We start from the raw sequence: 55,466 nt of genomic DNA on the forward strand, positions 1-55,466 counted from the left end.
ACCCTCCCCGCACCGATCGGACGTGTCGTCACATCCAACCGGTGCAAGGTCGGTCGACACCAACCCGGTGATCGTTTCCGGTCACAGCACTAGCGGCCGCGCGGCGCGGGCCGCGCACCCCCGATCACCTTGAGGCCGGGACGGCAACCGCCGCCCCGGCCTTCGTCGTGCGCCGTCCCGTCGTGCGCCGCTCCGTCGTGACCGGCAACTCCCGTCCCGCGCCGGGCAACCGTGGCGCGCCTCCTCGCGTCCCCTCCCCCAGAACACGATTGGTCATCTTCTGACTACCCATCGCTGATCAATTGTCAATTTTTGATTGCTTGGCATGGAAAATTGATCATTTCTCTTTACATGCCCATGGCAGACATATCAGGGTCTGTGCGGGGCCGGACGGCCCCCGCGGTGCGCAACACCACCGCGTGTACGGGCGGTTGGCACATTCCACCGCCCACAGCGCAAAGGGAACGAATCTGTGCGTAGACCCCACATACGCAGCCGCCACCTGGCGATAGCCCTGGCCGTCACCACGGCCGCCACCCTCACCGCGGGCGCCGCCGTCGCCGCCCCCGCCACCCCCTCGACCACCGGCACCCCCTCGCTGGTGGACGCGGCCCGCGCCGCCGCCTACGCCCACTCCGCCACGACCGGCGTCAACAAGCAGGACACCCTCAAGGCCACCGACACCCTGGTCGACCCCGACGGCCGCCGCCACGTGCGGTTCGTCCGCGTCCACCGGGGCATGCCGGTACTCGGCGGCGACCTGGTCATCCACCTCGGCGCCGACTCCGGCTACCAGGGCGTGACCCGGGCCGCCGGCCACCAGGTCGAACTCCCCTCCGCCAAGCCGCAGTTGTCGAGCCGTCAGGCCGCCGCCAAGGCCGCCTCGGTGGCCCAGGGCACCGCCGGCGCGCCCCAACTCGTCGTCGACGCCCGCGGCGGCCGCACCGCGCTCGCCTACCAGGTGCAGGTCGACGACAGCCGCACCGCGGACGGCGGCGGCGCCCGCACCGTCGTCCTCGACGCCGACAGCGGCAAGGTCCTCAGCAACGTCCCGGTCAACGAGCCGTTCCTGTCGCCCTCCGTCCTGCACGAGCTCCGCAAGCGCGGCGAGCGCCCGAACCCCGGGGCCGCGGCGCGGGTCACCCCGTCCGCCCCCGACAAGCCCGCGGCCGGCCGCTACCCGGCCCCGGCCACCGGCAGCGGCGCCGCCCTCTTCGTCGGCACGGTCCCGCTCTCCACCACCCAGACCGCCAAGAACGCCTTCGTGCTGAAGGACACCACCCGCGGCAACACCGAGACCCGCGACGCCGGCGGCAGGGCGCTCGACAAGTTCAGCGCGGGCAAGCCCGTCACCAACGGCACCAACCGGTGGGGCAACGGCACCACCACCGACCGGACCACCGCCGCGGTCGACGCCCAGTACGGCATCACCAGCACCCTGGACTTCTACAAGAAGACCTTCGGCCGCAACGGCATCAAGAACGACGGCGCCGGCGCGCACGCCCTGGTCCACTACGGCGAGAAGGTCGGCAACGCCTTCTGGTCCCCGGACTACGGCTGCATGCTCTACGGCGACGGCGACGGCCAGTTGTTCAGCAAGCCGCTGGTCGTCCTGGACGTCACCGGCCACGAGCTGACCCACGGCGTGGTCAACGCCACCGCGAACCTCCAGCCCACCCGCGTCGACGCCGAGGGCCACCAGTTCGGCGAGCCGGGCGCGCTCAACGAGTCGCTCGCCGACATCTTCGGCACCGCGGTGGAGTTCGCCACGAACAACCCCAAGAACCCGCCGAACTACCTGATGGGCGAAAAGCTGGGCCTGGCCCAGAAGTTCCTGCGCCGCCTGGACAGGCCGTCCCTGGACAAGCTCGAAGGCACCGTCGACTACTGGTCGAAGGAGACCTACGACACCGAGGTGCACGCCGGCTCCGGCGTCTCCTCGCACGCCTTCTACCTGCTGGCCGAGGGCAGCGGCAAGAAGACCATCGGCAAGGTCGCCTACGACTCCCCCACCTACGACGGCGCCAAGGTCACCGGCATCGGCCGGGACAAGGCCACGGCGATCTTCTACCGGGCGCTCACCCGCTACATGGTCTCCACGACCGACTTCCACGGCGCCCGGACCGCCACCCTCCAGGCCGCCAAGGACCTCTACGGCGCGGGCAGCACCGCGTACAAGACGGTCGACCGCGCCTGGGCCGCCGTCAACGTCACCGCCGCCAACACCCCCAAGCGGTGACCCGGCGCTGAGCCGACCGGACCGGCGGCCCCCCGCGCGCGGGGCCGCCGCGGTCCGACCCGGCCGGGGCGCGGGTACGTTGACGCCATGACCCTGCGCACCGGCCGGGGCCGCCGGCCCGGCAGCCCCGCCGCGGCGGCCGTCTTCGCGATCGGCATGGCGGGAACGACCCTGCCCACCCCGCTCTACGGGCTCTACCGCCAACAACTCGGCTTCTCCGAGCTGATGGTGACCGTGGTCTTCGCCACCTACGCCCTCGGCGTGATCGCCGTCCTGTTTGGCGCCGGCAACCTCTCCGACACCACCGGCCGGCGCCCGGTGCTCTTCGCCGCGCTGGGCCTGTCCGCGGCGAGCGCCCTGTGCTTCCTCTTCGAGGGCGGGCTGCCGCTGCTGCTGCTCGGCCGGGTGCTGTCCGGCTTCGCCGCCGGACTGTTCAGCGGCGCCGCCACCGCCGCCGTCCTCGAACTGGCCCGCCCCGGCCGGGAGTCCGCGGCCGGCTTCGCCGCCACCGCCGCCAACATGGGCGGCCTGGGCTGCGGCCCGCTGCTGTCCGGGCTGCTCGCCCAGTACGCGCCCCGGCCGCTGGCCCTGCCCTTCCTCGTCCACCTGCTCCTGCTGGCCGTCGCCGCCGTGGTGACCTGGCTGCTGCCGGAGACCGTCGCGCACCCGCGGCGGCCGCGTTCGCTGCGCCCCCAGGGGCTGGTGGTGCCGCCCGGGGTCCGCGGGGTCTTCGCGCCGGCCGCGGTCGCCGCGTTCGCCGGCTTCGCCCTGCTGGGGCTGTTCACCGCCATCGCCCCCAGCTTCGTCGCGGGGACCCTCGGCGAGCACAACCTCGCGGTCTCCGGGGCGGTCGTCTGCACGGTCTTCCTCGGCTCCACCCTCGGCCAGTCACTGACCGGCCGGATCGGCGCCCGCACCGCCCTCCCGGTCGGCTGCCTGGTCCTGGTGCTGGGACTGGTCCTGGTCGGCACCTCGCTCGCGGTGACCTCGCTGCCCGTACTGGTCGTCGGCGCGCTGTGCGGCGGCACCGGGCAGGGCCTGGCGTTCCGTGCCGGGCTCACCGCGGTGAGCGCCGCCGCCCCGCCGGAACACCGCGGCGGCACGCTCTCCGCCTTCTTCCTCGTCGCCTACCTCGGCATCTCGCTGCCGGTGGTGGGCGTCGGCGCGCTCACCCTGCAACTGGGGCTGCGCGGCGCCGGGTTGACGTTCGCAGGCTGCGTCATCGCGGTGGCGGTCACGGTCGGCGGCTACGTCCTGCGGCGCCCGCTGCCCGCCGAGCCCCAACCCGCACCGCCCGCCCGCGCCGCGACTGGTCCGCGGGAATCCGGGCAGGGCTCCAACGACGGCCATCCGCCGTCGAGTTGACCCGTCCGGAAGAAGGAGGAGCGCCCGCCCGCCGGCCGCCCCGGCGGTGCCGATCCGGTGTCCGCGCAGCACACCGGTACAGGGCCCGCGCGCACCCCGAGCCCCGTGCCGGCGCCCCGGCACACCGCCTCAAGGAGCCCCCATGCCCGACCCCCAACGCACCGGCCAGCACCATGACTTCACCACCCCCGCCGACTGCGACCTGCTCGTCCGGGACGCCCGCCTGCTGGTCGTCGACGGCGACACCGAACTCCCCGGCGGCTGGATCGCCCTGCGAAACGGCCGCGTCGCCGCGTACGGCCACGCCGGCACCGAGCCGGAGCGGGCCGCCCGCACCCTGCGCGCCACCGGCCGCCTGGTCACCCCCGGCCTGATCAACACCCATCACCACCTCTACCAGAACCTCACCCGCGCCTACGCCCCCGCCGTCAACGGCACCCTCTTCACCTGGCTCACCACCCTCTACCCCCGGTGGGCGGCGCTCGACGAGGAGGCCGTCCACCTCTCCACCTACGTCGGCATCGCCGAGCTGCTCATGGGCGGCTGCACCACCTCGATGGACCACCACTACGTCCACCCGCGGCCCCGCCTGATCGACGCCCAGATCCGCACCGCCGCCGACCTCGGCTTCCGCTTCCACGCCACCCGGGGCTCGATGACCCGCTCGACGGAGGACGGCGGCCTGCCGCCCCGCTCGGTCACCCAGACCGCCGACGAGGTGCTGGAGGACAGCGAACGCCTCGTGCGCACCCACCACGACCCGCGTCCGGGCGCGCTGACCCGGGTCGCCCTCGCGCCCTGCTCGCCGTTCTCGGTGACCCGCGAACTGATGGCCGCCACCGCCGAGTTGGCCGAGCGCCTGGACGTCCGGCTGCACACCCACCTCGCCGAGGACCCGGACGAGGACGCGTACTGCCGGCAGATCTACGGTTGCCGGCCGGTCGAGTACTTCGAGTCCGTGGGCTGGATGACCGACCGCACCTGGGTCGCGCACTGCATCCACCCCGACCGGGCCGAGCGCGCCCGGCTCGCCGCGGCGGGCGTCGGGGTGGCGCACTGCCCCAGCTCCAACATGCTGATCGCGGGCGGCACCGCGGCCGTCCAGGAGATGCGCGCCCTCGGCATGCCGGTCGGGCTCGGCTGCGACGGCTCCGCCTCCACCGACCACGCCTCGCTGTGGCTGGAGGCCCGTGGTGCGCTGCTGCTCGGGCGGTACCGCGGCGGCCCGGCGGCGATGACCGCCCGGGACGCGCTGGACATCGCCACCCGCGGCTCGGCCCGCTGCCTGGGCCGGGCCGACGAGCTGGGCCACCTGCGCCCGGGCGCCTGCGGCGACCTCGTCGTCTGGGACACCCCGCAGGTGGCACTGGCCGGAGCGCTCACCGACCCGGTCGAGGCGTGGCTACGCTGCGCCCCGTCCCGCGCCTGGACCACCGTCGTCGGCGGCCGGGTCCTGGTCGACTGCTGCGAACCCCAACTCCCCTCCCTGGACGAGAAGTTGCGGGACCACACCCGGGTCGCCCGACGAATCCAGGGCCTGGACTGACCGCCCGTCACACCGCCGCCGACACCTCCTCACCCCGGCGCCGACCATGCCGGAAGACCAGATGGAGCCCGAGGGCAACCACCAGCGCCCCGGAGGGAGGGGCGCCTCACTCACCCCGGGCTGCGCGCAGTCGAGCGGCCTCGCGAGGCGAGTTGGCGTTGGGCTTGCCGGCGCGCGAGCCGCCCAGTTTCTCGGCGAGGTGTTGGCCGACCGTCGTGGGCGGGTAGAGCGGCGCGGCGCCGGCGGGGACGCAGCCGGGTAGGCAGCTGATCTCGGCGTCCCAGTTGCCGTCGTGGAAGAACGCGGCGGAGCGGCGGCGCACCACCCGCCCCCGCGCGTCGGTCGGCGGCAGCACCCGGTGCAGCGTGGACAGCCACCGGTCGTTGGTCCAACGGGCCAGCAGGTCCCCGAGGTTGACCAGCAGACACCCCGGCTCGGGGAGCACGTCGTGCCAGCGGCCCTTGGTGTCCAGGATCTGGAGCCCGGGGACCCGGTCGGCCCACAGCACGGTGACGATGCCGTAGTCGGTGTGGGCGCCCATCCCCATCTGGTCGCGGTCGACGACGAGTTCGTGCTCGGGAAGCTGGTAGTTGTTCATCCGGAGCACGTCGAGGGAGTGATCGGTGAACGGTGCGAAGTAGTCCGTCGCCAGCCCCAGGGCGTGCGCGAAGATCCCGGTCAGCCGTCTGGCGAGCCCGCCGGCCTGTGCGCACCACTCCTCCACCTCCGCCCGGAATCCCGGCAGTTGGGGCCAGATGTTGGCCGGATAGTGCGCCGCGGGCAGGACGAGCCCGGGGAACGCGGCGGCCTCCGCCCCGACGTTGAACGCCTCGAAGAGGTCCTCGGCTGCCGCGGGGACGCCCAGGCTCAGGCTGAGCTTCTCGGTGCGCGGCGGGGTGTAGCCGCGGTTGACCTCCGGCGACGGGGCGCGCAGCGCCTTCTTCCGGTCCACCGGGAGGCCGAAGAACGCGTCCAGCGCCGACGCGAACTCCCGCGCCGCGCCCTCGGGGATGCCGTGCCCTCTGATCTGCATGAATCCGACGGTGCGCGCCGCCCGGTCGACCTCGGCGGCGATGCCGGCCCGGTCGGCGGCGGACCCGTCGCCCCAGGCGGAGATGTCGATGACGGGTACGTCGAGTACGCCGTTGACGGCCGTGGCCCTGCCCATCGCATGCCTTCCTTCCGTCGCACTGCTTCCCACTGCGGGCGTCCGAGGCGGTCCCGCGCGGCGCCCACCCACCCCTATCCGCTTCAACGGTTTGATGAACGCCCCGTTCATGCCCCTGAAAGGAACAAGCCGAAACCAGCCACCCGTTGGCCGACACCCGAGGCTCAACTCCCCGTACGCGACGACAACGCGCCGACTACCGAACGCCGGCCGTGGCGGTCCTCGCGGACCGGCCCTCGTCCCACGCCTGAGCGCGCGGCCGGCGATCCGGCGCCCCATACGACGGATGCCGGCCGGGCCACCCGCAGGTGGTTCCCGACCGGCATCCGCTGTTGCTGTGTCCGATTACGTCGCGCAGGAGCTATGCCGCTCACTTCTTGCCGTGGTGCTCCCTGCCGTGCTCGAAGCCGCCCTTGTTGGCGCCGTCGTGGAAGACCGGGTTTCCTTCGATGACGGCCGCGTCAAACGAGCGGCCGGCGAACCAGCCCTTGCCGTAGTGGTCGTGGTGGTGCTTCCCACCGGCGAGTGCGGCACTCGCCCCACCCAGGACGATGGTGGTGGCCAGGGCGCTGGCTGCGATCGCGGCGCGGATGCGCATGTCTGCTCCTCAGGAGTATCGAGGGGTGATATCGACCTTTTCAGGAATCACCCTCGCGAAAGCTATTAAAACCTTCCTTACCGCCAATCGTGTGAGCCACCCCGGAGACCACCGCACCCCGCCCCCACCACCGCCGAACCTCCGCTCCGTCAACTCTCTTTGAATGTCGGTGAGTTGATCGTCGTGCTAGGGATCTCCGCGGCGCGACCCTGAGGCAATGACGAGCCCGGTCGCAACCCGAGCGTCACCAGAATGACCGCAACGGCCAGGAATCCGGCGAGCACCGCGAAGCCGGTCAGGCTGCTCCCGGTGGCGTCGGTGAGCCAGCCCACCAGGTACGGGCCGGCGAAGCCGCCGAGGTTGCCCAGCGCATTGATCAGGCCCATCGCCACCGCCACCACCTCGAAGCGGAGGAGCTGGCCGGGGATCGCCCAGAAGGGGCCGTAGGGCGCGTAGACCGCGGCGGCGGTGAGGCAGAGCAGCACCATGCGCGGCAGTGCGCCGTGCACCGCCTGCCCCAGGAGGAGGGCGGCGATACCCACGACCAGGGGGAGGGCGACCGCCTGCCGTCGGCGGCCGGTGCGGTCGGACCAGGCCGCGTTGGCGATCATCACGGCCAGGGCGACGGCGAACGGGATCGCGGTCAGCAGCCCGACCTCGGTGGCCGAGCCGTTGTGGGTGAGCTCCTTGATGACGGCCGGCAGCCACAGGCTGAAGCCGTAGAAGCCGGTGATCCAGAAGAAGTAGACGCCGATCAGGACCAGGACGGAGCGCTGGCGGACCGCGCCGAGGTAAGAACCGCCGCCCGCAGGGGGCTTGGCGGCCTCGTCGGCGGCGAGCGCGCGCTCCAGGTGGTCGGCCTCCGCACGGGAGATCCAACGGGCCCGCGCGGGACGGTCGGCGACCGCGAACCACCAGACCACCGCCCACAGCAGCGGCGGCACTCCCTGGAGGACGAGCACCCAGCGCCAACTCGCGTGGTCCAGCATCCAGCCGGACAGCGGCGCCATCAGCACCGACGAGAGCGGCAGGCAGGCCATCCACAGGGCGTTGGCGCGGGCCCGCTCGCGAAGCGGGAACCACGAGGCGAGCAGGATCAGCACGGCCGGCCAGACGCCGCCCTCGAAGAAGCCCAGCACGAACCGCGCGACGTAGAACTGGGCCCGGGTCTGCACCAGTCCGGACAGCATCGCGGAGACGCCCCAGGCGACCATGAGGATCAGGACGGTCTTCCGGGCGCTCCACCGCTGGGCGAGCACCGCGGCCGGGATCTGGAGGAAGACGTAGCCGACGAAGAAGATGCCGCCGGCCAGGCCCTTGTCGGCGTTGGAGAGGTCCAGGTCGCCGTGCATGTAGGGGAGGACGACGGAGACGTTGTTCCGGTCCAGGTACGCCAGCATGTACATGATGGCGGCGACCGGGATGACATAGACCCAGCGCTTGGCCGGGGGCGCGGCGCCGCCCGTGACGTCGCCGGCCCGGGGAGCGTCGGTCATCGGGCGGCTGCCGTCCCGTAGGCGGCGCGCATCCGGTCCGTATGGCGGCTGAGGTCGGCGGCGGCGCGGAAGGCGGCCGCCATGGTCGCGTGCGAGGCCCGTCCGCTGCCGGCGAGGTCGAAGGCGGTGCCGTGGTCCACGGACGTCCGCAGGATCGGCAGGCCGACGGTGACGGACACCGTGCCGGCGAAGTCCACGGTCTTGGCGGGGATGTGGCCCTGGTCGTGGAAGTGCGACAGCACCCCGTCGAAGCGACCTTCGAGGCCCTGGTGGAAGACCGAGTCGGCAGGGACCGGCCCGGTCACGTCCAGGCCCTCGGCGCGCGCCTTGGCCACCGCCGGGCCGAGCACGGTGATCTCCTCGTCGCCGAAGTGCCCGCCCTCGCCGCCGTGCGGATTGACCGCGGCGACCGCGAGCCGGGGCCGGTCGTGGCCGAAGACCCGTAGCGCGGTGACCGCGTGCCGGATGCTCGCGCCGACCCGTTCCTCGGTGAGCTGGTCCAGGGCCTTGCGGAGCGCGAGGTGGCGGGTGGTGAAGAAGATCTTCAGGCCGCGGACCACGAACATGGTGTCCACCCGGGCGGCGCCGGTCAGTTCGCCGAGCATCTCGGTGTGCCCCAGGTGCCGCGAACCGGCCGCCCAGATGGCCTCCTTGTTGACCGGGGCGGTGACGACGGCGTCCACCTCGCCGGCCAGTGCGGCCCGGGTCGCGGCCTCGATCGCGGCCACCGCGGAGCGACCGGCGACCGCGTCGACCCGCCCCCAGGGCAGGTCCGCGGGGGCGATCCCCAGATCCAGCACGTCGATGGTGCCGGGCTCGAACCGCGCCTCGCCGGGCGCGCCGACCGGGTTGACCCGGACGTCGAGCCCACAGACCTCGACGGCGCGGCGCAGCACGGCGGCGTCGCCGACCGCCAAGCCGCGCCCGAGCCCGGCGCTCGCCGGATCGGCGAGGGTACGCGCGGTGATCTCCGGCCCGATACCGACCGGGTCACCCAACGTCACGGCAAGAAGGGGGAGTTGACGCTCTTTCGGTGCCTGACGGTTCAACGCATCTGCTGTCGTCATCGGTCGCCTTTCCGGGGTGGGCGCGGGGTGGGCGCGGTGCGGGTGCCGGCCGCGCGGAGGTGTTCCAGGCAGTCGCGGGCCGCGTCCGGCCCGCCGATCAGCCCGCCCTTCGTGGCGAAGGGCAGTCCGTCGTGGGGGCCGCCGACCAGGTGTCCGGCGACGGCCAGCGGCAGCACCTCGCGGTCGATGGCGAAGCCGTCGGCGCCCAGCGCGGCGGTGACCGCGGCGGCGACGTCGCCGCCCGAGGCGTAGAGCCCGCCGGGGCGCAGCCCGGCCACCGCGCACCGGGCGACCTCGGCCAGGCAACGCAACAGGCCCGCGGCGGCGTCCGGGTCGGGTGCCGCACTGGCCGAACTGCCGGCGGTGGGCAGCACGTTGACGCCAAGGACGGTCGCTCCCTCCGCCGCCGCGGAACGCAGTCCGGCCAACACCCGTGCCACGTCCGGGCGTTCCGGGTCGAGGCCGATCCAACGGGCGTCAAGTGCCGCCTCGGCGCGGGCGAGTTGGGTGCCGGTGCGGTCGGTGACGCTGCCGACGACGGCGAGCACCCGGACCGGGGCCGCCGCGGGACGGATGCCGAGCGCGTCGGCGAGGGCGGCGCCGAACGGCCCGGAGTCCAGGGCCAGCCAGCGGGTACCATCCGCGGCGGCGAGGGACGCGGCGGCCCGGGCGACCGTGAGCAGATGGGCGTTCTCGGTGGCGTCGCAGACCACCACCTCGGCCCGGCTCGCCCGAAGCGCCGCGACCACCGCGTCGGGGCCGCGCTCCACCACGTCCAACGGCAGCTCGTCCAGGGTGCGTCGGCTCTGCGCGCCGAGGACGGCGGCGACCCGGGAGTGCCGCACCGGGTCGAACGGGTCGCGGGCCACCGCCGTGCGGGTCAGCGGTACCCCGTCGACGAGGTGCAGCCCGCCGACCGTGGTGCGGCCGGCGTCCGGGAAGGCGGGGACGGCCAGGGTGCGCAGCGGCGCGGCGGGGGCGCGGGCCGCCAACGCGTCGGCCACCGCGTCGAGTTCGCTGCCGGGGTTCCCGCGCAGCGTGGTGTCCACCCGCTTGACGACCAGCGCCGGCTCCCCGGCGGCGCAGGCGCGCTCGACCGCGGCCCGGACGGCGGCGTAGGCGCGGGCGGCGGGCCAGTGCCGGGAGGCGGTGTTGACGACGAGGACGTCCACCAGCGGGGCGTAGCGGGCCGCCCGGGCGGGGTCGCCGACGGTGACGGCCCGCAGCCCGCGCCGGGCGTAGCGGGCGCCGGTGGCGTTGCTACCGGTCAGGTCGTCGCCGATCACCAGCACCTGTGCCATGGGCTCCCCTCCCGCCACCAGCACCACAATGACCGGACCGCGCAAGTGAGTTGCGCGATGCACGCATTGAGAGTGACGAGCGCCGGGAGGGCCTGTCAAGGGTCGTGCGCCGCCGAGGGCTACGGCTCCCGGCGGTCCGACCGCGCCGCCGCATCCGGTCGCTCGCCCGCGTCCGGCCGCCCCGCGGCGCCGGGCCGCTCCACGGCAGCGTCCGTCCGCTCCGCGCACGACAGCACCCGCCAGCCCGCGGCCGCGTACGCCGCCAGCCGCCGCTCGCCCTCCGCACCACCGTCACCGTCCTCCCCGTATCCCCCCGCCCCCGAGATCAGCCCCGTCCCCTGCGGCATCTCCGCCCAGTACGGGAAGCCCCCTCCCCCGCCCAGCTTGGAGCCGTCGGCGAGCACCCAGGCGGCCCGCGCGCACTGCGCCATGGTCTCCTTCAGCGCGGCCTGTTCGGCGTCCGGGCAGTTGACCCCGCGCCGCGGGTCCAGGCCGTCCACGCCGAGGAAGGCGAGGTCCGGGGTGAGCCGGCGGAGCGCCTGGTCGGTGCGGGTGCCCAGCAGCGACTCGTTGGGCCGCCGCAGCCGGCCGCCGAGCACCACCACCTCCACCTCCGCGTCGGCCAACTCCACCAGCGTGGACAGCCCGTTGGTGACCACGGTGAGGTCGCTGCGGGCGCGCAGCTCGTGCGCCAGCCGGGCCGCCGTGGTGCCGGCGTCCAGCAGGACCACGTCGCCGCTGCGGACCAGGCCGGCGGCCGCCCGGGCGATGGCGGCCTTCTCCGTGCGGCGCTCTCGGGCCTTGTCGTGCCAGGACCGCTCGACGGCCCGGTGGTCGAGCGCGCCGCCGTAGGTCCGGGTGATCCGGCCGCCCTCGGCGAGCGCCGCCAGGTCGCGGCGGACGGTGGAGAGCGAGACGCCGAAGGCGGCGGCGAGGTCGTGCACGCTGCCGTCGCCCGCGCCGAGCAACTCCACCATCCGCTCCCGCCGGCGCCGGGTGGCCGGACGTTCCCCACCGGTCATCTGACTGCGCCCCTCCCGCCCGAAGGCCGACGCTCCTCAACTGGCCGTCATCCGCCCAGAGTTGCGCGCATCGCGCAACGTGAGGTTAGCAGCCGGCGCGCCCGTCGGTCAGCGACCGGGACCGCCGGCCGCCACCGGGACCCGGGCCGGGTCCGGCAGCGCCTGCTCGGTCCAGATCACCTTGCCGTCGCCGGTGTAACGGGTGCCCCACCGCTCGGCGAGCTGCGCGATCAGGAACAGCCCGCGGCCACCCTCGTCGGTGGTGGCGGCGTACCGCAGGTGCGGCGAGGTGCTGCTGCGGTCGGCCACCTCGCAGACCAGCGAGCGGTCATGAATCAGCCGGACGCGGATCGGGCCGCTGGCGTACCGGATGGCGTTGGTGACCAGCTCGCTGAGGATCAGCTCGGTGGTGAACGCCTCGTCCGCCAGCCCCCATTCGATCAGTTTGCGGACCGCGGCGGCGCGGGCCTGGGCGACCGCGGACGGGTCGACGGGGACGTCCCAGTCGGCGATCCGGGCCGCCTCCAGCCGCCGGGTGCGGGCGACCAACAGGGCGATGTCGTCGGCGGGGCGGTCCGGCAGCAGGGCGCCGAGCGCCGCCTCGCACATCGCCTGTGGGGTGCGGCCGGGGCCGGTGCCCAGGGTGCGGCGCAGCAGCGCCATGCCCTCGTCGATATCGCGGTCGCGGTCCTCGACCAGCCCGTCGGTGTAGAGCACCAGGCTGCTGCCCTCCGGGAGCTCCAACCGGCAGGTGTCGAAGGGCATTCCGCCGAGCCCGAGCGGCGGCCCGCCGGGCACCTCCAGGAACTCCGCGTCGCCGTCCGGCCGCACCAGTAGCGGTTGGACGTGCCCGGCGCGGGCCATGGTGCAGACGCCGGCGGCCGGGTCGTAGATGGCGTAGAGACAGGTGGCGCCGGTGATCGGGGACTTGGCGCCCTCGCCGGTGGCCTCGGTGCCCTCGTCCTGGTCGATGCGGGTGACCAACTCGTCCAGGTGCCACAGGAGTTCGTCGGGCGGGACGTCGAGGTTGGCGAAGTTGTGGACGGCGGTGCGCAGCCGGCCCATGGTGGCGGCGGCGTGCAGACCGTGGCCGACGACGTCGCCGACGACCAGGGCGACCCGGGCGCCGGGCAGCGGGATGATGTCGAACCAGTCGCCGCCGACGCCGCCCAGCCCGCCGAGCCCGGCCTGCGCCGGCAGATAACGGAACGCGGCGTCCACGGCGCTCTGTTCGGGCAGCGCGCGCGGCAGCAGGCTGCGCTGGAGGGTGACCGCCATGGTGTGCTCGCGGGTGTAGCGGCGGGCGTTGTCGATGCTCACCGCGGCGCGGGCGACCAGCTCCTCGGCCAGCGAGAGGTCGTCCTCGTCGAACGGCTCGGGGGTGCGCGAGCGCCAGAACAGGGCCGCGCCCAGGATGACGCCGCGGGCCCGCAGCGGGACCGCGATCAGCGAGTGGATGCCGTGCGCGACGATCTGCCGGGCCCGCTCGGGGTCCTGCCGCTGCCAGCCGGCGAATGCGGCCAGATCGGGCTCCAGGACCGGCTCGCCGACCGGCAGCCGGACCCCGAGCGCGGTGGTCGGTGCGAAGTGGACGGGTTCGGCGACCGGGTAGAGCGACCCGTCGGGCACCTCACCGCCGACGGCCGTGCGGCGCATCGCCACGGCCGGCCCGGCGGTCCCCGGCTCCTCACCCTTGAGGACGGACTCGGCCAGGTCGACGGTGACGATGTCGCCGAACCGGGCGGCGCCGAACCGGGCCAACTCCTCGCAGGTGCGCACCACATCGAGGGTGGTGCCGATCTCGGTGCCGGCGTCGTAGAGCAGCCGCAGCCGGCCGCGGGCGAGGTCGGCGCGGCCGGTCAGGGCCCGCAGTTCGGTGGTGTCGCGCAGGGTGGTGACGCTGCTGGGCGGGCCGCCGGCGTCGTCGGTGGAGCGCTGGTTGACCGCGAGCAGCCGGTCGCCGACCGGGTGCACCTCGTCGGTGACGACCCGGCCGGACTCCAACAGCGCCGCGGTGGCCGGGTCCAGGCCCAGCTCGGCGACCTGGCGGCCCTCGACGTCGGGCGGGAGGTCGAGCAGCCGCCGGGCCTCGTCGTTGGCGAGCACCAGCCGCCCGTCGCCGCGGACGATGAGCACGCCCTCGCGGACCGCGTGCAGCACCGCGTCGTGGTGCTCGTACATGCGGGTCATCTCCTGCGGCCCCAACCCGTGGGTCTGGCGCCGCAGTCGCCGGCTGACCAGGGCGGTACCGCCGGTGGTGAGCAGCAGCACGCCGGCCGCGGAGCCGAACAGCAGCGGGAACTGGTCGGCGGCGACGCCGCTCACCTTGCTGAGGGTGACGCCCGCGGAGACCAGACCGACGACCTTGCCGTCGTGTCCGATGACGGGCACCACGGCCTGCACGAGCGGACCGATGGTGCCGGTGGTCTGCTCGGTGACCACATGGCCGGCCAGCGCGGGCCCGAGCGTGCCGACGAACTTCTTGCCGATGCGGTTGGTCATCGGGTGGGTGTAGCGGATGCCGTGGGTGTTCATCACGACGAGGAAGTCCACGTCGGAGCCCTTGCGGACGGTCTCGGCGCGGGGCTGGAGCACGGCGGTGGGGTCGGGGCTCTTGAGGGCCGCTTCCATGCCGGGGGCGCCGGCGAAGCTCTGGGCCACCGCGACCGAGCGGTTGCGGGCCTCCCGTTCGGAGTCGGTCCCGGACTGCAGCACCAGGGCCGCGATGGCGGCGGCGACGAGCAGGACCACGATCGCCACCTGCAGGAGAAAGACCTGGCCAGCGACAGTTCGCATCCTCAGAACCGAACGCGGGCGGCCGTAGCGTCCGGCCATGTCCTCTTTCTACACCTCCCCCATACGGTGGGCGAGCCGCCGCCGCGCGGCGCAGCGGCCCGGAGAACCTGCGCACAGCAGCGTCAGTAAAACCTCTCGGTACGTTTCCCGGCTACGGGTGTGCGCTGCCATGTCCGTGTATGTGTAACTCTTCCCACAGACCCGGACGGTTGCGCACCGGCCGACGATCTGCGGGTCGGTCCCGGCGCCGCGGGCAATGTGCCAGGTCAGCGGGGCTTACTCGGGAGTCGGGCCGGGCGCGGGGGCGTCCGGCGGGCGGCCGGGGCCGCTCCGGGGGCCGGCTGGAGCGTATGAGACGTTCGTGGGCATGCATGTTGCAGCAGAGGAGATCCGTGCCGGGGCGGCCGAGCTCATCGACCACCATGCGCGCGGAGCATGGCGGCCGAACGACGCCGACCGGCAAACCGCCGTCGCGCTCTTCCGCCACCTGGAGACGGGGCTGCCGCTCAGCGGCGAGCAGATCCGCTCCGCCCTCGCTCCCGCCGAGCCGGCGACGCCGGTGAGCGCGGGGCTGCTGGCGCTGCTGCGGGCCACCGCGGGTCTGCTGGACGACGCGGGCGTGGCCGACGGCCCCGCCGGGCGGGACGCCGTCGACCACGTGTGTCTGCTGTTGGACGCGCTCGCGCTGGCGCGGCCGGACGCCGGCCGCTGAGGGCGGGCGGTCAGGTCCGGGCCGGCTCGGCGGCCGCGGCCAGTTCGTCCTCGGGTACCGAGATGACCCAGCGGCTGTCCTGCCGCGGGCGGAGGTAGAGCGCCCAGTAGAGGGTGGCCGCCGCGATCAGCCCGCCGGTGATCAGCAGGCTCCTGGCGCTCTGCTGGCACAGCACCCAGACCAGGACGAGGACCAGCAGCGCGGGGATCACCGGCCACAGCGGCATCCGCCAGGCGAGCCGGTGCTTGTGGTCGCCGCGGCGGGAGACCAGGGCGCCCAGCGCGACGAAGACGTACATGCTGGCGACGGCGACACCGGTCACCTCGTTGAGGGTGTCGAGGGTGGCGAAGCACAGCGCGGCACCGGGGACGCCGACCGCGAGGGTGGCCGCCCAGGGGGAGCCGAAGCGCTTGCCGACGTGCGCGAAGATCCGGTTGACCGGGGCCGGCCAGGCGCCGTCGCGGGCCGAGGAGAAGACCACCCGGGAGTTCTGGATCACCATCACGATGGCCGCGTTGATGATGGCCAGGGCGATGCAGAGGCTGACGAAGGTGCCGACGGCGGAGTTGCTCCAGCCCTGCACCATGCCGGCGACGTCACCGGCGGCGAGGGTCTTGAGGTCGGGGGCGCCGAGGGTGATGGCGACGACCGGGACAAGGACGACGGCGGCGCCGATGGCGAGCGTCCACAGCACGGTGCGGGAGACGTTGCGCCGCGGGTTCTCCATCTCCTCGGCCAGGTACACCGCGGTGGAGAAGCCCTGGAGGATGAAGAGCGCGGTGGCGAGCCCGGTCACGATCAGCCCCCCGGTGACCGCGGTGCTGGTGCCGTGCCCGGCGTCCATGACGGGGTGGACGAGGGTGGCCGCGGACCGCTGGCTGTGGCTGAAGCCGAGGAAAGCCACGACGGCCGCGGCAATCACCTCAAGTACCAGGAAGATGCCGGTGATCCAGGCGTTGGCGCGCAGGTCGAGCAGGCCCATGGCGGTGGCCAGCAGCATCACCGCGGCGGCGGTGGTCTGCTTGTCCAAGTGGACGACCGGGGCGAGGTAGTCGGCGGTTCCCAGCGCGATGATCGGCGGCACGATCATGACGACGATCAGCGAGAGCACGAAGACCAGCCAGCCCGCGAGCCGCCCCATCAGGGTGCCGACCATGGCGTACTCGCCGCCGGAACTCGGTATCAGGGTGCCGAGTTCGGAGTAGGTGAAGGCGACGCCCACGCACAGCACCGCCGCGATGGCGATGGTCAGCGCCGTGCCGGTGCCCAGGGTGGCGAACGAGTCCGGGACGATGACGAAGAGCGAGGACGCGGGGGTCAGGCAGGACAGGGTGAGCAGGGTGCCGCCGACCACACCGATCGACCGGGTGAGTTTGGGGCTGTCCGCCGGTGTCGCGGTCCGGGTTTCCGGTGCCGGGGCGGCGGTGGCGACTGGCGTGGTGGGCATATCGGTCATCCGTGTCCCATCGGTGCTGGCGGGCAGGGAGCGGGCGGCACGTGGGGGAGGTGCCGGTGAGCGGTCGCATCGGAGGCACTGCGGGGCCGCTTCGGTGACCGGAATACAACCCCCGCGGGCCCCTCCCGTCAAGACTTCATTAAGGCCAAGTGACAACGAAATCCGCAGCCAACAGAACCGCCAATTCGCTTATCCACGCCGCAAAGTCGCCATCCACGCGGATTCCGTGGAGGTTTGCCGCGCTGCGGATTCTTCGGCGGACGGGCCCGCGACTTTCGCCGCCATCGCCTCGTCGGGCGGGAAAATCAGCCGTCGCCGTCCTGGATCCGCGCGATCAACAGCGCCACGTCGTCGTGGTCGTTGCCGTGCCGCAGCTCGCCCAGGAGCCGGTCGCAGAGCTCCTCCAGGGGCCGCTCGGGCTCGGCGAGCAGGCTCAGCAACCGGTCCAACCGGGCGTCGATGGCCTGGTCGCGGGTCTCGATCAAACCGTCGGTGTAGAGCACCAGTTGATCGCCGGCGCGCAGCTCCACGGTGGTCTGCTCGAAGGTCACCTCGCCGACACCGCCCACGCCGAGCGGGGCGCCCGTGGGCAGGTCCAGCAGCTCCGGCGGCCGGCCCGGCCGCACCACGACCGGCGGGAGGTGGCCGGCGACGGCGATCACGCACTCCTCGCGGTGCGGGTCGTGAACGGCGTAGAGGCAGGTCGCGAAGGCCGGGTCGAGCCCGCCGGCGATGTGGTCGAGGTGGTCGAGCAGCTCGGCGGGCGCCAGGTCGAGGTCGGCCAGCGCGCGGATCGTGGTGCGCAACTGCCCCATGGTGGCGGCCGCGTTGATGCCGCTGCCCATGACGTCGCCGACGACCAGTGCGGTCTTGTCGCCGGCGACCGGGATGACGTCGTACCAGTCGCCGCCGACCTCGCTGGCCGCCTGGGCGGGCTGGTAGCGGTAGGCGATGTCCATCGTGGTGGGCTTCGGCGGCCGGTGGTTCATCAGGTGCCGCTGGAGGGTGAGCGCGGTGCGCCGTTCGCTCTGGTAGGAACGGGCGTTGTCGATGCAGACCGCCGCCCGGGCGGCCAGCTCGACGGCGAGCACCGCGTCGTCCTCGTCGAACGGCACCGGGTTGTCCAAGCGGTAGAGCGAGAGCGCGCCCAGCACCTCACCGCGGGCGATCAGCGGCACCGCCAGGTAGGAGTGCAGCCCGGCCTCCCGCAGCAGCTCGGCGCCCGACCCGTCGGCGGCGATGTGCCGCCGCTCCTCCGGGCCCACCTCGGCGACCAGCACCGGGCGGGCCTCGGTGACGCAGCGGGTGATCAACCGCTCGGTCTCGTAGGCGGCGAGCGCCCCGGTGGGGTCGGCGGCCCGGACGGCGGGCGTCTCGCCGGCCGCCGCGACCGCCAGCGCCCGGAAGCGGGCCGGGCCGCCGCGGGTGAGCGCGGTGGGCCGGCGACCGTCCAGGACGGCGTCGAGCACGTCGACGGCGGCCAGGTCGGCGAGCTCCGGCACGATGGCATCGGCCAACTCCTGGGCGGTCTGGCCCACATCGAGGGTGGTGCCGACCGACGCCGAGGCGTCCGCGATGAGCGCCAGCCGCCGCCGGGCGCGGGCCGCCTCGGTGGCGGCCCGGTGCTGCTCGGTGACGTCCACGACCGAGGTCGCCACGCCCAGCACCCGCCCGTTGGCGTCCTCCAGCCGGTAGTACGAGACCGACCACGCCTGGTCCGCGTCGGGATGGTCGGCGGTCGGGCCGACGGAGAAGTCGTCCAGCAGCGGCCGGCCGGTGGCCAGCACCTCGCGCATCCGCCCCTCGATGGCGTCGGTCTCCAGGAACGACAGCACGTCCCGCACGTGCCGCCCGATGTGCTGCTCGGCGGGCAGCTCGTTGATCCGCTCCAGCGCCGGGTTGACCATGACGAAGCGGAGATCGGTGTCGAGCACCGCCAGCCCGATCGGCGACTGGGCCACCAACCGCACCGACAGCGCCAGGTCCCGCTCGACCTCGCGCAGCACCGACTGGTCGGTGGCGATGCCCAGGGCGTACGAGGCGCCGTGCTCGTCCTGGAGGCGCATGTTGCGGAACTCGACGAGCCGGGTGCTGCCGTCCTTGTGCCGGACCGGGAAGACCCCGGCCCAGCTCTCGCCGCTGGCCATCACCCCGGCGAACAGCTCCATCACCAGGTCGACGTGCTCGGGCTTGACCAGCAGCCGGACGGCGGGCCGACCGAGGGCCTCCCGCGCGCTCCAGCCGAAGAGCTTCTCGGCCTGCGGGCTCCACAGCGCGATCCGGCCTTTTGCGTCGAGCATGACGGCGGCCACGCCCAGGAGGTCCAGCAGCCCACCGGGCTGGCTCGGCCCGGCCCCGGCCTGGGCGACAGCGTCAGGGGACGCGTCGGTCGCACCCATCCAGGCACTCCTTCCGCCGGCCTGCCAGGCCGACAGCCGTGGCGCTCCGTGCACGGCCGGCCCTGCCGTGCTGCCGCTGCCCTCCATCATCTCTCGACACCGGACGGACCCGCAGGCAGAGCGCGGCTCACCAGGGCGGCGACCGAACCGGATGGAGCATTATGGGCCGCTCTCCCCCGACAAGGCGACCGGGTTGACGATATTGATCCACTGGCGATTGGCCGGACAACGCCCTCGGAAACGCTCCCGAGTTGGAGATGTCGATCTCTTGGGTCTACCCTGAGATTAGTTGCTGGAGGCAACCAATATTCGCTAGTCGCACCCCGGCGCACCCCACGCGCCGCCGGGGTCAGGAGGAAGCCCCCGATGGCCATATCCGACCACCCGTTCCGCATATACGTAGAGGAGAACCTCGATGCCCTTAACCGCGACCCGGACAGCGAGGTCCTGGTCCATCAGGGCCGCCGGGTCACCGCCGGCGAGTTCCGCTCCCTGGTCCTGCGGATGGCCCGCGCCCTGCGCGACCGCGGCGTCGGCCGCGACACCACCGTCACCCTGCTGAGCGGCAACCTCCCCGAGACGGTCGCCGCCCGCTACGCCGCCAACCTCGTCGGCGCCCGGATCAACCACCTCTACAACAAGCTCTCCGCCGACTCCCAGGCCGCAATCGTCCGCGACGTCGAGACCCGCGCCCTGATCGTCGACCCGCGCCTCGCCGAACGGGCCGCGGAACTGGTCGAGTTGGCGCCCGTCCCGGATGTGCTGGTGCTCGGCCCGGCCAAGCTGGGCACGGACCTGCTGGAGCTGGCGGCCGGCCAGAGCGACGAGCCGCTCGCCGCCGCATCGCGCCCCGACGACATCTGCACCATCCGCCACACCGGCGGCACCACCGGCCACCCGAAGGGCATCTGCACCACCTTCGAGCAGGCGCGCTGGTTCAGCGGCGCCCTCCGGGAGTTCGAGGACGTCAAGCACCGCCAGCTGGTGTGCACCACCCTCGCCCACGCGGCCGGCTACATGGCCGACACCACCCTGCGCTCCGGCGGCACCGTCGTCCTCCTCGACGACTTCGACGCCGAGGAGGCGCTGGCCACCATCGAGCGCGAGCGGATCACCGCGATGTTCCTCCTGCCGCCGCTGCTCTACCAGTTGATGGACCACCCCAACCGCCCGACGACCGACACCTCCAGCCTCCGCATGATCACCTACGGCGGCTGCCAGGCGTCCCCGGCCCGACTGGCCGACGCGGTGCGGACGTTCGGCCCGGTGCTGGTGCAGGGCTACGGCCAGAACGAGGCCGGCGGCATCAGCGTGCTCAGCGCGGAGGACCACGACCCCGAGCGCCCCGACCGGCTGCGCTCGGCCGGCAAGGTGCTCGACGACGTCGAGGTGGCGATCCGGGACGAGTCCGGCCGCGATCTGCCGCCCGGCGAGCACGGCGAGGTCTGTGTCCGCTCCACCATGATCATGCAGGGTTACTGGAAGCAGCCCGAGCTGACCGCCGAGGTCCTTAGGGACGGCTGGCTGCACACCGGCGACGTCGGATTCCTGGACGACGAGGGCTACTTGACCATCGTCGACCGGATCAAGGACATGATCGTGGTGGTCGGCGGCCACGTCTACACCACCGAGCTGGAGGACCTCCTCAACTCCCACCCGGAGGTGCTGCAAAGCGCCGTCTACGGCGTCCGCGACGCCGACCGGATGGAGCGGGTACACGCGACGGTGGTCCGCACCCCCGGCAGCGACCTCGACGCCGAGCGACTGTGCACCATGGTGCGCGAGGCCCGCGGCACGATGTACGAGCCGGCCCGGATCACCTTCGTCGACGCGCTGCCCCTCACCGACGTCGGCAAGCCCGACAAGAAGGAACTCCGGCGCCGCGCCGAGGAGTCGGGCGCCGCGGTCTGACCCCGGCCCGCCGGGCTACTGCCGGTCAGAGCCAGAAGCCGAAGAGGTGGCGGAAGAGGTGTCCGAGGCCGAAGAGCCCGAACTCACGGCCCTCGTCGCCGCGCCGGCCCTCGCGGCCTTCACGACCCTCACGGCCCTCGTGGCCGAAGCCGAAGTGGTGGTGGTGCCGGCACTCGTGGTGACGGTGGTTGCGGCCGTGGTCGCCGCTACGACCGTGGTCGCCGCTCACGGCGACGGTCTGGCTCTGAGGGGCGGCCGAGGCCATACCAGCGGCCGGAACGACGGTGGCGGCGGCGATAGCCGCGGCGGCCAGGGAGCGGCCTATGAACTTACGCATTGCGTTTCTCCTGGTTGGCAGGAAATCGGACACGTGATGGGTACCTCGCACCGTCCGTTTCCTCGCAGACACGGCGTGCATCCACTCCAACGGCCCCCACAATTGCTCCGATCGCCACACTCCCGGGCCCCCGAAAGGCGACCGGACGGGGCTGCGGGCTACGGGCGTTCAGTGCTTCCGGGCCCGGCTCGGCTGCACCCGGGCCGGTTCGCCCGGCATCTTCGGATGGTCCGGCGGATACGGCAGATCGCCCAGGCCCTCGTCGGCGGCGTACCGGTCGGCCAGCTCCAGCAGCGGCTCCAGGCCGAAGGCGTGCTCGGCCATGTCCGCGTGCACGTCGCCCAGTTCGGCGTACCGGGGCGGGACGGTCCGCAGGTCGAAGTCCTCGGGCTCGGCGGCGGAGAGCTCCGCCCAGCGCAGCGGGGTGGAGACCGTCGCCCGCGGGCGGGCGCGCAGCGAGTAGGGCGAGGCGATGGTGCGGTCACGGGCCATCTGGTTGTAGTCCACGAACACCTTGCTGCCGCGCTCCTCCTTCCACCAGGCGGCGGTCACCCGCTGCGGCAGCCGGCGCTCCAGCGTCCGGGCCACGGCGATCGCGGCCCGTCTGACCTCGGTGAACGTCCAGTGCGGCCGGATCGGCACATAGACGTGCACCCCGCGGCCTCCGGAGGTCTTGGGCCAGCCGCGCAGCCCGTGCTCGGTCAGCAGCGCGCGCAGCTCGTGGGCGACCGCGACGGCGTCGGCGAAGCCGGTGCCGGGCTGCGGGTCGAGGTCGATCCGCAGCTCGTCGGGGTGGTCGGTGTCCGTGCGGCGGACCGGCCAGGGGTGGAACGTCAGGCACCCGAGGTTGGCGGCCCAGATCACGGCGGCGGGCTCGCTGGGACACATCTCGTCCGCGAACCGCCCGCTGGGGAAGGTGATGCGGGCGGTGGGCAGCCAGTCCGGCAGCCCTTTGGGCGCCCGCTTCTGGTAGAAGAACTCGCCCTCGACGCCGTCGGGGAACCGCTGCATGGTCGTCGGCCGGTCCCGCAGCCCGCGCAGCACGCCGTCGGCCACCGCCAGGTAGTAGTGGACAACGTCCAACTTGGTGAAGCCGCGCTCCGGGTAGTACGTCTTGTCCGGGTTCGACACCCGCACCGTGCGTCCCGCGACGTCCACTTCCACAGCTCGGGCTCCGGCCATGCCTCCACGCTAGATTCCGCCGCACGCCCCCGCGCGCCGGCCGTCCCGGCGGGCGGGAACGGCCCACGGCTCGCAGGATCGGGGGCATGGACCTGCCCGTGATGCCCCCGGTCTCCCCCATGCTCGCCAAGCCGGTCACCGAGATCCCCGCCGGCATGCAGTACGAGGCCAAGTGGGACGGCTTCCGCGTCATCGTGTTCCGGGACGGTGACGAGGTCGAGATCGCCAGCCGCACCACCAAGTCGCTCAGCCGCTACTTCCCCGAGGTGCTCGACGCGGCGCGGGCCGAACTGCCGCCGCGCTGCGTGCTCGACGGCGAGATCGTCATCGCGCACGACGGCCGGCTGCACTTCGAGGAGTTGCTGGAGCGCATCCACCCGGCCGACTCCCGGGTGCGGACCCTCGCCGCCCGCACGCCGGCGTCGCTCGTCGCCTTCGACCTGCTGGCGCTGGACGACGCCGACCTGCTCGGCGAGGCGCAGGCGGTCCGCCGGGAGGTGTTGGTCGAGGCGCTGCGTTCGGCCCGGGCACCGGTGCACACCGCGCCCGCCACCACCGAACTGGAGCTGGCCCGGCGGTGGTTCGCGCGGTTCGAGGGCGCCGGGCTGGACGGGGTGATCGCCAAGCCGTTGGACCTGCCGTACCGGCCCGGTGACCGGGCGATGTTCAAGGTCAAGCACGCCCGGACCGCGGACTGCGTGGTCGCGGGCTACCGCGAGCACAAGAGCGGCCCAGTGGTCGGCTCGCTGCTGCTGGGGCTGCACGACGCCGCCGGCCACCTCCAACACGTCGGGGTCTGCGCCTCGTTCCCGATGGCCAGGCGGCGGGCGCTGGTCGAGGAGTTGGCGCCGCTGCGGATGGCCGACGCCACCGGCCACCCCTGGGGCGACTGGGCCGACGAGGCGGCGCACGAGGCCCGTCGGATGCCGGGCGGCCCGAGCCGATGGAGCGGTGGGAAGGACCTGTCGTGGGTGCCGCTGCGCCCGGAGCGGGTGTGCGAGGTGGGCTACGACCACATGGAGGGCGACCGCTTCCGGCACACCACGCAGTTCCGCCGCTGGCGGCCCGACCGCACGCCGGAGAGCTGCACCTATGCCCAATTGGAGGAGCCGGTCGGCTACGACCTGGGCGAGCTGTTGGGCGAGTGAGGGGGCGGCGGCCGGTCACTGCTCCGGCGGCCAGCTACGCCGGCTCTCCCCCGGCGCCAGCCGGTCCACCACCTCGGCGAGCTCCCGGCACGCCTGCTCGACCCGCCGCCGGATGGCGTTCTGCTCGGTGACGATCGCCGAGAGCAGCAGCGCGGTGAGGGCCGCGGAGGCGTTCAGGGCCTGAAGGTTGACCATGGTCTCCAGCAGGCTCCGGCCGGTGAAGGGGCCGTACCCACCGGTGGCCGCGGTGATCGCACAGACCGACATCACCAACACGCAGGGCGCCGCGCCGATCAGTTGGAACCGCAGCGCCGCCCACACGATCACCGGGAAGACCAGGAACAGCAGGGACAGCGAGGAACGGGTGACCACCAGCGAGACCGCCACCACGGTCACCAGGAGCATGGCCGCCTCGGCCCAGCGGTAGAGGGGGAGGTGCCGGGGCCACCGGAAGGTTCGGATGGCCAGCAGCAGCGGGGTGACCACGAGGACCCCCATCGCATCGCCCGCCCACCAGGACGCCCAGGTGCGCCAGAAGTCCCCCGTGGGCAGCGCCCCGGTCAGCACCTGGGTGCCGCTGCCCAGCGTCGCGCTGATCACCATCGCGGCGAACGCGCCCAGCGCCACCAGGGCCACCCCGTCGCGCAGCCGGTCCAGTTCGGTGCGGAAGCCGACCCGGCGCAGCATCAGACAGGCGCACACCGGGGCGAGGGTGTTGCCGGCGATCACGCCGATGCCGGCGGGGTCGAGGTGGGTGAGCGTGGAGATGACCAGGAAGGTGCCGAGTGCGATGCCCGGCCACATCCGCAGGCCCATCAGCAACAGGCAGCTCAGCGCGATGCCGGTGGGCGGCCACAGGGGGGTGACCACCGCCCCCGCGACCACCACCTGTTCCAGCAGACCGACCTTCGCGGCTCCGTAGTAGACGGCGGCGAGCGCGAGGTTCCCCAGGGCTACCGGTGCCAGCCGACGGATCTCCCCGGTGCGCACCACGCCTGCCATCAGACAACGTCGGTGGCCGGGCCCCGGCCGCGACACGCGCTCACGGCTGCCGGCTTCACCCCCGTCGGTCCGCGTCGTAGCGCAGCACGATCACCGCGGCGTCGTCGGTGTGCCCGGTCAGTTCGGCGACGCACAGCACCGCGTCGGCGACCTCGGCCGGGTCGTCCCCGGCCTTCGCGCCGACCAGCCGGGCCACCTCCGCCAGTCCGGCGTCGATGGGGAACGACGGGCCCTCGATCACCCCGTCGGTGAGCAGCACGAACGCGCCCGCCGTGGCCAGCCGCCGGCGGGTGACCGGGTAGTGCTGCCCGGGCAGCACGCCGAGCGGGATGCCCCCGGGGTCCTCGGCCAGTCCGTACCGGCGGTCGGTGGTGGCCCAGACCGCGGGGACGTGCCCGGCACGGGCGCTGGTCAGCTCCCAGGACACCGGGTCGAAGCGGACGAAGGTGCAGGTCGCGAAGAGTTCGGAGTCGATGGACAGGAGCAGGTCGTTGGCCCGGCTGAGCACCTCGCCGGGGTCGGGCGCGTGGGCGGCGACGGCCCGCAGCCCGATCCGGATCTGCCCCATGAACGCGGCCGCCTCGACGTCGTGGCCCTGCACATCGCCGACGGAGAAGGCGAGCGAGCCGTCCGGGAGGGCGAAGCCGTCGTACCAGTCGCCCCCGATGGCGAGGCCGTGTCGGGCCGGGACGTAACTGGCGGCGGTGCGCAGACCGGGGAGCTCGGGGAGGGTGGCCGGCAGCATCTCCCGTTGGAGGACCTCGGCCAGCTCCACCCTGGCCCGCTGGAGTTCCGCGCCCTCCCGCGCCTGGGCGGTCAGCCGGCCGAGCGTGCTCAGCAGATCGTCGGCGCTCGCCGACCGCGGGGGACGACGCCGAAGCATGGCCCCATCATATTTCCGGGGTCCGGCATCCGCTCCGCGGCGACCGGGCGCCCCGGAGGCTCCCGCCGGGGCGCGACGGGCCCGAGCTGCGGGCTCAGGCGGCGGCCCGCCGCACGGCCGTCAGGTGGCCGACGCCGGACCGCACCGCCCAGTAGAAGACCGCCAGCGCGACGGCGGCCACGGTGAGCGAGTCGTAGGGGGCGGGCAGGTGCCCGGAGCCCTTGAAGGTGCCCAGCCAGGACAATGCGGTGAGCGCGAGGAGGTAGACCACCAGCCAGGCGCCGGTGGTGAGTTCGGTCGCCAGGGGGAGGCGCGGACCGGCGCCGTCGCTCTCCGCGGCCCGGGCGCCCGGCCGCCGCATCACGAAGAAGAGCAGCAGCCCCACCAGGACCATCGGCAGCGCCAGTCGCAGGTGTTGCCAGCCCGACCAGTAGACGAACTCGCTGGACACCACGAAGCTCAGCGGCGCGATCCAGCGCAGCCCCGGCACCCACCCGGCGGTGCCGCCGCCGACCTCGGTGCGGAAGACCGCCACCGCGACCGCGGAGGCGCAGTAGATCAGCAGGTACATGTCGCCCATGACGCTGACGATGTCCTGCCAACCGCCGAACGGCAGCAGATACAGCACGATCACGACGAGATTGATCACCAGGGCGCGGCGCGGCATGCCGGAGCCCTCGTCGATCTTCATGAAGTAGCGCGGGATGGTGCCGTTCTTGGCGAGCGCGTAGGTGTGCCGGGCGTCGATGGCCACCCCGACGTACGCCGAGCCGCCGGGCGAGAGCACCGCGTCGGCGTAGAGCAGGCTGGAGAGCCAGTGGAGGTTGAGGATCAGCGCCAACTGCCCGAAGGGGGAGTCGAAGGAGACGCCCTTCCAGCCACCGCCGAGCAGGCTCTCGGGGACGGTGAAGAGATAGGCGACCTGGAGCGCCACGTACATCAGCAGGGCCAGGCCGATGCCGGCCAGGACGGCCCAGGGGAGGGTGCGGCGGGGGGTGCGGGTCTCGCCGGAGAAGTCCATCGGGGCCTGGAAGCCGTTGACGGAGTAGACGATGCCGCCGCCGGCCAGCGCGGTCAGGCAGGCGACATAGCCGTACGGGGCGAAGCCGCCGTGGTCGGTCAGGCGCCCGGAGTGCCAGCCGGAGGCGATCAGGGCGAGCACGGTGGCGACCGGTACCGCGATCTTGAAGATCGAGACCAGGGTGTTGAGGCGGGCGAAGAGGCGGACCGCGAACCAGTTCAGCGCGGTCAGCAGCACGCTGAGGCCGGCGGCCACGGCCAGTCCGGAGGCGGTGAGGGTGTGGCCGTTGTAGAGGCCGGGGACGTAGTGCGCGGTGTACTGCATGATGGCGCTGATCTCGGCGGCGGTGGCGCCGACCGAGAGCAGCACCGACCAGCCGACGAGGGTGCCGACCAGTCGCCCGTTGGCGAGCAGCGGCCAGCGGACGGTGCCGCCGCCCTCCGGCCGGGACGCCCCCAGCTCGATCATCACCAGCGCGACCAGCCCGCACAGCAGCCCCGCGCCCACCCAGGACAGCAGGGCGGCCGGCCCGGCGGTCTGCGCGGCGTACATCGCGGCGAACAGCCAGCCGGAGCCGACGATGTTGGAGAAGCCAATTCCGGTCAACCCCCAAAAGCCCAGGTCGCGCCGCAATCGGCGTTCCTGCGTCCGCACTTCGGACGCACCGTCTCCGACGGGCTCCCCCGATACCTGATGCTCCGTCACGAAAACGGCCTCCTCGACTCGCTGTCTGCGCCGGTCAGGACCCTACTCGACGTGTTCGCGCCAGCGGGAAGCCGATTGTTGCGGCAATGTGAAGCGTTCGACGGGAGGGTTTCGGGGGCTAGCCGAGCCGCTCGGGGGCGAGGCCGAAAGTTTCCGGTAGCCCCCGGCGCCCGGCGTCGGTGAGCCGGACGACCCGCCGGTACCGGCCGTTGCGCAGCCAGTCCAGCGCGAACAGCCGGGCGGTGACGGCGGCGCCGAGCGGGCCGGCGAGGTGGTGGCGGCGCTCGGCCCAGTCGACGCAGTAGCGGACCGCGGAACGGCGCCGCGGCAACCGGTCCAGGTCCACGCCGAAGGCGGTCAGCGCGCGGCGGCCCGACGGCGTCAGGACGTAGCGGACGTCGGCGGGAGCGACGCCGGTGCGCTCCTCCCCCAGGACGCCGTCGGTCAGCAGGGCCTCCATCAGGGCGACGCCGAGGCGGCCGGCGAGGTGGTCGTAGCACAGCCGGGCGCGCAGCAGGGCCCGAGCGCGGGTGTCGGCGTTCAGGGTGCGGACCGGCAACGGCCGGGCGATCTGGGCGAGTTGCTCCAGGGCGCGGGCGACGTCGGGGGTGGCGAGCCGGTAGTAACGGTGCCGGCCGTCGAGCTCGACGGTCAGCAGCCGTGCCTCCCGGAGCCTGGCCAGATGGCCGCTGAGGGTGGAGGGGCTCACCCCGGCCTCGGCCGCCAGCGCGCTGGCCGGCAGCGCACCGCCCCCGGCGAGGGCGAGCAGCACCTTGGCGCGGGACGGGTCGCCGATCGCCGCGGCGACGTGCGCCACGTCCGTCTCGGTGCGGGCTGCGGGCTCGGTGCGGGCGTCCATACCGCGACCGTACGTCGCGAACGATTCGGCAATCAGCGAAACGTCCTCGCGGCCGAGGGCCCCGCCCCGCGCCAGGAACGTTTCGCCAAGGACCGCAACGTCCCGGCCCGACACTGACCGCATGCCAACGACACCGACGCTCCCCGCCCCCTCCCCAACCCGGCCACGCACCGCCCGCCTGCCCCTGGTGGCCGTGTGCCTGGGCTACTTCCTGGTCATCCTGGACGTCACCGTCGTCACGGTGGCGCTGCCGGACCTGGGCCGCGCGCTGCACGCCGGGGTGACCGGCCTCCAGTGGACGGTGGACGGCTACACGCTGGTCTTCGCGGGGCTGTTGCTGTTCTGCGGCGGACTGGCCGACCGGTTCGGCGGGCGACGGGTGTTCCTGGCCGGACTGACGGTGTTCGCGGTGGCCTCGGCCGGCTGCGCGCTGGCACCGTCGGTGGCGATGCTGGTGCTGGCCCGGTTGGTGCAGGGCGTCGGCGCGGCCCTCCTGGTGCCCGCGTCGCTGGCGCTGCTACGGGCCGCGTACCGCGAACCGGCCGCCCGCGCCCGGGCGTTCGGCGTCTGGGGAACGGTCGCCGGGCTGGCCGCCGGGGCCGGGCCGGTGCTCGGCGGGACGCTGGTCGCCGCGTTCGGCTGGCGCGCGGTGTTCCTGGTGAACCTGCCGCCCGCACTGCTCGCCCTGGCACTGACGCTCCGTCATATCCCGTGCTCCCCCAACGGATCGGCCCGCGGCGGGCTCGACGTCCCGGCCCAGACGGCCGCCGCGGTGAGCGTCGCGGCCCTGGCCGCCGGCTGCATCGAGGCCGGCTCCCTGGGCTGGGCCCACCCCTTCGTCCTCGGCGCGTTCGCCCTCGCGCTGCTCGGCCTGGCCGCCTTCCTGCTCCTGGAACACCGCTCGCCGGCCCCGATGCTGCCGCTCACGCTCTTCCGCAGCCGCGCCTTCTCCGCCTCCGCGGCCGTCGGCGTCCTGCTCAACACCGGTTTCTACGGGCTGCTGTTCCTCGCCCCGCTCTACTTCCAACGGGTCCACCACTACAGCGCGCTGCGCACGGGCTGGGCCCTGCTGCCGGCCGTCGGCCTGATCGCGGTCGGTTCGGCGCTGGCCGGCCGGCTCACCGCGCGGACCGGACCCCGGCCGCCGATGGTGGCGGGCCTGCTCACCGGGGCGGCGGGCCTGGCCGGCTGGCTGTGCGCGGGGCCCGGGACGCCCTACGCGGCACTGGTCGGCCCGATGGCCGCCGCCGGGTTCGGCACGGCGCTGACCATGCCGGCCGCCACCGCGGCGGTGATGGAGTCCGCCCCCGGCGACCGCGGCGGCGCGGCGGCCGCGGTCTTCAACTCCGCCCGCCAGTTGGGCAGCGTCCTCGGCGTCGCCGTCTTCGGGACGCTGACCACCGGCGGTCTGCTCCCCGGACTGCACACCGCGGCACTGATCGGCGCGGCCGGCTTCCTGACCGCCGCCCTGGTCGCGGCCCGCTGGACCCCGGGCACCCACCGCACGCCACCGCGAACGGCCGCTTAGAGCCCGTCCGATGGGTCAGGTCCTGGGTCCTGTCGTCAAACTCCCGTCGTTCGCCCGGAGGGCGGGCCGGGCGGCGGTCGGTGCGTGCTCTCGGCGTGCCGGGCGGCGGCCCCTGTACTGGACGTACGGGGATCGTCGCCAGGTGCGGCGAGAGTGCGTGCCGGGCACCGCCCGGCAGGCGGGAGTTTGACGACAGGACCTAGCGGTCGCCCGTACGCCCCCAACGGCACCACAACGACGCCCCAGGACGGCCAGTTCAGCGACCGCCCCGGCTCCCTCACCCGAAGACGATCAACCCGGCCGCCACCACGGCCACCACAACCACCCCGACGACGAAGCCCGTGATCACCTTCCGCTGCCAGGGCGCGACCCAGCCGCCCCGCAGGGCGCCCCCCATCCGCCCGACCTGCTCGATCCGCCCCATCGGCGTCAGCGGCTCGGTCGTCCCCTGCGGCATCCCGCTGGTCCAGTCGGGCCCCGCCTGCGGATACCGGCGGCGCCAGCGCTCGTCCTCCCGCCACGGCAACGTCATGGACTGCTCCTCCCGTTTTTCCATACCTGCCGCCTGCCCGACGACCGGGCCGGCACACCCACCAACCCACCGGGGAACGCCCGGCCGCCCCTCAACCCCCGTCAGCCCCCCGGACGAGCCCCCGCCGGCGAAGCCCCCAACCGCCCCGCATGGACTCACCCACACAACCAACACCCCGCCCAGCACGCCGACCGGGCGCGGTGGTTGCGCAGTTGGCGCTCGGTGAGCCCGTCGTCGCGCGGCTGCGCGCGCTCACCGTCGGCGAGCGCCCGGGCCCACGCGAGCCGACCGCACAGGACGACGGCCAGCGCGGCCAACTCCTCGGGCTCGGCGCTGCCCCGGACGATGCGCAGCGACATCTCGGCGATGTCGTCCTCGGTCGGGCGGGTCACCTCGCCGACGCTAGGAGCGGACGCCGGCGACGGCGCGGGGGCCTGCGCCGTTCGGCGGCCGGGTGGCCACCCCACGCGTGATTTCGACGGGCCCCACCGTGTTGTTCCCGGGCGGCGCCGGACCGGCCGCGAGGATCGCGGCGCAAGCAGGGGCAAGGCACACCGGCGGCGCGAGCCGCAGTGGGGATGGCTGGACGATGGCAGATGAGCGGAGCGGAGACGAGCGGGGTGCCGCGCAGGACGGCGGGCGCCGGGGGTTCCTGAAGTACGCGGCCGGGGTCGCGGGGGTGGCGGCCGGCGCGGGGCTGTGCGGCGGCGAGGCAGTGGCTGTCCCGGCGCGCCGGTCGCCGTCGCCGCAGGGCCGCTCCGCGGAGGGTCGACTGCTGCCGCCGGACCGGCTCCCGTTCCACGGTCGGCACCAGGCCGGCATCGTCACCCCGCAGCAACTGTTGGCCGGTTTCGTGGCGTTCGACGTGCTGGTGCAGGACCGGGCGGAGCTGACCCGGCTGCTCAAGAAGGTCACCGAGCGGTCCCGGGTGCTGGCCGCCGGGGTGAAGCCGAAGGACGAGAAGACGGCCGCGGAGCCGCCGACCCCGGACTCGCTGAGCATCACGGTCGGCGTCGGGGCGTCCCTCTTCGACGACCGGTTCGGCCTGGCCGGGCACAAGCCGCGGCACCTGAAGGCCATGCCGGCCTTCCCCAACGACCGGCTGGACCCGGCGCGCTGCCACGGCGACCTGTCGTTGCAGGTCTGCGCGGAACACCCGGACGCGGTGGTGCACGTCCTGCGCGACCTGGGCCGGGAGACCCACGGGATGATGCGGCCACGGTGGCGCATGGACGCGTTTCTCAACCCGTCCCGGCCCTCGGGTTCGCCGCGCACCTTCATCGGCTTCAAGGACGGCATCGTCAATCCGGACACCGGCTCGGCGCGCGAGATGGACCGGCTGATCTGGGTGACGCCGGAGTGCGGGGAGCCGGACTGGGCCGAGGGCGGCAGCTATCAGGTGCTGCGGCTGATCCGGTTCCACGTCGAGTCCTGGGACCGGGTGCCGGTCGACCACCAGGAGCGGATCTTCGGCCGGCACAAGGCGAGCGGCGCGCCCCTGGGGCGCGAGCGGGAGAACGACGCGCCGGACTACGACCGCGACCCGCACGGCCGCACGATCCCCCTCGACGCACACATCCGGCTCGCCAACCCACGCACCCCACACACCGACAAGTCCCGCTTCCTGCGCCGGAGTTACAACTACGACCAGGGCTACGACCGGCGCGGGCGGATGAACCTCGGGTTGGTCTTCTGCGGCTACCAGCAGAACGTCCAGCGCCAGTTCGCCACCGTGCAGCGCAGGCTGCGGCACGAGCCGCTGTCGCGCTTCATCACCCCGGAGGGCGGCGGCTACTTCTACGTCCTGCCCGGCGTGCGGGACGAGGACGACTGGTTCGGGTCCCGGCTGATGCGCGACACCCGCTGAGCCACACCCCGACCGACGCACCCCGTGTCGCCCCGCGTCCCGCGCGGGCGGCACGGGGTGCGTCGCGATCGGCCCGGAGCGCGTGCGCACAGCGTTCGGCGGCCGGACCGTGCCGCCCGGCCGCCGAACGCCCCAACTCCTCAACGCCTCAGCAAATACGCGGCAGTTGCTCCCCGAGCGGCAGATCGACCACCCGCGTCCCACCCAGCGGAGTGCGGGCCACCACCATGCCGGGGTGGGCGGCGACCGCCTCGCCGATCACCGCGGCGCCGGCACCCAGCGGGTGGGCGCGCATCGCGTCCAGCACCGCGTCGGCGTGCTCGCGGGGGACGAACGCCACCAACTTGCCCTCGTTGGCGACGTACATGGGGTCCAGGCCGAGGATGGCGCAGGCGTTGGCGACGGCCGGCGGGACGGGGACGGCCCGCTCTTCGATGACCACGCCGGTGGCGGAGGCGGTGGCGATCTCGTTGAGCGCGGCGGCCAGCCCACCGCGGGTGGGGTCGCGCAGCACGTGCAGATCGGGGGTGACCGCCAGCATGGCCTGGACGAGCCCGCCGAGGGCCGCGCAGTCGCTCTCGATCTCGACGCCGAACTCCAGGCCCTCGCGGACGCTCATGATGGCCACGCCGTGCACCCCGATGTCGCCGCTGACGATCACCACGTCACCGGGCACCACCCGCTGCGGCCGCAGGTCGACGCCGGGCGGGATGACGCCGATGCCGGCGGTGTTGAGGTAGACGCCGTCGCCGCGGCCGGCCTCGACGACCTTGGTGTCGCCGGTGGCCACCTCCACCCCGGCGGCCCGCGCCGCGGCGCCCATCGCGTCGGCGACCCCGGCGACCACCGGCATCTCCACGCCCTCCTCCAGGATGAAGCCGCAGGAGAGGTAGGCGGCCCGGGCGCCGCTCATGGCGAGGTCGTTGACGGTGCCGTTGACGGCGAGGTCGCCGATGCTGCCGCCGGGGAAGAACAGCGGCCGGACGACGTAGGAGTCGGTGGAGAAGGCCAGCCGCTGCCCGCCGAGCGGGAAGACCGCCGAGTCGCCGAGCTGGCCGAGGAGTTCGCCGCCGAAGGCCGGCACGAAGATCTGCTGGACGAGCTCGGCGGTCAGCGCCCCGCCCCCGCCGTGCCCCATGACGACCCGCGGGGTCTCGCGCAGCGGGGCGGGGCAGGCCCAGCCGGTGATGTCGACGGTGGGCAGGTCCCGGGGGCCCGGTCCGGTGGCGGGACGGGACGAGGTGGTGTCAGACAACGGGGGTCGCCTCCAAGGGAGTCGGCGCGGCGCCGAGCCGGCGGTACAGGTAGTAGGCGGCGCAGGCGCCCTCGCTGGAGACCATGGTGGCGCCGAGCGGGGTGCGCGGGGTGCAGGTGGTGCCGAACGCCTGGCACTCGTGGGGCTTGATCAGCCCTTGCAGGACCTCGCCGCTGCGGCAGGCCGCCGGCTCGCGGGTGGCGATGCCCTCGACGGAGAAGCGGTGTTCGGCGTCGTAGCGGCGGTAGCGCTCGGAGAGCCGCCAGCCGCTGGCGGGGATGGTGCCGATGCCGCGCCAGGAGCGGTCGGCGACTTCGAAGACGTCGGCAAGCATCGCCCGGGCGGCCGGGTTGCCCTCGGGGCGGACGGCGCGCGGGTAGGCGTTGTCCACGGTGTGCTCGCCGCGCTCCAGTTGGCGGACGGTGCGGCGGATGCCCTCCAGGATGTCCAGCGGTTCGAAGCCGGTGACGACGATCGGCACCCCGAAGCGCTCGGCGAGCGCCGGGTATTCGTCGACGCCCATCACGCTGCACACATGGCCGGCGGCCAGGAAGCCCTGCACCCGGCAGCTCGGCGAGTTCATGATCGCCTCGATCGCGGGCGGGACCCGGACGTGCGAGACCAGCATGCTGAAGTTGTCCAGGCCCAGTTTGCGTGCCTGGTGGACCGCCATGGCGTTGGGCGGGGCGGTGGTCTCGAAGCCGATGCCGAAGAACACCACCTCGCGGTGCGGGTTCTGTTGGGCGACCTTCAGCGCGTCGAGCGGGGAGTAGACCACGCGGACGTCGCCGCCCTCGCTGCGCACCCGGAACAGGTCGCGGTCGGTGCCTGGGACCCGCAGCATGTCGCCGAACGAGCAGAAGATCACCTCGGGCCGGGCGGCGATCTCCAACGCCTTGTCGATGACCGCCAGTGGGGTCACGCACACCGGACACCCCGGCCCGTGGATCAACTCGACCTCCTCGGGCAGGAGTTGGTCGATGCCGTGCCGGATGATGGTGTGCGTCTGGCCGCCGCAGACCTCCATCAACGCCCAGGGCCGGGTCACCGTGCCCCGGATGTCGTCCAGCAACTTCCGGGCCAGTTCGGGGTTTTGGAACTCGTCGAGGTACTTCACTGCCGCGCCTCCTTAGCCTGCGGTCCGTCCTGTTCCGCGGCCGCCTCCCATGGATCGCCGAACTCCTCCTGAAGCAGCCCGAGTTCCTCGAAGAGCGCCAGGGTCCGGCGGGCCGACTCCTCGTCGAGCCGCTGGAGCGCGAAGCCCACGTGGACGATCGCGTACTCACCGACCGCGAGGTCCGGGACGTATTCCAGGCACACCTCCTTGACCACCCCGCCGAAGTCGACGGTGGCCATCCGGGTGCCGTCCCGATCCTCGATCTCCATCACCATGCCGGGCACCGCCAGGCACATGGGTCCTCCTCGTCGTGCGGGTGGGGGTACATACGGGCTGCGAGCTAGGCATCGCGCCTGCGGGCCGCGACCAGCAGCTGACCGAGCGCCAACCCGCCGTCGTTGGGCGGCACCAGGCGGTGCCGCAGCACGGTGAAACCGTCCTGCCGCAGCATCCGGGCGGCGGTCTCGGCCAGCAGGGTGTTGCCGAAGACGCCGCCGGTCAGCGCCACGGTCGCCAGGCCGGTGCGCTCCCGGGCCAGCCCGCAGGCGCGCCGCACGAGGCCGGCGACGGCGGCGTGGAAGCGGGCCGCGACCAGTGCCCGGCCGGCGCCGGCGCGCACGTCCTCGACGATCGCGGCGAGTACGGGGGTGGGGTCGGCGACCAGCGCGGCGGTGCCACCGGCCGGGGCGCCGGTGCGCAGTGCGAAGGTGTAGCCGGGGCCGCGGTCGTCGCCGGCGGTGCGGGCCGCGGCCTCCAGTGCCACCGCGGCCTGGGCCTCGTACCCGGCGTGGTGGCAGACCCCGGCGAGCGAGGAGACCGCGTCGAAGAGCCGGCCCATGCTGGAGGTCGGGGCACAGTTGACGTTGCGCTCCAACTGGCGTTCCAACAGAGGCAGTTCGTCGGACTGACAGGCCGTCACCGGGGGCAGGTCGGCGGTCCAGGGCAGGCCGGCGGCGCGCAGGTGGGCGAGGGCCATGCGGTAGGGGCGGCGGATGGCGGCGTCGCCGCCGGGCTGCGGGACGTAGCCGAGTTGGACGAAGCGGCGGTACCCGGCGTAGTCGGCGAGGAGGATCTCGCCGCCCCAGATCGCGCCGTCGTCGCCGTAGCCGGTGCCGTCGAAGGCGACGCCGATCACCGGCTGCCGGCCGTCCAGCCCGTGTTCGGCCATGGCGGCGGCGACGTGGGCGTGGTGGTGCTGGACCCGGACCAGCGGCCGGCCGCCGGTGTGGCGGCGGGCCCACTGGCCGGTGCGGTATCCGGGGTGCCGGTCGGTGGCGAGCAGCCGCGGCCGGACCCCGGTGATCGTCTCCAGGTGCGCGGCGGCCCGTTCGAACGCCAACTGGGTTGCCAGGTCGTCCATGTCACCGATGTGCGCGGACAGCCAGGCCCGCCGCCCCTCCCCCAGGCACAGCGCGGTCTTGAGGTCGCCGCCGGTGGCCAGCGCGGGCCGTACCGGCACCGGCAGCGGCACCGGATACGGCGCCCGGCCGCGCGAGCGCCGTACGTACAGCGGCTCACCGTCGCTGATCCGGACCACCGAGTCGTCGCACGGGACCTGGATGGCCCGGTCGTGGGCGAGCCAGGCATCCGCCAGGCGCGCCAGACGGACCAGGGCGTCCGCGTCGTCGGTGACGAGCGGTTCGCCGGAGACGTTGCCGCTGGTCATCACCAGCAGCCGGGGGCCGGGGTCGTCGCCGGGCAGGCCGAACAGCAGGTGGTGCAGTGGGGTGTAGGGCAGCATCAGCCCGAGGTCGGGGCAGCCGGGGGCGACGGCCTCGGAGACCGCGGGTGCCCCGCTCGCGGGCCCGCCGGGATGCCGGCGCAGCAGCACGATCGGCCGCACCGGCCCGGTGAGCAGCTCGCGCTCCTCCGCCCCGACTTCCACCAGCCCTTCCACATCAGTAAGTTGACGTGCCATCAGTGCGAGCGGCTTGTCCCCACGGGCCTTGCGGCGGCGCAGCTCCGTCACCGCGCGGTCGTTCGCCGCGTCGCACACCAGGTGGTAGCCGCCGAGCCCCTTGACGGCGACGATGGCGCCGTCGGCGAGCAGCCGCCGGGTGCCGGCCACCGGGTCGCCAGGGACCGCACGCGGTCGCTCCGCGGCGCCGCCCGCACCGTCCGGGCCCGCGGCCAGCAGGCGCAGTCGAGGCCCGCAGTCATGACAGGCGATCGGCTGCGCATGGAACCGCCGGTCCGTCGGGTCGGCGTACTCGGCCGCGCACCGCGGGCACATCGGGAAGCCGGCCATCGTGGTCTGGGCACGGTCGTAGGGCAGCGCGCGGACGATGGTGAACCGCGGGCCGCAGTGCGTACAGCTGATGAACGGGTGCCGGTGGCGGCGGTCGTCCGGGTCGGTCAGCTCGGCCAGGCAGGCGTCGCAGGTGGCGGCGTCCGGGGCGACCAGGGTGCGGGCCGGGCCACGGGTGCGGGAGGGGCGGATGGTGAAGCCGGTGTCGCCGGTGGGGGCGAGGTCCTCGCCGTCCACGGCCTCGACGACCGCCAGCGGCGGCGCCTGGTCGCACAGCCGCGCGGCGAACCGGTGCAGCGCCCCGGCCGGCCCCTCGACCTCGACGTCCACGCCCTCACCGGTGTTGCTCACATGCCCGGTCAGCCCCAGTTCCGTGGCGAGGCCGTGGACGAACGGGCGGAATCCGACGCCCTGCACGATGCCGCGCACGATGATCCGCCGGCGGGCGACGGCCGTAGCGGGCGCCTGGGCGGGGCGCCCGGTGCGTCCGCCGTCGTACGAGGACGGGGCGGGCGCCGGGTCCGGCGGCCCGGGGGACGGTGCGGGAGCCTGCGGAACGGTGCCGGCACCGGGCTGCCCGACGGTCATGACCGGCTCGACCCCACCGGGCCGCGGTCGCCGTCCCGGTCCTCAAGGCCGTCGTGCAGGTGGTGCGACCGGCGGGTCATCACCGGGATGTGCCCGGGACCGTTCTCCCGCGCCGCCAACGCCCGTTCCAGCAGCGTCCCGAGGCCCTCGCCGCCGCGCACCGAGGTGCGGACGACCTCGGCGCCGGGGTTGATCCGTTCCACGTTGGCGCGGAACGTCGTCTCGTCGAAGTCCACCGCAGCGGCGAGGTCGGTCTTGGTGATCAGCACCAGGTGGGCCAGCCCGAAGGCGGTGGGGTACTTCAGCGGCTTGTCCTCGCCCTCGGTCACCGAGGCCAGCACCACCCGCAGCGTCTCCCCCAGGTCGTAGGAGGCGGGGCAGACCAGGTTGCCGACGTTCTCGACGAACAGCAGCCGGGTGTCGGCGGGCAGCCAACCGTCCAGGTGCCCACCGAGCATCTCGGCCTCCAGGTGGCACAGCCCGTCGGTGAGCACCTGTTTGACGGGGACCTCGGCGCGGGCCAGGCGGACCGCGTCGTTCTCGGTGGCCAGGTCGGCGGTGAGCGCGGCGACCGGCACCCCGCGCTCCCTGGCGAGGGTCAACTCCCTCTCCAGCAGGGCGGTTTTGCCACTGCCCGGGCTGGAGAGCAGGTTGACGACCGCGGTGCCGCGGGCCGCCAGCTCTTCGCGCAGGGTGTGGGCGCAGGCGTCGTTCTTGGCGAGCACCGCCTGTTGCAGATCAAGGACACGGCACATGGGATCAGCGCTCCTCGTGCGTCGGGGTGGATACCGGGACGTCGCGCCAACTGACGTCCGCGATCCGCAGTTCGCGGCCGGACAGCAGCTCCACGGACGCCCCGCCGCACCCGGTACAGCTCAGCCGCGGCGGTCGGCCCGCCGGCCAGGTCCGCGCGCAGCGGCCGCAGCGGGCGCGGGCCGCGATCGGTTCGGTGATCAGCTCGGCGCCGGCCAGCACCGTTTCCTCGATGGCGAGTTGGAAGGAGAAGGCCAGGGCGTCGGGGACCACCCCGGCCAGTTCACCGATCTGTAGCCGGACGCTGCTGACCGCGGCGGCGCCGGCGGGCGGGATCGCGCGCTCGACCTGGTCGATGACCGCCAGCGCGATGGACATCTCGTGCATCGGTCCGTCCCTTTCGGGTGTGACGACCGGTTGCCGCTGCCCCATTAGACGGTCCCGTCCCGGGGCGCCCGGGGTGCCTCGCCGGGGCATACACCGTTCGGTGCAGCGCGCCCCGCCACCCGCGGGACCGCCGCGCCTCACATGGTGCGCATCCGCAAGTACCGCTTGATGTCGGGCAGGTTGCGCAGGGCGACGGCGAGGATGGCGGCCAGCGTGCCGCCGAGGGCGATCTTCAGCATGGGGTGGTGTTCCTCTCGATGGGGGCGGCGGGGACCGGCGCCGGCTCCGGCGCGCCGACCAGTCGCAGCACGAGCCGGACGGCCTCGTCGACGGCGGCGGCGACCGGGGCGCTCAGGCCGATCCCCTCGGCGGTGTCGGCGGGTTCGCAGCCGACGACCAGGACGCGCTCGGGGCGGCGGGCGCCGGTGCCGGCGCTGAGCGTGCCGAGCAGCGCCAGGACGGCGTCCGGGGTCATGTGGTGGGCGTCGAGCGGGGCGGCGCCGGGGCGGGCCGGGGCGTCGGCGGGGGCGGTGGCCTCCAGGAGGTAGAGCGAGCCGGGCCGGCCGCCGCGCGACGCGGCGTCCACCAGCAGCACCGAGGCGTAGCCGTCCAGCATCCGGTAGGCCAGGTCGACGCCCCGGATACCGGAGTCGACCAGGTCCACGCCGTCGGGGAGCGGGTGTTCCGCGAGCGCGCGGGCGGTCTCTACGCCGAAGCCGTCGTCGCCGAGGAAGATGTTGCCGACGCCCGCAACCAGGGTGCGGCCGGGTGGGAGAGGCACAGCGCGGCCGGGTGGGAGCGACACAGCGCGGCCGGGTGGCAGGGGTTGGATCGGGTCGCTGGTCACTCGTCCTCCAGGGGCACGACTTCGTCGGGTTGGAAGTACAGGAACCGCCCCTGTTCGCGCCGGATGTCGGCGCCCGGGTCGCCCTCGACGGTCACCGCGAGGTGCACCCCGCCGTCCACGTCGTGCAGTACGGCCTCGACGTGCGCGGTGCGGCCGTGCAGGAAGAGGTCCTGGGCGTCGGTGCGGCGCCGGCCGGGGCGCAGCGCCACCCGGCTGCCGGCGCCGATCGGGCGGCCGTCGACGGTGATGCGGTCGGTCAGCGGGTCCACGGAGCGGTCGGCGCCCGGGTCCCACCAGGGGGCGTCGGGGCGGGTCGGTTCCGGGGCCGGGTCGGGCCCGGTGGCCGCCCGCAACTCCCGTACGGCGCCGTGCAGTCGCTCCAGGACCTCGGGCGGCATCCCGTCGGCGAGGGCGATGACCTCGGCGGCCCGGGGGTCGGTGCCGCGGGCCTCGCGCTTCTCCTGGTCGGTGAGGGCCGCCGTGCGCAGGGTGAGGATCTCGTCGATCTCCAGGGCGTCGTAGAGCGCGCCGGGGCTCTCGGGGGCGATGGCCGGGTGGTCCGCCAGGATGATCGGGGCGGAGAGCACCACGTCGGCGCTGCCGGGCGGGCCGGCCAGGACCGGCCAGGTGTGCTCGTTGCGGCAGTCGGCGACCGCGCCCCGGGCCCATTCGGGCGGGTCGGTCTGGGAGAGGAACCGGCCGGCGGTCAGGCCGAGCAGGAGGTGCGCGGCGACCAGCGACCGGGGCAGCGCCGCGTCCCGGTCGTCCGCGTCCGGGCCCGGCCGCCAGTCGCTGGAGTTCGTCACGGTCGCGGTCAACTGCCGCACCGCGTACGGGCCCGCGAGCTCCCGCGCGGTCAGCCGCAGCGCCCCGCTGATCTCCGCGCGACGGCGCACCAACCGGCCCACCTGCCGCCCGTCCGCGTCGTGCACCGGCTCGGTCTCCTCGCCCGCGGGCCGGGTGAACGGGATGGTGACGCCGTCGCCCGCCAGCTCGGCCACGGGGACGTCGACCGGGCACCGCTCCTCGACGCCCTCGTCCCAGGGGACCAACACCCGGTCGGGCAGCTCCAGTTCCGGGGCGGTCTCGAACGTGCCGTCCGGGCGCAGGCGTTGGACGGTGCGGCGCTGGGCGCGCAGGAACCGCAGCTCGGCGCGGAGCCGGGCGCCGGCGCGGGGCTCCATGAGGCATTCGGTGCGCTGGTGGGAGGGTTCGGCGCCGGCGCCCCAGTGGGGCGGCACCAGGACGCCGAACTGCCAGCGCAGCCGGTTCTTGGCGGCGGACGCCCGGTAGGGGTAGAGCACATAGCCCTCGAAGAGCACGGCGTCCGCGACCTGCCGGGCGGTGGCGAACCGTTCCGCCAGGGTGTCCGTGGGCGCGGAGGTGGTCACGGTGCGGTCCTCTCGGTGGTGGGGCGGGCGACGGCGGGGAAGCCTCCGCGGGCGGGCGCGGCACCGTCCGCGGTGGCCAACAGCGCGGCGACGGTGGCCTCCCAGGACGGCAGGGCGTGCCGGGACCGGAACGCCAGCAGGGCGTCGAGGCTCTCCCGCGGCAGCCGCAGCCAACCGCAGCCGGGGAAGTGGGTGTCGGTCATCTCCCGCCACACGGCCACCGGAAGGCGGCACTCGGCCTCCTTGTGCCAGGGCACCGGCGCGACCTGGAAGCCGCCGGGACCGGCGAAGACGGTGCCGGAGAAGAGCAGCAGCAGCGGCACCTCGCCGTCCCGCAGGGCGTGCACGTAGCGGCCGGCGGCGACCTCCAGGTCGTGGCTGCACGGGACGGGCAGGTCCACCTCGGTCTCGCCCTGGAAACCGGGGACGACGAGGGAGACCTGGGCGAACTGGAGGGGCTTGAGGGTGCTGCCCCAACGGGACCGCGCGCCGAAGAGGTCGGCCAGCGCGGCGGCCTCCTCGGAGTCGTGGTCGCGCCGGGCCGGTTCGATGCGGAGCTGGCAGCGCAGCGCCAGGGCGTGCACCCGGGCCCCGTCGGCGGCGGTGATCCGCAGCCGGAAGAGGAGGGTGGGGGCGGCGGCGTAGCGGTCGGCGCGGACGCCGGTGCAGGCGAAGGACAGCTCGGTCACGGCCGCCGGCCCTCCTCCCGCGGCTCCCGGGCCCGGCCCTCGACCTCGGCGAAGAACTCCGCCAGGGCGGCCCGAGCCTCGGCCCCGCCGTCGAAGCCCCGCCACAACATCCTTAGCCGGCCGGTGAGTTCGTAGGCGCGGTCGACGGGGATCAGGTGGCAGTCGGTGCGGCCCGGGGTGCGGTGCAGCAGCAGGGCCTCCACGTCGGGGGCGAGGAGCCCGGCGAGCGAGGTGGCGTCGCGGACGGACTGCCGGGCGGCCGGGTCGAGTTCGCTCTCGGTGGCGCCGGCCGGGCTGGGGTAGAGCGCCACCATCCGACCCAGCGCGGTGTTGTCCAGCAGGAAGGCGACGCCGACGGGGATGTTCAGCCGGTCCCAGAGGGCGTCGTCGAGGCGGTGTCCGGGGTCGGCGAGGTAGCGGTCGGGGACGGTGCGGAACTGGCCGCCACCGGCGCCGGGCCGCTCGAAGAGCAGCGCGCAGGGCGGGCAGGCGCAGGCCAGCGCGCGGTTCCTGGTGTCGACCAAGTGGCGGTGCCGGTCGACGAGTTCGGCGCCGCACAGCTCGCAGCGCTCGGGCGGCGCCGGCGCCGGGGCCCGGAAGCGCCGCAGGCCGCGGTGGGCGGCGGCGGTGCGCGCGCTCACGACGCGGGGGCGGTGGTCGGCGGGCGGCGGGAGATCTGCAGCAGCGGCAACTCCGGTGCGCCGCCCGCCTCCCAGGCCACCGACGTCACCTCCGGCGCGAAGCAGGACAGCGCGCCCTCCACCGCGGACCGGTCGGCCGCGCCCCCACAGCCGCAGCCCCCGGACGTGCCCTCCCGCAGCCGCAGCGCCCCGCTCTCCGGCACGAACTGAGCGACCTCCACCGCGTCCTGGCCCCGCACGCTCGCCAACGCCCGCCCGATGCGGGCGGTGACGTCCTCCGGGTGCAGGTCGTGCAGCACCAACAGGCTGGCTACCAGCGCATCGCCCAGCAGCGCGGCCCGCGGGCCACCGGCGTCGGTGCGCCGCTCGACCAGGTGCAGGACGCGGGCCAGCCCGGCGCCGTAGAAGTCCATCAGGACGCGGACGAGTTCCTCGGCGGTCGCGGCCGTCGCGGCGTCGCCACGCTCGATGAGCCGGTCCAGCAACTCCTCGACCCGACGCCCCGTCAACTCGGCATCGATGACGGGCACTTGCGCGGTCATCCGGCCAACCCGCTCAGCCCGGTGGGAACGTGCATGGTCTCCACGGTCCGACCGCCGACGTACATGTGGACGCCGCACGGCAGACACGGGTCGAAGCTGCGCACCGCCCGCATGATGTCGATGCCCTTGAAGTTCTCCGGGGCGTTCTCCTCGAAGATCGGGGTGTTCTGCACGGCGTCCTCGTACGGGCCCGGGGTGCCGTAGGAGTCGCGGGTGCTGGCGTTCCACGGCGTCGGCGGATAGGGGTGGTAGTTGGCGATCTTCCCGTCGCGGATGACCATGTGGTGCGAGAGGACGCCGCGCACCGCCTCGGTGAAACCGCAGCCGATGGACTCGTCGGGCACCTCGAACTTCTCCCAGGTCTGGGTCCGTCCGGCGCGGACCTCCTCCAGCCCCTGCTCGGCGAAGTGCAGCGCCATGGCCGCCGCGTATGCCTGGAAGTAGGTGCGGGCCCGGTTGCGCTCCAGGGCGTTGCTCCACTTCGGGATCTGCCACTCGAAGCGGGTCTCGGGCCGGGTCATGCTGCGCGGCAGGTCGATGACGACGCTGTGGCCGGTGGCCTTGACGTAGGGGGTGTCGACGAGGCCGGAGAGGGCGGTGGACCACAGGCGGGCGATCGGGCCACCGCCGGTGTCCAGCGCCAGGTGCTCCGTGCCGTCGAACCAGCGCGGCGACATCACCCAGCTGTACTTGTCGTTGAAGTCCCGCTTCTGCGGGGCGGGGATGGTGTGTTGGTTCCAGGGGTGGCGGGCGTCGATGGGGTTGCCGAGCGGGTCGTGGGTGACGAACTTCTCCTGGCCCTCCCAGTCCTGGTAGTAGGAGCTGCCGAGGAGGATGCGGATGCCGAGGTTGATCTCGGTGAGGTCGTTGGTGACCAGCTTGCCGTCGACGACGATGCCCGGGGTGACGAACATCCGTCGGCCCCAGTCCGTCATGTTGCGGTAGGTGAAGTCGCAGTGCTCGGGGTCGTTGAGGGCGCCCCAGCAGCCGAGCAGCACCCGGCGCCGGCCAACCTCCTCGTAGCCGGGCAGCGCCTCGTAGAAGAAGTCGAAGAGGTCGTCGTGGAGCGGCACCACGCGCTTCATGAACTCGACGTAGCGCATCAACCGGCTGAGGTAGTCGGTGAAGAGCTGGACGCTGGCGACGGTGCCGACGCCGCCCGGGTAGAGCGTGGAGGGGTGCACATGGCGGCCCTCCATGAGGCAGAACATCTCCCGGGTGTAGCGGCTGACTTGGAGGGCCTCGCGGTAGAACTCGCCCTCGATGGGGTTGAGGGCGGTCATGATGTCGGCGATGGTGCGGTAGCCGTGGTCGCCGGCGTGCGGGGCCTCGGTGCGCTGGGCGAGCTCCCATACCCCGGGGTTGGTCTCGCGGACCATCTTCTCGCAGTAGTCGACCCCGACCAGGTTCTCCTGGAAGATGTTGTGGTCGAACATGTACTCCGCGGACTCGCCGAGGTTGATGATCCACTCGCCGAGGTGCGGGGGCTTGACCCCGTAGGCCATGTTCTGGGCGTAGACGGAGCAGGTCGCGTGGTTGTCGCCGCAGATCCCGCAGATCCGGCTGGTGATGAAGTGCGCGTCGCGCGGGTCCTTGCCGCGCATGAAGACGCTGTAGCCGCGGAAGACGGACGAGGTGCTGTAGCACTCGGCGACCCGCTTCTGCTTGAAGTCGATCTTGGTGTGGATGCCCAGGCTGCCCACGATCCGGGTGATGGGATCCCAGGACATCTCCGTCAGACCGCTGCCGTCACCGGCCGTCTTGGTCTTCGGTGCCATTGTCTGTGCACTGCCCTTCTTCGCGTACCGGGATGGGTAACTGACGGAGCGTTGAGAAGAGGACCGGTCACTAGGGACGGCGGTAACCGGTGGTCAACTGCTCGCCGCGGTGGCGCCACTTGGGTTCGTGGTCAACGGTTCTGGCGGTGATGGAGCGCAGTCGGCGGACGAGCCCGCCGTAGGTCGCGCTGGCGGTGCTGGAGAGCTTGGCGCCGGGCGGCTCGTCCATGAACGGCATGAACTTGTCGGGGAAGCCGGGCATGGTGCAGGCGATACAGACACCGCCCACGTTGGGGCACCCGCCGATGCCGTCCATCCAACCCCGCTTGGGCACGTTGCATTTGACCACGGGGCCCCAGCAGCCGACCTTCACCAGGCACTTCGGTGAGTCGTAGGTGGTGGCGAACTGGCCCTGCTCGTAGTAGCCGGCCCGGTCGCAGCCCTCGTGCACGGTCTCGCCGAAGAGCCAGGTGGGTCGCAGCTGGTCGTCCAGCGGGATCATCGGGGCCGCGCCGGCCGCCTGGTAGAGCAGATAGACCAGGGTCTCGGCGAAGTTGTCCGGCTTGATGGGGCAGCCCGGGACGCACACGATCGGGATGCCGGCCTGGGACTTCCAGTCCCAGCCGAGGTAGTCGGGCACGCCCATCGCGCCGGTCGGATTGCCGGCCATGGCGTGGATGCCGCCGTAGGTGGCGCAGGTGCCGATGGCGACGACGGCGAGCGCCTTGGGGGCGAGCCGGTCGATCCACTCGCTGGTGGTGATGGGCTGCCCGGTCTCCGGGTCGTCACCGAAGCCGCACCAGTAGCCCTCGGGCTTGATGGTCTCGTTGGGGATGGACCCCTCGACGACGAGGACGAACGGGTCGATCTCGCCGCGTTCGCCCTTGAAGAACCACTCGATGAAGGTGTCCGCGCCCTGGGTGGGGCCGCATTCGAAGTCGATCAGCGGCCAGTGGACCTGGATCTTCGGCAGGCCGGGCAGGACGCTGAGCGCGATCTCCTCGATGCTCGGTTGGGTCGCCGCGGTGAGCGCCACTGAGTCGCCGTCGCAGCTCAGCCCGGCGTTGATCCAGAGGACGTGGATCGGGGGCTCGTCCGCGTCGCTGCGCGCGGGCGAGGGGGAGTCGGATGCGGCGGAGGGTGCGGCTTCCATGGCGGTGCGCCTCCTCGGGGAGGTGGTCGACGGAGGCGCTCGGCACGCCTTCCGCCCACCTTGGTAACACCACCCGGGAGCCGCGGAGAGCCGACGGGGGCCGTTCCGGTGACGCACCAGCACCGGAACGACCCCGCGGCCCGTGGAGGGTGGTTCTTAGGACGGCACCCCGGTGGTCAGCGTGGACACCGTGAAGGTGCCGCCGCACACCCGCAGGCCGCCGCTGCCGGTGGTCATGGACTCCTTGGAGCCGGGCGGGTAGACGAAGACGATCTGCGAGTTCGACCAGCAGGGGGTGTCCGAGACGCCCTCGTTCACCGTGTGCAGCAGGGCGTGCGCGCTCTGCCCGGGCTGGAGGCGGACGCTGCCGCCGGCGCCGCCCTCGCGGGTGGCGGGGGTGCCGACCGCCGAGCCGTCGCGCTGGATCAGCGAGACGCCCGGGAAGCCGCGCAGCGAGCACGCCTTCTTGCCCTTGTTGGTGAAGATCAGCGGGACCCGGATGTTGCCGGCCCCGATGTCGGTGCGGCCCAGGCGCAGCGACATGTTCGCCGCGGTGCAACGGTCCGAGTCCGTCATGGCCGAGGGGTTGGCCTGACTGGCGTTGGGGACGCCCTTGGCGCCGCCGGAGGGCTTGGGCGCGTTGGACGGCCGGGGCGAGTTGCCCGCGGTCTGCGCGGCGCCGCCGGCCGACGGCGTGCCGTTCGCGGTGGAGGTGGCGGGTGCGGCGGCCGACGAGGAGCGGGACGCGCTGTTGTCCGTGCCGTTCTGACAGGCGGAGAGCGTCAGCGCGGTGATGGCGATCAGCGATCCGGCGGCGACGCGGCGGCCGCGACCGAGGGTCTTGAAGGTGAGCGACATGAGTCCCCCTCGTCTGGTAGGTGGGTACCCTCGTAAAGGTGGGTGCGTACGGTCCGTCCGTTGCTCTTCCAGCGTGCTCCCGAGCACTGCCGGTCCGCTAACGAGGGACTAACACCCCGCTAACGAGGCCGCGCGCCCGGCGGGACGCTGCCCCGGTGGCCGGTGTGACCAGCCCGAACTCCGGTGCGCCGCCCAGGCTCGCAGAAATCCGCGCGGTTGCGGACGCGGCACTACGAGGTTCGGCCGTTTCAGCCTTCCTGCCCACCCGTCCCGGAAAACCGCTTCCGCCCCTGGTGTCCCGGGCCGTGGGCCCATGCCCCTGGTAAGTGCGCAGGGGCGGGCTCCGGGCGTCGGTGCTGATGGTGCGGTAGCGCGACCGGGGCGGACCGGGAGTCCGCACTCGACTGAAATCCCACCATAGGGTGTAGACGAGACGCTTTCCTTGACGCCGGGGTTGCACGGGAACCGTGTTTTTCGGCCGTGGGCGGGCGCGGTTGGGGAGGGGAACGAAGGGACAGTGACGGGCCGTCAGGTTCCCTGGCCGTCACCTTCCTTGGGCCCGTCGCCGGCGTGGGCGGTTCCGGTCAGTTTCCGACTGGGGGGTGGGTGAGGTCGAGGTCGAGGTGTGCGTCGGCGCCGTTGGGGAGGGATATGGCGGCGGCGTGGGGCGGGTATCCGGCCGCGGACAGGGTGTAGTGACGGGCGGTCAGGTCGGTGAAGGCGTAGGAACCGTCCGGGCCCGTGACGGTGTGGGCGACGACCGTGCCGTCTTCCAGGAGCGTGACCGAGGCGTCGGCGAGGGGGCGGCCGTTGGGGGCGTGGACCGTGCCGGCGACGGTGGCGCCGGGGCGCAGGCGGATCTCCCGGACGTGGGGAGCGCCGGGGCCGTCGCCGCGGGTCAACTGGGCGGTGCGGGCCGTCGGTTGGTGTCCCGGCGCGCTGAAGACGAGGGTGTAGTCGCCGTCCGGAAGGTGGGGGATGGTCCACTGGCCGTCGGTGTCGGTTGCCGTGGCGGTGGCCACGTCGCCCCGGGCGTCGGTGACGACGACGCTGGCGTCGGGCAGGGCGGTGCCGTGCGGGCCGCCGAGCAGGGTGCCGGAGAGGCGGCCGTGAGTGGCCGGCAGGACCAGGTCGGCGTCGGCCACCGTGCCCTCGCCGAAGTGCGTGGCAGAGGTGGCCTGTGGGGCGTGGCCGGGGGCGGCGGCGGTGAGGACGTAGGTGCCCGCGGTCGGGGCGGCGAGGGCGTAACTCCCGTCGGCCGCGGCCGTGGTGACGCCGGCCTGCTGTCCGTGCCGGTCGATGAGGGTGACGGTGGCGCCCGGGACCGGCTCGCCGGTGGCGTGCGTGACCCGGCCTCGGAAGCCGGCGGGGGCGGTGGGTTGGTCGACGTTCGCCGGCGCGTCGGTGGTGGGCGGCTCGGGGGTGGTGGGTGTCGGCTTGGCTTCGTCCGTGGGCTGCGGGCGGGGCGGGGTCTTGCGCGGGGAGGGCAGGAAGGCGGCCACGAGCACGCCGAGGGCGACCGCGGCGGTGGCGATCAGGAACGAGACCCGGAAGCCGGCCATCGTGGGGACCATGGCCGAGCCCAGCGGCCGGGACATGTGCGCCAGGACCATGCCGATCACGGCGCTGGAGACGGAGGTGCCGATGGAACGCATCAGCGTGTTCAGCCCGTTGGCCGCGCCGGTCTCGGAGGCGTCGACGGCGCCGACGATCAGCGCCGGCAGCGAGGAGTACGCCAGGCCGATGCCGGCGCCGACCACCACCGCGACGACGGCGGTCTGCCAGGGGGCCTGCATCAGGCCGATGCCGGCGCCGTACCCGATGCCGATGATCAGCATGCCGAGCAGCAGCGAGACCTTCGGGCCGCGGCGGGCGGCGATCCGGGCGTAGACCGGCGCGACGAGCATCATCGTCAGGCCCAGCGGTGCCACGCAGAGCCCGGCGACCACCATCGTCTGACCGAGGCCGTAGCCGGTCGACTTGGGCAGTTGGAGCAACTGCGGCAGCACCAGGGAGATGGCGTAGAACGCCACGCCGACCGTGATGGAGGCGAGGTTGGTGAGCAGCACCTCGCGGCGGGCGCTGGTGCGCAGGTCCACCAGCGGGTCGGCGATCCGCAGCTCCATCACGCCCCAGAGCAACAGGATCAGCGCGGCGGCCCCGAACAGGACGAGGGTGCGGGGTGAACCCCAGCCCCAGTCACTGCCCTTGGTGATCGGCAGCAACAGGGCGACGAGCCCGGCGGACAGGCCGAGGGCGCCGGCGACGTCGAAGCGGCCGGGCGCCCGGACCGGGGTCTCCGGGACGATGAGCAGGGTGAGCAGCATCGACAGCACGCCGAGCCCCGCGGCGGTGAAGAACAGCGCGTGCCAGTCGGCGTGTTGGGCCACCAGGGCCGCGCCGGGCACCGCGAGTCCGCCGCCGACGCCTATCGAGGAGCTCATCAGCGCCATGGCCGAGCCGAGCCGCTCCCTGGGGAGTTCGTCGCGCATCAGGCCGATGCCGAGGGGTATCGCGCCCATCGCGAAGCCCTGGAGCGCGCGGCCGACGATCATGACGACCAACTGGCTGGTGAATCCGCAGATCAGCGAGCCGATGACCATGACGCCGAGGCTGGCCAGCAGCATTCGCCGCTTGCCGTAGAGGTCGCCGAGGCGACCCATGATGGGGGTGGCGACGGCGCCGGCGAGGAGGGTGGCGGTCATGACCCAGGTGGCGTTGCTGGGCGCCGTGCCGAGCAGCGTCGGCAGGTCCTTGATGACCGGCACGAGCAGCGTCTGCATCACCGCGACGGTGATGCCGGCGAAGGCGAGGACGGGGACAACCCCGGCCTGCGCTCTGCGGGGTGCGCGGTGTCCGCCGCCGGAGCGCGGGGGATGCGGTGGCGCGGCGGCGGATTCCGCCGAACTCGCGGGGAGTTGGTCCGTCGTCGTCTGGGTCATGCGGGCGGCCTCCAGAGCGGCAGGAGCGAGCGGAGCGGGTGCGCCGTGCGCGACGGTGCGCGGCGCTCGGGCAGGGGGCGACCCCTTGATACGTGCATGACGAACGTGTCACCGCGAGGGGCTATTCCAAGACACCTCTGCGCGTCTCGCGCTTCGGGCGGTGATCTCGCTCACGCCCGCCGCTCTCGGCGGCCGCCCGTGCCAACTCCCGTGCACCGCACCGCCGATCGCTCCCGCCCTTGCGCAGGCCAACCGTGTGCGCCCGGCCGGCGACGCCCTCCTGGGCGCTCTCCTCGGCCCGCTCCCCTGCCCGTCCCCCGGCCCACGTCCGGGTCCGTCCGGCACGCCGTGCACCGCTCCTCCCCCGCCTCGTTTCGGACACTGGATCCAGTGAACCGCACGCCACTGACAATGCGTTCGCGCAGGGATCAAGAGTGGGTCAAAGGCGGAGCGCGGGCGCCGGCGCGCGCCGGGGACGGAACCGGCTTTCCGGTACACGGGGGGAGCTTCCGTTCCACAGCTCCGCACCCGGCGGAACCCCGCGCGCAGCGGGGAAGTCTCGCTACGGCGCCGCGTCCAGCAGGTGAGCGCCCGCCGCGTCCTCCACGCCCTCGGCGGCCTCGCGCGCCTCCCGGTGGCGCCGGAGTTCCGCGTCGAGGAGGGCGCCGCGCTCCGGGTCGAGTCTGAGTCTGGCGAGCATCGCGGGCACGGCGATGGTGGGCAGGGTGTGCTCGAAGAAGACGGCCAGCCGGTGGCAGAGGTCGTCCTGGTCGGTGAACGCCTTCGACATCATCTGGATGCCGGCGAAGGCCCCGACGAACAGCTCCGCGACGTCCCGCACGTTGACGCTCTCCAGGACCTCGCCGCGCGCCTTGGCCTCCTTGAGCAGGCCCTCAACGAACGACGTCCACGCGGACATTGACTGCCGGCGGTCGAGGCGGTTGGAGCCCTGCTCGATGGCCAGACGGGCGGCGCCGCGCTGGATCGCGTCGTCACGGAGCCGGTAGGCGAGGATCTGCCCCGCGTCCACGAATTCCTGGAGCTTGATCTGCTGCGGCCGCACGGCGATGTCCAACACCTGCTCGTGCAGCACGGCGAGGGCGAGTTCCTCCTTGGAGGAGAAGTGGAAGTACAGGGCGCCCTTCGTCACGCCCGCGCGCGCGAGGATCTCCGCGATGGTGGCGCGGTCGAAACCGGACTCGTCGAAGACCGACGCGGCGGCTTCCAAGATCACTCGCCGGGTCCTGATCGCGCGGTCCTGACGTGCCACAGAACGCCTCCCGTCTCTCAAAGGCTTGAGTCTCTCAGCAATTCGCTACGACTCAAGTTTCCTCCAGAACAGCGACTGCCCCGCACCTTGGCATCAGCATTGAAAAGAAAACCGGATGGTACGTATCTTAAACCGTGTCCGGAGCTCTTCGTCTTGATGCCTAGGGACTGTCATGAGCGACACGTTGCAGGTCAGCAGCACAGTTCGGCCCACGACCCGACGTCAGGCGCAGCCGGCCCGGAACCATCCCGCCGCGGAAACCCCCGTCCCCGGCGAACTCGTGCACCGCCCGCATCCGGAGGACGTGCTGATCACGTCCCGGCAGCGCCGGGACGGCAGCCGCTTCTCGCTCACCGGCCAATGGCCCCACAACCACGGGTACTTCACCCCCAGCCACGGCCGGCACCACCCCGTCCTCACCGGCGAGACCATCCGCCAGGCCGGGTTGCTGCTCTCGCACAGCGAGCTCGGCGTCCCCCTCGGCCACCACTTCATCCTCAGCGACCTCGTCTACACGACGGCCCCGGGGCACCTCGCCTCCAGGACCGCGCCGACCCCGCTGACCATCGACGTCACGTGCAGTGGCACCCGCATGCGGGCCGGTGCGCTGGCCAGCAGCCGGTTCGACATGACCATCCGCACGAGTGGTCAGGTCGTCGCCACCGGCCACTCCCACGTGAGTGTGACCTCGCCCGGTGTCTACCGCCGGATCCGCGGCGAGCGACTGCTGGCCCGGCCCGCCCCGGGCCCGCTCGCGCCGCCGGTGCCGCGGGAGTTGACCGGCAGCGCCAGCGACCGCGATGTGCTGCTCTCCCCCACCGGGGTGCCGGGCCGGTGGCTGCTGCGGATCGCGCCCGGGCACGCCACCGTCGTCAACCCGGCGAACGACCATGTCCCCGGGCTCTCGTTGCTCGACGCGGCGCAACAGGCCGCCCGCGCGCTGCTCGCGCCCGCCCGCTTCGTTCCGTACGCCTTCGGCACGCAGTTCCACCGGTACGCGGAACACGGCGCGCCCTGTGTGATCGAGGCACGCCGTATCCCGCCGACGCTTCCCGGAATCACGACGGTTGAGGTCGTCGGGGAGCAGCACGGGGAACCGGTTTTCGTATCGACCCTGACGGGGCTGGACGCCTACCACTGAGCGGGTGGGCCGGCACCGGTCCGGGCGGTCCGTCGCTCCCGTAGGAGAACGCATCAGGCATGCCCCATGGGCCTGAGCGCCTTCGCCCGGGAGACTGGCGCGCCGGGTGTTCCGTCGCGTACGGCCGGCGCCCCGCCCGGTCACGGTGGCACCCGCCGCCGTCAGCACAACGGAAGGCCGACAACGACCATGGGTGACCTCAACGGAATGACCGCGTTGGTGACGGGTGCCAGCCGTGGCGTCGGCCGCGGGATCGCCCTGCGTCTCGCCCGGGACGGCGCGCTGGTCGCCGTCCACTACGGGCGAAACGCCGACGCGGCCGGTGAGACCGTCGAGCGCATCCGGGGCGGCGGCGGCCGGGCGTTCCCGGTCGGCGCGGAGTTGGGGGTGCCGGGCGACGCCGAGGCACTGTTCGCCACCTTCGACGCCGAACTGGCCGCCGCCGGCGCGGAACCCGGCCTGGACATCCTGGTGAACAACGCGGCGATCAGCCTGCCGGGGCACATCGACGAGGTGACGCCGGAGGAGTTCGACCGGGTTCTCGCGGTCAACACCAAGGCGCCGTTCTTCCTCATCCAGCACGGTCTGCGGCGGATGCGGGACGGCGGGCGGATCGTCAACGTCTCGTCCGCCGTGACCAGTACCGCCTTCCCCTCGACGATCGCCTACGGGCTCTCCAAGGGGGCGCTCGACACCCTCACCCACACCCTCGCCAAGGACCTCGGCGCGCGCCGGATCACGGTGAACGCCGTCGCGCCCGGTTTCCTGGAAACCGATATAAACGCCGCGATGCGGTCAACCCCCGAGGCGCATGCGGCACTTGCGGCCATCTCGGTGTTCAACCGGCTCGGCCGGCCGGCCGATGTCGCGGACGTGGTCGCCTTCCTGGCCTCGGACGACGCGCGCTGGATCACCGGCCAACGGCTCGATGTGACCGGCGGCTCGATGCTCTGACGGCCGGCGCCGGGGCGGTCGCGCCCCGGGCCGCGACCGCCGCCTCAGGCGGCGCCCGGTACCGCCCCTTCGAGGTCCAGCAACTGCCGCTTCCGCTCCAGGCCGCCGGCGTAGCCGGTGAGCGAGCCGTCGGCGCCGATGACGCGGTGGCAGGGCCGGAGCACCAGCAGCGGGTTGGCGCCGATCGCCGTCCCGATGGCGCGGACGGCGGCGCGCGGCGCCCCGATGGCGGCGGCGATCGCCCCGTAGGTGGTCGTCGTGCCATACGGGATGGTCTCCAGCGCCGCCCAGACGCGCTGCTGGAAGTCGGTGCCGCGCGGGACGCATTCGAGGGTGAACGGGGCCGTCGCGCCCTCGAAGTAGGCGCCCAACTGCCGGGCGATGTCGGCGAAGGCGGCCGGGTCGTGCGTCCAGCCGTCCTGCACGACCGCCGCGCGCTTCTGGCCCGGCAGCGAGAGCGAGGCCAGCGCGGTGCCGCCGGGGGCGGTCGCCGATCGCTCGCCGACCAGCAGGAGTTCGCCCAGGGGGCTGTCGAGGGTGGCGTACAGGGTCATGCGGGGTCGTGCCCTTCTGTGGGGTTGCGGTGCCCTTCGGGGCAGCCGGCGGGCTCGGCGGCGTCGGCCGCCCAGAGGTGGTGGGTGGCGTACGAGCGCCAGGGGCTCCAGAGCACCGGGGCGCTGCCCGGGGCCGGGTCCGCGAGGAGGACGTCGGGGTCGCCGAGGGCCCGCATCCGGACGTAGCCGGCGGTGCGGGCGTCGACGCCGGGGAGCCCGCGGAGCGCGTGCTCGGCCCGGTCGCGGTCGGTCCCGGCGTCCAGGGTGACCTCGCCGGTGGCCAGCGCCTCGGCGAGGGCGCGCAGTGCGGCGGCCCCGGACTCGGACGGGCCGAGGTCGGCGAGCGGCGCCCGGGCGAGATCCTCGGCGCACGGGAAGAGGTGGGTGAGGGTGCCGGCGGGCCGGGCCAGCGGCTCCCCGTGCGCGGCGACCAGCGCCGCGCCCAGGGCGCGCCCGTCGGTGCTCCCGGCCCGGCCGCCGAGGACGGCGCGCAGCGCGAGCTCGTCCGGGTCCACGGTCCCCGGGGAGCGCAGCCCCGGGCGGGCGGCGACCAACGGGGCCAACGCCGGGTCCGCGCCGAGCCGTTCGCCGACCGCGTACGGGTCGGCGTCGAGGTCGAAGAGGCGACGCAGGCGCTGGGCGGCGGTGGTGAGGTCGCGCAGCTCGGCGAGGTGCAGCCGGCAGTCCAACCAGCCGTCGCCGGTGGCCTCGTCGACCTCGGCGATGCCGGCGCCGTTGGGCAGCCGCAGGGTGCGCCGGTACGTCCGCCGGCCGGGCTCCCCGACGACCTCTTCGATGCCGGCGAGCGCGCGCAGCGCCAGGTAGTCGAAGATCTGCCGCGCCGCGTACGGGCCGCGGAACGCCAGTCGCAGCGGCAGCACGCCGGGGGTCGCGGAGGGCGCGGCCGGGCCGGTGCGGGCGCCGGGTCCGGGGCGGACCGCGCGCAGGGTGCTCGGGGTGAGCGCGTAGATCTCCTTGATGGTGTCGTTGAACTGCCGGACGCTGGCGAACCCGGCGGCGAACGCGATCTCGGCGATCGGCAGGCCGGTGGTCTGGAGCAACACCCGTGCGGTGTGGGCTCGTTGGGCCCGGGCCAGGGCCGCGGGCCCGGCGCCGAGCTCGGCGGTGAGCTGCCGCTGCACCTGGCGGGCGCTGTAGCCGAGCCGGGACGCCAGCCCGGCGACACCCTCCCGGTCGACCACCCCGTCGCCGATCAGTCGCATGGCCCGCCCCACGACGTCGGCGCGGGCGTTCCACTCCGCGGAGCCCGGCACCGCGTCGGGGCGGCACCGCCGGCAGGCCCGGAAGCCGGAGCCCTGGGCGGCCGCGGCGGTCGGGAAGAAGGTGACGTTGTGCCGGCGGGGGGTGGTGGCGGGGCAGCTCGGCCGGCAGTAGATCCCCGTCGTCGACACCGCGAAGAAGAACGCCCCGTCGAACCTGGCGTCCCGGCTCCGCACCGCCTCGTATCTGCTGTCCTCGCTCATCACACCCCCTACTGTGCGCCATCCCGAGCCCGCCTTCTGGCGGAAATCGGACGCGACGCTGGTGGGGGGCCGGGGTGGCTGTGTACGGGACGCGCTGCGACGGCCCGGATACCGGGCGCGTACCGCAGTGGCCAGGCCGGGGGTCAGGCCGGCGGCATCGGCCAGTCGTCCAGGGAGCCGCCGCGCCATTCGACCAGGCGCGGGTCGTCCAGCGCGATGTCCTCGGCGGGGTCGGTGACCCCGGCGCGGCGGAGGAATTCGGCCACGTCGCCGCGGCCGTGCGCCAGGCCGACGATCTGCCCGTGCACGGTCACCCGACGACCACCGGACGGCGTCGGCGGGTGCACGATGACAGGCGGATGCTCGGACATGCCTCCAGCGTGCGACGGGCTCCGCGCGCTCGCATGTCGGCGGCGGCACGTCACCCGGACGGCTGGGCCGCGGCCCGGGTGGGACGGCGGCGCCGGTGGGGGCGGACGACGCGCCGGCGCCGCGGCCGCCGTGCGGCGGTCGCGGCGCCGGGGTCCGGTGCGGGTCGCGGTCGGGGGCCGCGCGGTCCGGGGCTCGGTAGCGGCCCGGGGTGGCGGCCACTGGCCAACCGGGCTGGGCGCGTGGCCCGTTGGCCAACTGCCCCTACTACTTAGCTTGTTTTTTAAGCTGTGCGCCGTGGTTTCGTACCGACTTTGTGGTGGGTTGGGCGGCTGTATGCCTGGCCCGTAGCAAGTGCTCTTCCC

Annotated in this window: 47 protein-coding genes; 10 read left to right on the forward strand and 37 right to left on the reverse strand. The window is 73.6% G+C overall.

Features of this window, described 5'->3' with window-relative positions; all coding sequences use genetic code 11:
- Positions 1–472: 472 nt before the first annotated feature.
- The 3 genes from ACFVFQ_RS33040 to ACFVFQ_RS33050 all read left to right on the forward strand — a co-directional run bounded on the left by ACFVFQ_RS33040 (position 473) and on the right by ACFVFQ_RS33050 (position 5,150).
- Positions 473–2,239 (forward strand): M4 family metallopeptidase, encoded by a 1,767-nt coding sequence (locus tag ACFVFQ_RS33040; protein ID WP_383423193.1) that lies wholly within the window; start codon positions 473–475, stop codon positions 2,237–2,239.
- A gap of 87 nt (positions 2,240–2,326) precedes the next feature.
- Complete coding sequence (locus ACFVFQ_RS33045) at positions 2,327–3,604, forward strand: MFS transporter (RefSeq protein WP_383423195.1); 1,278 nt, start codon at positions 2,327–2,329, stop codon at positions 3,602–3,604.
- A gap of 142 nt (positions 3,605–3,746) precedes the next feature.
- Positions 3,747–5,150, forward strand: coding sequence for an 8-oxoguanine deaminase (locus tag ACFVFQ_RS33050; protein WP_383423197.1), 1,404 nt, complete (start codon positions 3,747–3,749; stop codon positions 5,148–5,150).
- 106 nt (positions 5,151–5,256) lie between these two features.
- Here the strand turns inward: ACFVFQ_RS33050 and ACFVFQ_RS33055 are convergent, their stop codons facing one another.
- From ACFVFQ_RS33055 to ACFVFQ_RS33085, 7 genes are all read right to left on the reverse strand, one after another.
- Positions 5,257–6,318 (reverse strand): isopenicillin N synthase family dioxygenase, encoded by a 1,062-nt coding sequence (locus tag ACFVFQ_RS33055; RefSeq protein ID WP_383423199.1) that lies wholly within the window; start codon positions 6,316–6,318, stop codon positions 5,257–5,259.
- A 370-nt stretch (positions 6,319–6,688) separates the two neighbouring features.
- Positions 6,689–6,916 (reverse strand): hypothetical protein, encoded by a 228-nt coding sequence (locus ACFVFQ_RS33060; RefSeq protein ID WP_383423201.1) that lies wholly within the window; start codon positions 6,914–6,916, stop codon positions 6,689–6,691.
- A gap of 149 nt (positions 6,917–7,065) precedes the next feature.
- A complete protein-coding gene (locus ACFVFQ_RS33065; RefSeq protein ID WP_383423203.1) occupies positions 7,066–8,412 on the reverse strand; it encodes an MFS transporter in 1,347 nt (448 codons plus the stop codon).
- Positions 8,409–9,479, reverse strand: coding sequence for a 4-hydroxythreonine-4-phosphate dehydrogenase PdxA (gene pdxA, locus ACFVFQ_RS33070; RefSeq protein ID WP_383423205.1), 1,071 nt, complete (start codon positions 9,477–9,479; stop codon positions 8,409–8,411). Before pdxA ends, ACFVFQ_RS33065 begins: the two co-directional genes overlap by 4 nt.
- Entirely contained in the window at positions 9,476–10,780 is a 1,305-nt protein-coding gene (locus tag ACFVFQ_RS33075; protein ID WP_383423207.1) for a four-carbon acid sugar kinase family protein, read from the reverse strand. Before ACFVFQ_RS33075 ends, pdxA begins: the two co-directional genes overlap by 4 nt.
- 119 nt (positions 10,781–10,899) lie before the next feature.
- Positions 10,900–11,802, reverse strand: coding sequence for a DeoR/GlpR family DNA-binding transcription regulator (locus ACFVFQ_RS33080; RefSeq protein WP_383423209.1), 903 nt, complete (start codon positions 11,800–11,802; stop codon positions 10,900–10,902).
- 108 nt (positions 11,803–11,910) lie between these two features.
- Positions 11,911–14,637 carry a SpoIIE family protein phosphatase gene (locus tag ACFVFQ_RS33085; protein WP_383423211.1) on the reverse strand — a complete coding sequence of 909 codons (2,727 nt, stop codon included), beginning with the start codon at positions 14,635–14,637 and terminating at the stop codon, positions 11,911–11,913.
- A gap of 328 nt (positions 14,638–14,965) precedes the next feature.
- Here ACFVFQ_RS33085 and ACFVFQ_RS33090 point away from each other — a divergent pair, with 328 nt between their 5' ends.
- The gene (locus ACFVFQ_RS33090; RefSeq protein ID WP_383423213.1) at positions 14,966–15,310 is read left to right on the forward strand and encodes a hypothetical protein; all 345 of its coding nucleotides are present in this window, start codon (positions 14,966–14,968) and stop codon (positions 15,308–15,310) included.
- A 10-nt stretch (positions 15,311–15,320) separates the two neighbouring features.
- Here ACFVFQ_RS33090 and ACFVFQ_RS33095 read toward each other — a convergent pair whose 3' ends face one another.
- Together ACFVFQ_RS33095 and ACFVFQ_RS33100 are read right to left on the reverse strand one after the other, a co-directional pair.
- On the reverse strand, positions 15,321–16,766 hold the full coding sequence (locus ACFVFQ_RS33095) for an APC family permease (protein WP_383423215.1): 1,446 nt from the start codon (positions 16,764–16,766) through the stop codon (positions 15,321–15,323).
- A gap of 305 nt (positions 16,767–17,071) precedes the next feature.
- Positions 17,072–19,165 carry a SpoIIE family protein phosphatase gene (locus tag ACFVFQ_RS33100; RefSeq protein WP_383423217.1) on the reverse strand — a complete coding sequence of 698 codons (2,094 nt, stop codon included), beginning with the start codon at positions 19,163–19,165 and terminating at the stop codon, positions 17,072–17,074.
- 366 nt (positions 19,166–19,531) lie between these two features.
- On the opposite strand from ACFVFQ_RS33100, the gene ACFVFQ_RS33105 reads away from it, so the two are divergent.
- Positions 19,532–21,076, forward strand: coding sequence for an AMP-binding protein (locus ACFVFQ_RS33105; RefSeq protein WP_383423219.1), 1,545 nt, complete (start codon positions 19,532–19,534; stop codon positions 21,074–21,076).
- Between the two features lie 25 nt (positions 21,077–21,101).
- Here the strand turns inward: ACFVFQ_RS33105 and ACFVFQ_RS33110 are convergent, their stop codons facing one another.
- Both ACFVFQ_RS33110 and ligD read right to left on the reverse strand, forming a co-directional pair.
- Positions 21,102–21,413, reverse strand: a complete 312-nt coding sequence (locus tag ACFVFQ_RS33110) for a hypothetical protein (protein ID WP_383423221.1) — start codon at positions 21,411–21,413, stop codon at positions 21,102–21,104.
- A gap of 168 nt (positions 21,414–21,581) precedes the next feature.
- Entirely contained in the window at positions 21,582–22,595 is a 1,014-nt protein-coding gene (ligD, locus tag ACFVFQ_RS33115) for a non-homologous end-joining DNA ligase (RefSeq protein ID WP_383423223.1), read from the reverse strand.
- An 86-nt stretch (positions 22,596–22,681) separates the two neighbouring features.
- Between ligD and ACFVFQ_RS33120 the strand changes: the two genes are divergently transcribed.
- A complete protein-coding gene (locus ACFVFQ_RS33120) occupies positions 22,682–23,743 on the forward strand; it encodes an ATP-dependent DNA ligase (RefSeq protein ID WP_383423225.1) in 1,062 nt (353 codons plus the stop codon).
- A 15-nt stretch (positions 23,744–23,758) separates the two neighbouring features.
- Here the strand turns inward: ACFVFQ_RS33120 and ACFVFQ_RS33125 are convergent, their stop codons facing one another.
- The 4 genes from ACFVFQ_RS33125 to ACFVFQ_RS33140 all read right to left on the reverse strand — a co-directional run bounded on the left by ACFVFQ_RS33125 (position 23,759) and on the right by ACFVFQ_RS33140 (position 28,213).
- Complete coding sequence (locus ACFVFQ_RS33125; protein ID WP_383423287.1) at positions 23,759–24,736, reverse strand: MASE1 domain-containing protein; 978 nt, start codon at positions 24,734–24,736, stop codon at positions 23,759–23,761.
- A 64-nt stretch (positions 24,737–24,800) separates the two neighbouring features.
- Positions 24,801–25,628, reverse strand: a complete 828-nt coding sequence (locus ACFVFQ_RS33130; protein ID WP_383423228.1) for a PP2C family protein-serine/threonine phosphatase — start codon at positions 25,626–25,628, stop codon at positions 24,801–24,803.
- Positions 25,629–25,722: 94 nt separating this feature from the next.
- Entirely contained in the window at positions 25,723–27,282 is a 1,560-nt protein-coding gene (locus ACFVFQ_RS33135; RefSeq protein WP_383423289.1) for an APC family permease, read from the reverse strand.
- Between the two features lie 190 nt (positions 27,283–27,472).
- Positions 27,473–28,213, reverse strand: a complete 741-nt coding sequence (locus ACFVFQ_RS33140) for an ArsR/SmtB family transcription factor (RefSeq protein WP_383423230.1) — start codon at positions 28,211–28,213, stop codon at positions 27,473–27,475.
- Between the two features lie 121 nt (positions 28,214–28,334).
- Between ACFVFQ_RS33140 and ACFVFQ_RS33145 the strand changes: the two genes are divergently transcribed.
- Positions 28,335–29,741, forward strand: a complete 1,407-nt coding sequence (locus ACFVFQ_RS33145) for an MFS transporter (protein ID WP_383423232.1) — start codon at positions 28,335–28,337, stop codon at positions 29,739–29,741.
- Between the two features lie 277 nt (positions 29,742–30,018).
- On the opposite strand, the gene ACFVFQ_RS33150 is transcribed toward ACFVFQ_RS33145, so the two are convergent.
- Complete coding sequence (locus tag ACFVFQ_RS33150; RefSeq protein ID WP_383423234.1) at positions 30,019–30,273, reverse strand: hypothetical protein; 255 nt, start codon at positions 30,271–30,273, stop codon at positions 30,019–30,021.
- Between the two features lie 155 nt (positions 30,274–30,428).
- Positions 30,429–30,665, reverse strand: a complete 237-nt coding sequence (locus ACFVFQ_RS33155) for an acyl-CoA carboxylase subunit epsilon (protein WP_383423236.1) — start codon at positions 30,663–30,665, stop codon at positions 30,429–30,431.
- A gap of 197 nt (positions 30,666–30,862) precedes the next feature.
- Between ACFVFQ_RS33155 and efeB the strand changes: the two genes are divergently transcribed.
- Positions 30,863–32,140, forward strand: coding sequence for an iron uptake transporter deferrochelatase/peroxidase subunit (efeB, locus tag ACFVFQ_RS33160; RefSeq protein WP_383423238.1), 1,278 nt, complete (start codon positions 30,863–30,865; stop codon positions 32,138–32,140).
- 148 nt (positions 32,141–32,288) lie between these two features.
- Here efeB and hypE read toward each other — a convergent pair whose 3' ends face one another.
- From hypE to ACFVFQ_RS33245, 17 genes are all read right to left on the reverse strand, one after another.
- A complete protein-coding gene (gene hypE / locus ACFVFQ_RS33165) occupies positions 32,289–33,395 on the reverse strand; it encodes a hydrogenase expression/formation protein HypE (protein ID WP_383423240.1) in 1,107 nt (368 codons plus the stop codon).
- Positions 33,388–34,512, reverse strand: coding sequence for a hydrogenase formation protein HypD (gene hypD, locus ACFVFQ_RS33170; RefSeq protein WP_383423242.1), 1,125 nt, complete (start codon positions 34,510–34,512; stop codon positions 33,388–33,390). Before hypD ends, hypE begins: the two co-directional genes overlap by 8 nt.
- The gene (locus ACFVFQ_RS33175) at positions 34,509–34,808 is read right to left on the reverse strand and encodes a HypC/HybG/HupF family hydrogenase formation chaperone (protein WP_383423244.1); all 300 of its coding nucleotides are present in this window, start codon (positions 34,806–34,808) and stop codon (positions 34,509–34,511) included. The genes hypD and ACFVFQ_RS33175 overlap by 4 nt, the downstream gene beginning before the upstream one ends.
- Positions 34,809–34,852: 44 nt before the next feature.
- Positions 34,853–37,348, reverse strand: a complete 2,496-nt coding sequence (gene hypF / locus ACFVFQ_RS33180; protein ID WP_383423246.1) for a carbamoyltransferase HypF — start codon at positions 37,346–37,348, stop codon at positions 34,853–34,855.
- Positions 37,345–38,103 (reverse strand): hydrogenase nickel incorporation protein HypB, encoded by a 759-nt coding sequence (gene hypB, locus ACFVFQ_RS33185; protein WP_383423248.1) that lies wholly within the window; start codon positions 38,101–38,103, stop codon positions 37,345–37,347. Before hypB ends, hypF begins: the two co-directional genes overlap by 4 nt.
- Positions 38,104–38,107: 4 nt before the next feature.
- Positions 38,108–38,488 carry a hydrogenase maturation nickel metallochaperone HypA gene (locus ACFVFQ_RS33190; RefSeq protein WP_383423250.1) on the reverse strand — a complete coding sequence of 127 codons (381 nt, stop codon included), beginning with the start codon at positions 38,486–38,488 and terminating at the stop codon, positions 38,108–38,110.
- Positions 38,489–38,625: 137 nt separating this feature from the next.
- Complete coding sequence (locus ACFVFQ_RS33195; RefSeq protein ID WP_383423252.1) at positions 38,626–38,727, reverse strand: DUF6893 family small protein; 102 nt, start codon at positions 38,725–38,727, stop codon at positions 38,626–38,628.
- Positions 38,721–39,269, reverse strand: coding sequence for a hydrogenase maturation protease (locus tag ACFVFQ_RS33200; RefSeq protein ID WP_383423254.1), 549 nt, complete (start codon positions 39,267–39,269; stop codon positions 38,721–38,723). Before ACFVFQ_RS33200 ends, ACFVFQ_RS33195 begins: the two co-directional genes overlap by 7 nt.
- A 62-nt stretch (positions 39,270–39,331) precedes the next feature.
- Positions 39,332–40,726, reverse strand: coding sequence for a hypothetical protein (locus ACFVFQ_RS33205; protein WP_383423256.1), 1,395 nt, complete (start codon positions 40,724–40,726; stop codon positions 39,332–39,334).
- Positions 40,723–41,415 carry a DUF6084 family protein gene (locus tag ACFVFQ_RS33210; protein ID WP_383423258.1) on the reverse strand — a complete coding sequence of 231 codons (693 nt, stop codon included), beginning with the start codon at positions 41,413–41,415 and terminating at the stop codon, positions 40,723–40,725. Before ACFVFQ_RS33210 ends, ACFVFQ_RS33205 begins: the two co-directional genes overlap by 4 nt.
- On the reverse strand, positions 41,412–42,056 hold the full coding sequence (locus tag ACFVFQ_RS33215) for a DUF5947 family protein (RefSeq protein ID WP_383423261.1): 645 nt from the start codon (positions 42,054–42,056) through the stop codon (positions 41,412–41,414). The genes ACFVFQ_RS33210 and ACFVFQ_RS33215 overlap by 4 nt, the downstream gene beginning before the upstream one ends.
- Complete coding sequence (locus ACFVFQ_RS33220) at positions 42,053–42,598, reverse strand: hypothetical protein (RefSeq protein WP_383423263.1); 546 nt, start codon at positions 42,596–42,598, stop codon at positions 42,053–42,055. The genes ACFVFQ_RS33215 and ACFVFQ_RS33220 overlap by 4 nt, the downstream gene beginning before the upstream one ends.
- Positions 42,595–44,376: a nickel-dependent hydrogenase large subunit gene (locus tag ACFVFQ_RS33225; RefSeq protein ID WP_383423265.1), complete on the reverse strand. Its 1,782-nt coding sequence runs from the start codon at positions 44,374–44,376 to the stop codon at positions 42,595–42,597. Before ACFVFQ_RS33225 ends, ACFVFQ_RS33220 begins: the two co-directional genes overlap by 4 nt.
- Positions 44,377–44,446: 70 nt before the next feature.
- Entirely contained in the window at positions 44,447–45,529 is a 1,083-nt protein-coding gene (locus ACFVFQ_RS33230; protein WP_383423267.1) for a hydrogenase expression protein HypE, read from the reverse strand.
- 156 nt (positions 45,530–45,685) lie between these two features.
- Complete coding sequence (locus tag ACFVFQ_RS33235; protein ID WP_383423272.1) at positions 45,686–46,387, reverse strand: DUF4232 domain-containing protein; 702 nt, start codon at positions 46,385–46,387, stop codon at positions 45,686–45,688.
- A gap of 584 nt (positions 46,388–46,971) precedes the next feature.
- Positions 46,972–49,329 carry an MFS transporter gene (locus ACFVFQ_RS33240; protein WP_383423275.1) on the reverse strand — a complete coding sequence of 786 codons (2,358 nt, stop codon included), beginning with the start codon at positions 49,327–49,329 and terminating at the stop codon, positions 46,972–46,974.
- A gap of 562 nt (positions 49,330–49,891) precedes the next feature.
- Positions 49,892–50,599: a ScbR family autoregulator-binding transcription factor gene (locus ACFVFQ_RS33245; protein ID WP_383423277.1), complete on the reverse strand. Its 708-nt coding sequence runs from the start codon at positions 50,597–50,599 to the stop codon at positions 49,892–49,894.
- A 172-nt stretch (positions 50,600–50,771) separates the two neighbouring features.
- Here ACFVFQ_RS33245 and ACFVFQ_RS33250 point away from each other — a divergent pair, with 172 nt between their 5' ends.
- A complete protein-coding gene (locus ACFVFQ_RS33250; protein WP_383423279.1) occupies positions 50,772–51,740 on the forward strand; it encodes a ScbA/BarX family gamma-butyrolactone biosynthesis protein in 969 nt (322 codons plus the stop codon).
- 189 nt (positions 51,741–51,929) lie between these two features.
- Positions 51,930–52,694, forward strand: coding sequence for an SDR family oxidoreductase (locus ACFVFQ_RS33255; protein WP_383423281.1), 765 nt, complete (start codon positions 51,930–51,932; stop codon positions 52,692–52,694).
- 44 nt (positions 52,695–52,738) lie between these two features.
- Here ACFVFQ_RS33255 and ACFVFQ_RS33260 read toward each other — a convergent pair whose 3' ends face one another.
- The 3 genes from ACFVFQ_RS33260 to ACFVFQ_RS33270 form a co-directional block, all read right to left on the reverse strand.
- On the reverse strand, positions 52,739–53,248 hold the full coding sequence (locus ACFVFQ_RS33260; RefSeq protein ID WP_383423283.1) for a methylated-DNA--[protein]-cysteine S-methyltransferase: 510 nt from the start codon (positions 53,246–53,248) through the stop codon (positions 52,739–52,741).
- Positions 53,245–54,732, reverse strand: a complete 1,488-nt coding sequence (locus tag ACFVFQ_RS33265) for a bifunctional transcriptional activator/DNA repair enzyme AdaA (protein ID WP_383423285.1) — start codon at positions 54,730–54,732, stop codon at positions 53,245–53,247. The genes ACFVFQ_RS33260 and ACFVFQ_RS33265 overlap by 4 nt, the downstream gene beginning before the upstream one ends.
- A 143-nt stretch (positions 54,733–54,875) precedes the next feature.
- Entirely contained in the window at positions 54,876–55,103 is a 228-nt protein-coding gene (locus tag ACFVFQ_RS33270) for a hypothetical protein (RefSeq protein WP_274911865.1), read from the reverse strand.
- Between the last annotated feature and the right edge of the window lie 363 nt (positions 55,104–55,466).

It is taken from the genome of Streptomyces sp. NPDC057743, assembly GCF_042798755.1.
Classification (GTDB): domain Bacteria; phylum Actinomycetota; class Actinomycetes; order Streptomycetales; family Streptomycetaceae; genus Streptomyces.

Bases quoted from the DNA above. Each gene is read 5' to 3' on its own strand.
- ACFVFQ_RS33045 (WP_383423195.1), top strand. From the start codon at position 2,327: ATGACCCTGCGCACCGGCCGGGGCCGCCGGCCCGGCAGCCCCGCCGCG.
- ACFVFQ_RS33050 (WP_383423197.1), top strand. From the start codon at position 3,747: ATGCCCGACCCCCAACGCACCGGCCAGCACCATGACTTCACCACCCCC.
- ACFVFQ_RS33055 (WP_383423199.1), bottom strand. From the start codon at position 6,318: ATGGGCAGGGCCACGGCCGTCAACGGCGTACTCGACGTACCCGTCATC.
- ACFVFQ_RS33060 (WP_383423201.1), bottom strand. From the start codon at position 6,916: ATGCGCATCCGCGCCGCGATCGCAGCCAGCGCCCTGGCCACCACCATC.
- ACFVFQ_RS33065 (WP_383423203.1), bottom strand. From the start codon at position 8,412: ATGACCGACGCTCCCCGGGCCGGCGACGTCACGGGCGGCGCCGCGCCC.
- pdxA (WP_383423205.1), bottom strand. From the start codon at position 9,479: ATGACGACAGCAGATGCGTTGAACCGTCAGGCACCGAAAGAGCGTCAA.
- ACFVFQ_RS33075 (WP_383423207.1), bottom strand. From the start codon at position 10,780: ATGGCACAGGTGCTGGTGATCGGCGACGACCTGACCGGTAGCAACGCC.
- ACFVFQ_RS33080 (WP_383423209.1), bottom strand. From the start codon at position 11,802: ATGACCGGTGGGGAACGTCCGGCCACCCGGCGCCGGCGGGAGCGGATG.
- ACFVFQ_RS33085 (WP_383423211.1), bottom strand. From the start codon at position 14,637: ATGGCCGGACGCTACGGCCGCCCGCGTTCGGTTCTGAGGATGCGAACT.
- ACFVFQ_RS33090 (WP_383423213.1), top strand. From the start codon at position 14,966: ATGCATGTTGCAGCAGAGGAGATCCGTGCCGGGGCGGCCGAGCTCATC.
- ACFVFQ_RS33095 (WP_383423215.1), bottom strand. From the start codon at position 16,766: ATGACCGATATGCCCACCACGCCAGTCGCCACCGCCGCCCCGGCACCG.
- ACFVFQ_RS33100 (WP_383423217.1), bottom strand. From the start codon at position 19,165: ATGGGTGCGACCGACGCGTCCCCTGACGCTGTCGCCCAGGCCGGGGCC.
- ACFVFQ_RS33105 (WP_383423219.1), top strand. From the start codon at position 19,532: ATGGCCATATCCGACCACCCGTTCCGCATATACGTAGAGGAGAACCTC.
- ACFVFQ_RS33110 (WP_383423221.1), bottom strand. From the start codon at position 21,413: ATGCGTAAGTTCATAGGCCGCTCCCTGGCCGCCGCGGCTATCGCCGCC.
- ligD (WP_383423223.1), bottom strand. From the start codon at position 22,595: ATGGCCGGAGCCCGAGCTGTGGAAGTGGACGTCGCGGGACGCACGGTG.
- ACFVFQ_RS33120 (WP_383423225.1), top strand. From the start codon at position 22,682: ATGGACCTGCCCGTGATGCCCCCGGTCTCCCCCATGCTCGCCAAGCCG.
- ACFVFQ_RS33130 (WP_383423228.1), bottom strand. From the start codon at position 25,628: ATGCTTCGGCGTCGTCCCCCGCGGTCGGCGAGCGCCGACGATCTGCTG.
- ACFVFQ_RS33140 (WP_383423230.1), bottom strand. From the start codon at position 28,213: ATGGACGCCCGCACCGAGCCCGCAGCCCGCACCGAGACGGACGTGGCG.
- ACFVFQ_RS33145 (WP_383423232.1), top strand. From the start codon at position 28,335: ATGCCAACGACACCGACGCTCCCCGCCCCCTCCCCAACCCGGCCACGC.
- ACFVFQ_RS33150 (WP_383423234.1), bottom strand. From the start codon at position 30,273: ATGACGTTGCCGTGGCGGGAGGACGAGCGCTGGCGCCGCCGGTATCCG.
- efeB (WP_383423238.1), top strand. From the start codon at position 30,863: ATGGCAGATGAGCGGAGCGGAGACGAGCGGGGTGCCGCGCAGGACGGC.
- ACFVFQ_RS33175 (WP_383423244.1), bottom strand. From the start codon at position 34,808: ATGTGCCTGGCGGTGCCCGGCATGGTGATGGAGATCGAGGATCGGGAC.
- hypF (WP_383423246.1), bottom strand. From the start codon at position 37,348: ATGACCGTCGGGCAGCCCGGTGCCGGCACCGTTCCGCAGGCTCCCGCA.
- hypB (WP_383423248.1), bottom strand. From the start codon at position 38,103: ATGTGCCGTGTCCTTGATCTGCAACAGGCGGTGCTCGCCAAGAACGAC.
- ACFVFQ_RS33190 (WP_383423250.1), bottom strand. From the start codon at position 38,488: ATGCACGAGATGTCCATCGCGCTGGCGGTCATCGACCAGGTCGAGCGC.
- ACFVFQ_RS33195 (WP_383423252.1), bottom strand. From the start codon at position 38,727: ATGCTGAAGATCGCCCTCGGCGGCACGCTGGCCGCCATCCTCGCCGTC.
- ACFVFQ_RS33220 (WP_383423263.1), bottom strand. From the start codon at position 42,598: ATGACCGCGCAAGTGCCCGTCATCGATGCCGAGTTGACGGGGCGTCGG.
- ACFVFQ_RS33225 (WP_383423265.1), bottom strand. From the start codon at position 44,376: ATGGCACCGAAGACCAAGACGGCCGGTGACGGCAGCGGTCTGACGGAG.
- ACFVFQ_RS33230 (WP_383423267.1), bottom strand. From the start codon at position 45,529: ATGGAAGCCGCACCCTCCGCCGCATCCGACTCCCCCTCGCCCGCGCGC.
- ACFVFQ_RS33235 (WP_383423272.1), bottom strand. From the start codon at position 46,387: ATGTCGCTCACCTTCAAGACCCTCGGTCGCGGCCGCCGCGTCGCCGCC.
- ACFVFQ_RS33240 (WP_383423275.1), bottom strand. From the start codon at position 49,329: ATGACCCAGACGACGACGGACCAACTCCCCGCGAGTTCGGCGGAATCC.
- ACFVFQ_RS33250 (WP_383423279.1), top strand. From the start codon at position 50,772: ATGAGCGACACGTTGCAGGTCAGCAGCACAGTTCGGCCCACGACCCGA.
- ACFVFQ_RS33255 (WP_383423281.1), top strand. From the start codon at position 51,930: ATGGGTGACCTCAACGGAATGACCGCGTTGGTGACGGGTGCCAGCCGT.
- ACFVFQ_RS33260 (WP_383423283.1), bottom strand. From the start codon at position 53,248: ATGACCCTGTACGCCACCCTCGACAGCCCCCTGGGCGAACTCCTGCTG.
- ACFVFQ_RS33265 (WP_383423285.1), bottom strand. From the start codon at position 54,732: ATGAGCGAGGACAGCAGATACGAGGCGGTGCGGAGCCGGGACGCCAGG.
- ACFVFQ_RS33270 (WP_274911865.1), bottom strand. From the start codon at position 55,103: ATGTCCGAGCATCCGCCTGTCATCGTGCACCCGCCGACGCCGTCCGGT.